Consider the following 57,671-nt stretch of genomic DNA (forward strand, 5'->3'; position numbering starts at 1 on the left):
TGCCGACAGAGCACATTGAGCAACAACTCGATGAGTGGTATCAAATCGAATTAAAACAACTGGACCGCCACGCTCAGCGCCTTTCTGATCGCATCCCGATTGATGAACGCCGAAAAATGGCTCGAGCTTCTCTCGAACAGGAATACCAATCACTTAAGTTAAAACTAATACCATAACGGCAAAAGGCCGGAGTACATCACTCCGGCCTTTTTAAATAATTAGCGTCTTAATTTACCTGCCCAGTTGAATCTATATCAATGCTGACGGTCAGTCGATACCGTGATGATGAGGGGAGCATAGTTCGATGAACGTTGAGAAGTGGACCCCGATGGTTGGACACATAAGCAGTGTGGTGACTCTCTAGATACTCTAGTGGACGTGGCTCATATGGGTATGTGTGAAGAACTATCCATAGTGCCTGCTAACTAATCATAACGAATAGATAGGGGAGCGCCCCCCTCTTATTTAAGTTCGAGAACACCCAAAACTTCGATACCTATCCTCAGAACACTTGGTCTCGACTTTAGCTAAGTAGCTGACCCGTTTAAATAGTTGATTTATTTGTTGGTCAAATTTATCTGAATTAAATTCTAACCAATAGGTTGGGTTCTTGGGGAAGTGGACCAAAGTATCACCTTCATCGGTATTAATACCCAATGTTCGACACCAAGCTTTTTTTATCATGTCTGATAAGTTACCTTTTTGTTCAAACCGTCCAAGGGAGTGGTATACGTCTTTGTTCAACAACAAAACGAGATGATAATGGTGACGACTCAATAATTTCCCTTTTTCCTTGCACCAAACATATCGTACCTTACAACTACGAACCGTCTGACCTCGTCTTTTTTTCCGGCTGAGATCTGCTTGAATCTGAGCGTCCAACGAAGCAATAAAGTTCTTTATGACATTTGAGCCATCTGGTTGTAGATTCGATAAATGTAAGTCGACTCTAATCGCTGTCGTTCGAGGGTATTGTTTAACGGCTTTATCAATCGTGTCGTACAATCTATCGAGATAGTTAAGAACTAAATCACCTTTATGTGTCAGGATTGGTAATCCGTTAAATGTTTCACTTCTCGTTGTTTTGAGTTTATTAGTTCTGAAGCTCATCGCTATACCTTTTAGTTAGTGTGTCTGGTATAGGATGGTTAGGTGTAGTTAATTTTTAAGGTGGTAACGTCTGCCTAATGTGTGATGATGTGTTGTGGTCTAGCAATGAATAGCAAAGTAATAATTAATAATTTAATAATTTAATAATTTAATAATATTACCATACCGCAGTGGCCACATGGTCAATAGGTCCTCAAGTAGGCAGTCAATTCTAGTTTTCACCCGAAACTTATCAGCAAATCACAGATTCTCTATCTACTTTCGTTGATAAACCCTAGATTCAAGGTATTGAAACTACTCTGAAATAAAGTACCAGCCATTGGTGGTCATGTATTGTTTTTCGCCCAAATCGAACAGGTGGTATGTTCCTTGAGCACCAAGTTCTCCTTGTCTGCATCATAAAGACGCTTTTCAGCAAAATTCACATTAGGGTAAGGGATTAGACTGTCGATTTTCAGCTCATAGGTGACATTTTCAACAATATATGACGCAGAAATGTTACAGGAAGGATACTTAGCCAATGCCTCTGTATAATGCTGAAAATCATGAATCAAGAGACTTATCATTTTCAGATCAGCCTCTACACCACAGTGCCCTCTAATCGCTTTTGCTAATGACATTGCAAGTCCTAAAGAAAGAGAAATCAAACAACTCTTCCAAAAACAATATTCGTCTTTTAACAAATCAAGGTCGTTTTGTTCATGAAGATATTTCTGAGTAAATATCGAGTCTTTCTGAAAAAATTGCTGAAGCTCAGAGTCTGACACAAGTAACTCTTTCAGTTTTTCATACGTTACCATAGTTAGGGATTGAAAATGGTTTACTAGTATAAAAGCAGTCAAGAGCTCTAACTTAGCCAAGACACCCAAAGTGAGTTCATTCTCCTTTAAAAAGGGGGCTAGTTTTAATCGTGACAAGTTGAAGCCATCAACAAAATAGGTCGCCTTTATACGTTCTGAATTCGATCTGTTGAGCCACCTGTGTATGTTTCTTTTTTTGCCAATCAAAAAAGATAGTTTGAAAGAAAGCTCAAAATCAAATTCATACTTCAAAGAACACCCGTTGAACTCACTATAGGTCAGGTAACATTTGGGAGTATCATAAATAAAGTCGCTGACGTTTTTTAATTTTTCATCAACAAATAGGGCATTCCTTGTGTTTTTCCTCGCCGACAGAAAGTCTAAATCTATCTGATAACGCTTTCCAAACTTGCCGAAGTAGATCGGACATACTCCACCACCAGCCTCACATCTGATAAATCCAATGCTGCGTAGTGTTGCTAGTTGAGATTTCAGACGGCTTTGATTAATCCCCCCCATTAAGCGTCGTATTTTCACTTCACTCAATAGCTCTTCATTTCCAGTTGCGGATGACTGAATAAAGCCCAATTTATTTGCATGAAGGATAAATATCCCGATCAAAAGAAGGTTTGAGGGCCTAAGTTTTAGCTCTTTTTCCTTTAAGGCAGTCTTAACTTCTGGTGAAAATACCTCCGTAAACGCCTCATGGACGGATAGAAAGCCCCTCTCCGTCCATGAGTCGATATAGACAGAATCAAAAGTGAACTCGTGCTTCCCATGCCTTACCTTTATAACCTCACCTACACGGTGAGATTGAAGATATTCAAGCAGTTCAGAAACGACTTTATGGGATACTCCAAAACTTTCACGGAGACGTGAAACGGATACGTCGATCCTATTTTCCCAGCTATTCATTCGCTCGAATATTATCGCCAAAAATAAGTATCTCCCTTCAGGAGAAAGTGGACCAATCTCAGATAAAAACTCAACAACACGCACTAGATACAACCATATATACCCTATTTATAAATCAATAATAAGAAAACAACACAAGATTTAAAACCACATTAATCACAAAATTAAAACATATTTAAATTATTGTTTTAAAGTTTATTTTTTACGTATACTATCAGTAGAGCATAAACGAATGGGATAGATGTTCATGACTGAAAAATCACTCAAAAGCAGAATGCGTTGGTTCAATGCAGATGACCGAGAGATGGTAACCTGGTTAAGAAGTTATGCTAAAAGGCATGCATGGATAGAAGATTTAGCTAACAAGGGGACACATGATAGGTCCCGACTCGACACTAGATTTGCTCAGGACTTCATCAACAATTGGACTAATAAAGAGTCGATAAGCAACGATGATAAATATCGGGTAAATTTGTTAAGAAGTGCTTGGCGTAGCCATTCAAACCGATCCCAAACGTCAACATTTTCGTTGTCTAAAAATGCGAAAAAATCTCTCGACTACCTATCGAAACGACTGAATGTATCTAAAACATACGTAGTGAATGAAACGCTTGTGGCAGCAGTTAAACTAATCAAGAACAACAAAAACAAGAAATTCGAAGCCAGTCTTTTACTTCCGAAATTGGAACGAGAAGAGCACGTACTTGATTCACTTCTAGAAGAGCTATTGGATATTGATGAACTAAAAAAGGAAATTGCAGACTTGAAATCGGAAAATGCAATCTTAAAAAAAGAAATTACCGGCTTAAAAGCGGAGAATAAAGCCTCGCAGAAACCACCAACACACAATCAAAAGTTTGAAATTTCTCATCAGATACGAAAAAAATAACAGTCTACTATCAGTTCTCAACAGCAAGAATAATGGGGTTAAACTTGGCGATCTAACAAAACTTCGGCAGGGCACTTTTACTATTCAATAAAGCTGTTCATGCTAGAACGAGAAAAACCTCTCATAGTAAGCACTTGATATGGTACCTTCAGCTAAATGATAAAAATCACTGAGATTACGCGAAGCAATCATTTTTAGGAACCATCTTAGGAACCAAATTAAAAGTCAAATCGATTAAATTAAATTAAAAACAATAATTTAAAAATCAAAATCAACTTACGCCAGCCCACCAATTCATAGTTTAAAGACGTCTCAGGACGTCTTTTTTCTTGCCTGCAATAACGTTAAATCAACAACTTAGCATCTAATAACGTTATCTATTCGCTTTCTCTACTTCATCGAGCTAAGTATTACGCTCATTAGGTAAATCACTTAAATATTGTACAAACTCCACTTCAAACCCATCGGGATCAATAAAGTAAACATTACGACGAAAAGTCTCATTAGCTCCATTATCAGCAATCTCAAAACCCGCTTGCTCTAAACGTACGATCACTGCATCAAGGTTTTGAGTTTCAAAAGCAAAATGCGCTAAGCCAACACTGTGCCCAGTACGATCTCTGTTCCTCCCTTCGCCAAACTCATTGAGCGCAAGATAATGATTTTCATCGCCAAAATGTACCCAAGTTCTGGCTTTTCCGTACCACTCTCCTCCACCTTTCGCTCGTATTTTCCAATGTGGGAAAGCGGCTCGGTAAAAATGCAATGACTGTTCTAGATCTTTTATTACTAGATTAATGTGTTCAATTTTCATCGTTCTTCTCCTTGTGCTTGATGAAGATACAGGCTAAAACCTTAACCTTGGTTGAGGTAAAGTGTTTTTTGATTTTTTATAGAAAAATGTACAAAAGACGGGGCTGAGCACAAGATGTCAAACGATTGGACAGTGGGGAAAGTCGCACAGCGCAGTGGGGTAAGTATTAGTACACTGCATTTTTATGAACGTAAGGGACTGATTAAGAGTGACCGCAACGCAGGTAATCAACGCCTTTATCGTAAAGATATTTTACGTCGTGTTTCCGTGATAAAAGCAGCTCAGAAGCTAGGGATTTCTCTGGCAGAAATACAGCAAGCATTAGCAACATTACCCGATAGTCGGACGCCAACTCAAAAAGACTGGCAAGCACTATCAGCACAGTGGAAACAGAGCTTGGATGAACGAATTGCTGGATTGGAAAAGTTGCGCGATACGCTTGACGGTTGTATCGGCTGCGGCTGTTTATCGATGCAAACTTGCCCACTGTATAATCCAGAAGACAAACTGGCCCAATTAGGGACTGGACCCGTGCTTTTAGAGCAGTGCCATATAAAATAAGGAAGACAGCAGCAAGGCATAGAGTGATCGAGGTAATCCATAGGGCCGATGAGCCTAGATAGACTCTAGGCTTTGGGGAAAACGAACGTAACCAATATCGCTGCCACTGTAAACAAGGAGGGGATAGCCTTATCGCTTCCTATTCAAAAACTTAAAATAGCCATCTAATAAGCTGGCTCAATCGTACCGTTAAACGTTTCGGCAAGAAAATCACTCACCGCGGCCGATTGAAAAATCTGTACAAACTGTTGATACAAAGGGTTGTCTTGCTCATTTTCACGAGTGGCAATAACCATTACCGCCAATGGTGCTTGATTGGATTCAAGAAAAATCCCCTGTTTTTTAGGATCAATACCAGCCGACATCACATAGTTCATCGTAATCGCCGCCGCATCAACTTCATCTAACGTTCGCGGTAACTGAGCAGCATCGACTTCAAGAAACCGCAAGTTTTTCGGGTTTTCAACAATATCCCTTGGGGTTGCATTGAAACCGACACCATCACGAAGCGTAATTAAATTCGCATCCGCTAACAGCAGTAAACCACGTCCACCGTTAGTCGGATCATTGGGAATCGCAACCCGTGCATTATCAGGTAAGTCTTGTAATGACTCATGACGATTAGAATAAATCCCCATCCGCATTAAAATCGAGTTACCAATCGATACTAACTTTGCCCCATGATTACGATTGTAGTTGTCTAAAAACGGTTGATGTTGATAACTATTTATATCGATACTGCCATCGGCCAGTGCGGCATTGGGAGTAATAAAATCAGAAAATTCAACAACTCTTACCGTTAAACCGTGTTTAGCCGCTTCTTTAGCCACAGCCTCAACCACTTGAGCATGTGGCCCAACGGTTGCTCCGACCTTAATTTCAGAGCGTTCTTTTTGACCGCACGCCGTCAGCCCCAGCAGTAATGTTATCGCTAACGCACAACGAATCGTATTTTTCATTTTCAGCATCCTTTCTACCCACAAAAAAACAAAGACTTCTAGACGTCCATAATAAACGCAATAGAATAATTCGCAACTCGATTTGCTTTTTATTATGTCGCCCTTTATATTAGGTTAATCTTATTTAGAAAAAACTAACAAAGAGGTTGTATGAAATCTTATTCTCAGTTACTCAAAGATAACAATACCTTAGGTAAATCTTATAAACAGCAAAGCCCTGATACCTTATCTGCGTTTATGCAATTACATAAAGCCGCTATGGCTCCTGGTGAGCTGGATCTGAAAACCAAAGAGATGATTGCACTCGGTATAGCTATCGCGGCACGTTGTGATGGCTGTATTGCCGCTCACGTGTTTGCGGCGTTAAAAGCTGGAGCGACACAAGCCGAGCTGGTTGAAGTGATCGATGTTGCTGTACTGATGGGAGGCGGCCCTTCCTTAACTTATGGCATTCAAGCACTGGGAGCAATTGAAGAGTTTGCCGCTGAATCACAATAAATAACGGCTGAAGCTAAAATAGGTTGGGGAGATAAGCGTAAACGCTTTCCAGCAACAATCCCCAACCACTTATGGCTATATCATTTTTATCAATCAACGTATTATCAACGACGAGTGATTTGATCGAATGTTGCGCCTTGTGCAAAATGAGTTTGATGTGCCTGCTGCCAACCGCCAAACACCTCATCGATAGTAAATAGCATTAAATGAGGAAACACTTGCGTATATTTCTCAGCGATATCAGGATCTCTTGGTCGATAAAAATTTTGCGCTGCAATCTCTTGGCCAACTGGAGAATATAAATACTCCAAATACGCTTGTGCTACCTCACGAGTTCCTTTTCTATCGACTACTCGATCAACCAAACTCACCGTAGGCTCAGCAAGAATAGAGCGACTCGGAACTACGATTTGTAAGCCATGATGATTTAATTTGTTCACCGCGAGCAGAGCTTCATTTTCCCAAGCAATCAACACATCGCCTATTTGTCGCTCAACAAACGTGTTCGAAGCACCACGTGCACCAGTATCTAAAACGCTGACATTGTCATAAATCGACTTAACAAATTGCTGCGCTTTTTCTTCATCACCTTGATACTGATCTAAAGCATATCCCCATGCGGCAAGATAATTCCAGCGAGCACCACCCGAGGTTTTCGGATTAGGCGTAATGATTTCCACATCAGGTTTGATGAGATCATCCCAGTCTCGAATATTTTTGGGGTTACCCTCACGCACTAAAAATACAATCGTCGAGGTATAAGGCGCTGAATTATAGGGTAAACGAGTAATCCAAGTCGGAGCAATTCTTCCCCCCTCGGCAATCGCATCAATGTCATAAGCGAGTGCTAAAGTCACGACATCGGATTCAATACCATTCATCACGGAAACCGCTTGTCGACCTGATCCGCCGTGGGATTGCCTAACTGTGACATTACCTCCGTTTTCTGCTTGCCAATAAGTGGCAAATGCGGCGTTATATTGTTGATAAAGCTCTCTGGTCGGATCGTAAGAAACATTCAATAACACGGAATCTTTTGCCAAGGTATGTTGAGAAACACTGAATAGAGATAGAGCGAGTAGCCATGTACGCATGAGTCATCTTCCTTAGTTAATATGCGACAAGCAAATTAGCACAACATTTATAACCAAGTTAGAAACATAAATCGATTTCGTATTCTTTTTTGGAATATTAAAACCATGCCTAACAGGCCTCAATATTAACTTGAGCACACCTTGGAAATTCAATCTGGTAACCAGCAAAACGGATGCATTCTCAATCTATTCTGTGTTGGTACGATCAGGATTTTGCAACGGATATCACAATTTACATTGTTATGACTACCATCCCCCTGATGCCGTTCACTTAAGGTGAGCGGCATCAGGGGCTAAAGCCCCTTTTTAGATAACACTGACGGTAATCGCTGACTAAATTTTAAACTGTGAAACTTGTTGATGAAGTTGATCCGCTTGCTCAGTAAGAGTTTGCGTCGCCTCGGTTAACTGATGCGATGCCTGCTCGGTTTGTGATGATAAATCATTAATATTCACCACGTTTTGGTTAATCAGCTCAGCCACGGATGATTGCTCTTCTGCCGCAGTGGCTATTTGTAAGTTCATATCGGCGATTAAAGTAATCGCTTGATTAACTTGCTCTAAACGAGCGGCCATATCTTCGGCTTTCGTCACGGTAGTTTGCGCGGCGGAGCGACTTTGAGCCATCACATTGACCACATTTTCCGTTTGCTTAAATAGGCGATCAACCACTTCTTGGATCTGCTGGGTACTTTGCTGTGTACGACCCGCTAATCCACGCACTTCATCGGCAACTACCGCAAAACCACGGCCATGCTCTCCCGCTCGGGCTGCCTCAATCGCCGCGTTTAAGGCGAGTAAATTGGTTTGTTCAGAAACGGCGCTGATCACATCCAGCATGCCAACAATATCTTGCGTCCCAGTTTGTAACTCTGCAATCGTTGAACTACTGCCTTGCAAGGTGTCATCCAAATGTTTTAATTGTTGTAAGGTATCGCGCAGTAACACTTGTCCTTGTTTAGTTTCATTATCTGCTGCTGAGGCTTGACTTGCCGCTTCACTGGCATGACTCGCAACCTCTTGTACGGTGGCGGTCATTTCATTCATTGCGGTCGCGACCTGATCCGTTTCTGAACTTTGCTGAGCGACCACACCTGCGCTTTGTCGTGTCACTTGTGCCAAAGTGCTGGAAGCCGCCGACACCGATTGAGCGGTATTATTGACTTCGTTCACCAACAGATGAATCTTTTCAACAAAGGTATTAAACGCTTTGGCAATAGTGGCAATTTCATCGCTGCCATGCGCTTCGATCCGTTTGGTTAAGTCCCCCTCTCCTTGACCGATATCGGTCATTGCCAAGCTGACTTCTTGTAAACGTCTAAACCCTGAAGCGCTAGAAATCCACATCACACCGGTGGCAACCAGACCAATCAATAGCACCGCAATAACTGTCCAACGGATCATGCTATAGATACCCGATAAGGCATCTTGTTTATCGAGAGCAATATTCAGCGACCAGTTGGTACCCGGTATTGCCTGACTGGTGAGATAAATGGCTTGGCCTTGCAACGTGAGCTCGCGATGACCTTGACGTTGAATATCACTTAACATGTTTTGCGTTAAACTGGGGTTCAAATCACGTAAGCTTTTTAAACTCAAGTTTGGATTCGGATGAGCAATAATGGTGCCGTTGTTATCGGTTAAAAAGGCAAAACTGTTTTGTGTTGGCGCAATCGCACGTACCGTATCAATAATAAAGGTTAAAGGAATATCCCCCGCTAACACACCGCGACTAGCATTATTACCTAGGCCATGAGTAAAGGTGACCACTAAACTGGTTTGGCCATCTAGCGCATCTTCATAAGGTGCCGTTGTCGCAACGCCGCTCTGCGTAGCCGCTAAACGATACCATTCACGAGTCAATGGATTGTAATCACTCGGTGGTTGCCATTCATCAGAAAACACCGCAGAGCCATCAGGACGTGCGAAATACGCCGCTAAAAAACCACCGCCATCACTGAGTTGTTTTAGAGCAGACAAAGGATCTCGATGTTCCAAAACCTTTCCGGTGGCCATCAGCATGGTTTTTCGCTCATCCATCCAATTAGAAATTGAGCTCGATTGAGTTTGTAGCTGTTGCTGTAAATTACGGCTGATTTGCAAACGGAACGTTTCAGAGCTAACTCTCACGATTAAAACCGCCGTAACAACCAATGACATCACAATCAATCCCACGCTGATCGCGGTGATTTTTGCTCGAAAAGATTTAAACATCCTTGCACTCCTAATCTAGCTACCTATCAATAATATCGCCCTTTACTATCGGCGAATCGAAGGCAACCTTTATCATAAATGAGCCAACAGTGTACCAATTTCATCCCGACATCTTTTTGACACTACTCTCGCTTTGATTAAACCAACGAATCACAGCCAAGAATTCTGCAGCAAGGTAACAGTATCGCCTACCGCTATTGATAACTAAGGGTTATCAAACCTTGAAGATACTTTAGCTCACTTTCTCCTGATGTTTTTTTTGTGATCTTGAGCCACGAATCTTATTTAATTTGTTTCAAATTGTTACCACAAAACATATTAATAGATTTAGCAGTAATGGATCATTTAATAACCATATGAATACGTTATCTGCTGCAACCCAAGGGACGAAGATGTTCAGCCATAGTGCAACGTTAAGTCACAGGGTAATACCATTCATCAAGAGGTAATCCTATGCCTATCTATAACAATAAAACCATCGCGTTAGCCGCGATATTATCAGGCTTGGTATGGAATACCGCCTATGCAGATATTCAGCAACCACAAGGTGTGGCGGTTGAAATGCTGAGTACGCTTCAGGATGATAGCCAAGTCAGTTATTTAAATGCCGCTGAATTATTGGTGGCAGAAGGGGCAGCGCCAACGTTAAATGATGTGCGCGATAGCGTGCTACGCCAGCATCAGCGCTACTTGGTTGATTTTAGCAATATCAGTGATGAACAGGGTAAAACACAAGCTAAAGCGCTATTACGCGGTCAATTAGGCGTCGCCCTGAGCAGTGATTTCTGGCTAATTACCGAGCATAAAGGGGAATTACTCTTTACCGGTTTAGACGATGAAAATGACCCGAGCATTCAACTACTGGAAGCTCAACCCATTACCCATTCTCGTCAACGGCGTAGTATTGATAGCCGTGCTAATGCGACGAGCGAAGCCAACAGCTTGCCGCATGTTGCCTTTTATCTGAATGTCCATCGCCCTATCAGCAATGAAGAGTGCACCTTTAAAAACTCACATCTATGGGATAAAGGAACTCGCGTTTTTTGTGATAACCCGAATATCTCTTTGATTTATCGGGTTAATTATGAGCGCTCTCTGCAATTTGGTACCACAGGCTCAGCAACACCAGATGCCAAAATCGTGCGTATCAGTTTGGATGACGATACCACTGGAGCCGGTATTCATCTCAATGATCAGTTAAGCTGGCGTCAATTTGCAGCCGACTACCTCACTCTCGATGCGTATTTCAGAGATTGGTCAACGGATGCTATCGCACAGGATTATCAGTTTGTCTTCAACGCATCGAATAATAAAGCGCAAATTTTAAAAACCTTCCCGCGTGAAAACATTAACTCCGACTATGAAATCAAAGAAGTGTCTGGTTTCCAAGTTGGCGTCAATGGCGGTGTTGAAGTCAATAAAGATGGACCGAAAGCCAAACTAGAAGCCAATGCTAGCTACAACCAAAGCCGTTGGTTAACTTTCAAGACTCACGATTATAAAGTGGCACGCAGTACGCCAAGCCCACAAAAAGTTCGTTTTACTTGGGAGCGCGATCAATACGCAACGGCGGAGTCTTTACTGGATCGCTGGACAGATGCACTATGGGTAAATACTTATCCGATTGATACCAATAAGATCAACCCGATTGGTTACGCCAGCTTTGTACCGAAAATGGATGTGATCTACAGCGCTGCTCCAACTGAAACTGGCACTACCGAGTTTACGATTGATTCTTCGGTTAATATCCGGCCAATCTATAACGCTGCTTATAAACATTATTACGTTTTTGGTGGCCATCAATCTTACCATGGGTTTGAAAACGATGGACGTCGCCGAGTCGGTAAAACCGCCAGCTTCACCGTTGATTGGCAACATCCGGTATTTACTGGTGGCAGACCGGTTAACCTACAACTTGCCAGCTTTAATAACCGCTGTGTTGAGGTGAATGGCGATCAATCAATAACCGCTAGTGAGTGTATCGATAACAAACAAGCTCAATCGTTTATTTATGATCAGCTAGGGCGTTACGTGAGTGCAGCGAACACCGCTTATTGTTTAGATGGTGAAAACCTGAATGCTCTTCAGCAATGTAACTCAAGTTTAAGCCAGCGCTGGGAGTGGATCCCTAATAGCGATACCTTAAGTAATGTGTACAGTCATCAAAGCCTAGGCCATGATACAACAACGGGACAACTCGGTTTATACTCCAGCGATCAATCCAATATCAGCGTGCGTACCATTACCAGCTACACCAATGTGTTTAATCCTGATAATCAATAATCAGGTTTACTAACAAAAGTCGTTAATAAAAAGCCGCCGCATGACGTCATCTTCCGCGGCGGCTTTCATCCCATTGAAAGGCCCTATCAGTACGATAAATAGGCGCTATCCATCTTATTATTCAACAATCGGTTTATTCAACTATCGGTAGCGTTTGTTTCACATAACTGCCCGGCGCAGCTTCGATGGCAGGGAAATTATCACTGCCAATGGGATAAGCAGGAACTAATGACTCAGGGTTAAACTGATCAAGCCATTGATCCCAATGCGTCCACCATGAGCCATCGGCCCGCTGCGCATTGGCTAACCACTCATCCGCCGATTCATCTAAGCTATCATTCACCCAATAGCCGTACTTATTTTTGGCTGGTGGATTAACGATGCCAGCAATATGACCAGATTCACCGAGCACAAAAGTCTTATTGCCACCCATAGCTAACGCGCCGCGATAGGTGCCTTGCCATAAAGCAATATGATCATCTTTGGCGGAAATAAAATAGCTTGGAATACGAATTTTATTCAGATCAATCCACACACCACCAATTTTAACCCCTTTGTCTTGCACTAGCTGATTATTGAGGTACAACTCGCGCAGCAAGAAGTTATGAGTATTGGCTGCGACGTTGGTGCTATCGCTATTCCAATACAAAAGATCAAAATCAACCGGGCTGGTGCCTTTTAAATAGTTATCGATGTAATAGTTCCAATACAGGCTATTTTCACGTAACAAACTAAAGGTCACACTCAGTGAACGACCATCCATAAACCCTTGCGCGTTATTTTGCGCTTCAATGGCACTAATGATGGTATCGTTAATGTAAGCACCCACTTCGCCAGGTTGAGAGAAATCCAGTAAAGTGGTAAAAAAGCTCGCCGATTTAATCCGTTTTTTCATCCGCTTTGCAGCATAGTAAGCAATGGCACACGCTAATGCTGTGCCACCAATACAGTAACCTGCCGCGTTGATTTGTTCTTGTCCGGTAATATCTTCAATCACCGATACCGCTTGCACCACGCCATCTAAGACGTAGTTATCAAAACCAATATCACGCTGTTCTTTACCCGGATTGCGCCAAGAGATCATAAATACACAGTGCCCTTGCTCTAGCAGCCAGCGCACCATGGAGTTTTTCTCAGTTAAATCTAAGATGTAGTATTTATTAATAAATGGCGGCACGATCAAAAGCGGAGTTGCCTTAACCTGCTCTGTGACTGGTGTGTATTGAATTAACTCAAACAGCTGATTGCGAAACACCACCTTACCTTCTGTACTGGCTATCTCTTCACCCAGTCGAAAAGCTTGCTCGTTGGTCATGCGAACTTTCAGAATATCAGCACTGGACTGCAAATCTTCTTTCAGCAACTCCATACCTTTGAGCAAATTCTGCCCATTATTTTCAATGGTGAGTTTGAGTAGCTCAGGGTTAGTGGCAATAAAATTCGAAGGCGACATCGCATTGATCATCTGCCTTGAAAAAAAGCTGATCCGCTCTTTGGTTTTGTCATCAACACCTTTAATCGCGTTGATGGTCTCCATATAGGTTTTACAAAACAGTAAGTACGACTGCTTAATAAAATTGTACATGGCCTGTGACTGCCATGTTTCATCGTTAAATCGTTTATCGCCTTTCTCAGCCTCAATCACATTTTGGGTATTACCAGATAACACCACTTGCTGCCATATTTGCATTTGTTGCTCCCACCACTGGGTTTGCAACTGCAGCAACGCCGTCGGTTGATTAACGGCTTGTTCAAAAAACTTCGCGCTATCTTCAAAGTTCACTGCTTGAATGGCTTGATTTAAAGGAGAGTTAGCGGCCATCTTGTTCGCTTCAAAATCCTGCCACCACTGTTGATTGGTTTCTTGCAGCTTAACCAGATAGTCCGAAAAGAAATGTTGCAACATAAAGTACTCCCTTACTCGGAACAGCGCCGCCAAAAAGGGCGGCGCTTTAATAGACACCTTGATCACCTGAAGCCTGCTATCTAGCAAACACTTCAAGTTATAAAACGATCACAGGCTATTGTGGAGTTGCCGTTTTGATATTTTCTGAAGTCAACGTTTCAATATCTTGCTTAAACTCTTTCGCCGCCGCTTGCAATTTATTGCTATCGTCTAACATCTGCTGCGACAGTTTACTCAGAACGCTCAACTGCTGACTACTGAACGCCGCGAGTGTATTAACATCTTTAATCTCTGACGCCGCTTTCATCTGAGCCATGCCCATTTCGCTGTATGTGCGCATCGCATTCAGTTGTAGCTCTGTCAATAGCTCAACATTTTTGGTCATTAACTGATTAAACTTCAAAAACGGTTGCATGTTTTTTTCTGCTTGATCGGTGAAAGTTTTAAAAAAGTCCGTGTACATAAGTATTTCCTCATTAATTAACACTGTTATCGATACCTAACCCAAAACACCGTTGCTTGGGCAAAAGTCATCATGATGAAGAGACGTTGGTGATTAACCCAAGCCGCTTCACTATGTTAGTTCATGTATAAACTAGTTCATGTATAAGCCGCCATTGACAGAGAGCGTCTCACCAGTGATATAAGCCCCGCCATCTCCCGCAAGGAAAGAGACGGCTTTAGCGATCTCTTCTGGGGTCGCTAAACGCTGCATCGGGATCTGAGATTTAATAGACGCTAAGACCTCTTCTCGCATCTGCTCAACCATCGGCGTCGCGGTATAACCGGGCGCGACCGCATTGACCGTTACCCCACTACGCGCACCTTCTAAGGCTAACGCCTTGGTGAAACCGATCATCCCCGCTTTGGCCGCCGCGTAATTAACTTGGCCAAATTGGCCTTTTAAGCCATTTACCGAAGAGATATTAATGATTCGCCCTTGGCCTTTTCCACACATCGCCGAAAATAAGGGGCGAGTAACATTAAACACACTGTTCAGATTGGTGTTAATGACATCAAACCAATCCTCTGCGGACATTTTTTTCAATTGAGAATCGCGCGTAATACCAGCGTTATTGACCACCACATCGATGGAACCCTCTTCACTCAGTAGCTGAGTTAAACGTTCACTGCACTGCTCGGTATCAGTCACATCGAGCTCAAATAAACGCACTTGTTGCTCGGTAAATCCCTTCTCATTGAACCAATCGATAGCGCATTGATAATTTCCGGTGTAATACGTTGCAACCACTCGATAACCATCGGCAACCAGTTGTGAGCTGATCGCAGATCCGATGCCCCCTTTCGAGCCGGTAATTAACGCTACTTTTTTCATGCCTACACTCCCTTGCTAAGCCTAAGGTTCACCTGAGCTAATCTTGATGATGAATCACTGTCCACTTTTAACGTTTATTCAATAATTCGAACAGTTGTTTAACTTACTTAAAATAAAGCAACAACATGACATTGCAATTGTAAAAATCAACTTGTTGCATAAAATTGAAATGGATCTCGTTTTTACTGAAAAGCGAAGAAAAGGAAAAAACCACCATAATGAAAGATAAGATCGCGATCTGGATTTTTATCGACACGTTTAACGATAATACACAGTGGTCAGATGAGAAAAACAAAGAAAATAGACATAAAAAAGCCATCATGCCCAGTGGCTATGATGGCTAATTACAACTCGATGTTAAGAAGACGCCAACCTTACTGGCGGCCTATCGCATCACAAGTAAGGTGTTGTTTTATTAAATTGCATTCGGTAACCACATCACTAACGATTCTGAGAAGGTGAGCAGCATCAATACCGCCAATAGCGCAATCAAAAACGGAATTACCTCTTTCATAAACTCGATCATCCGAACTTTCAAAATGGAGCAAACGGTAAACATCATCGATCCAAACGGTGGGGTTATGCCACCAATCATGATATTAACAATGACGATCACGCCAAAGTGCACCGGATTGACTCCTGCATTCAGGACGGCAGGCAGCAATAATGGCGTCAAGATGATCATCGCCGCACCACCTTCAATAAACATCCCCACCACCAACAGCAATAAGTTAATCAGCAGTAGTAGCAACAGTTTATTATCGGTTAACTCAATCAAAGCACTAGCCACCGTCTGTGGAATACGCTCCAACGTCATGTAGTAGCCAAATACCATCGCCCCAATAATGATGAACATCACCGTACTGGTACCTTGTACGGTTTCGCGCAAAATCGCCGCAAAATGATGCGGTTTTAATTGACGATAAATGAACAAACCAATCAGGCTACACAGCATCACGGCAATCGCACCAGCTTCGGTGGGCGTAAACAAACCAAAACGCATGCCTAAAATAATCCCGAAAGGGATCAACAGCGCTGGTAAAGCTTGTAAAAAATAACGCCCGCGTTCGCCCCAAGACGCCGCTTTATCACGAGAAGGTGGATACCCCCGCCGACGAGCGATCCAAGCAACGGTAATCATCAGTGAGATAGCCATCAAAAAGGCAGGCACATAACCAGCCAAAAACATTTGGTGGACAGAAACGTTGGCCAGCAAGGCAAAGATGATCAAATTAATCCCAGGCGGAATAACCGGGCTAATACTCGAAGAAGCTGCGGTTAACGCCGCAGTAAAGGGTAAACCGTAGCCCCGTTTAGTCATCTCCGGTGCCAATATTTTCGATTGCATCGCCGCATCGGCATTGGCTGAACCGGAAACTCCGCCCATTAAGGTACTTAATGCCACGTTGACTTGCGCTAAACCACCGACTTTATGGCCAATCAACGCATCAGCGAACGCCAATAAGCTGCGACTAATACCGGAATAGTTCATTACCGACCCCACCATAATAAAGAATGGAATCGCCAGTAGTGGAAAAGAAGAAGCGGCAGAGATAAAGCGCTGCATCACCAAACTGACTGGAATGACATCATTAATAAAAATGAAATAAACCATGGCAGAAGCAATCAACGAAAAAGCAATCGGTACATTCAGTAAAAACAGTAGAAACAAAATACCGATCGGAAGATAACTGATCATGATGCTTTTTCCTCACATCCTGCCCAAGATTGACCGCGCATCTTGGCGATCTCTTGATAAAGAAAAATAAAACTGTGTAATAACATCAATCCAAATGACAGAACCAAAACACTGTTAATAGCAAAATAAGACATGCCCATGACTGGTGTTACCTTGTTCGATAACATGGTGTACTGATAACTTAAATGAGCCATGCCACCATTAACCGCAATCAAAAATAACAGAGAGAGAATTTTGAACGGCGATTGAAAACGCTCGGGTAATAAAATCACCAGAACGTCGACACCCATGTGCATGCGATGTTTGTAACATGAGCTAATGCCAAAATAGACCGCCCAAATAAAACAGACCACGGCAAGCTCTTCACTCCATGGCACAACAAACCCAAACCCGTAACGCAAAATAACATTGGCGACAACCATTAAAACGGTTACCGATATGGCCAGCGAAGCAAGCACTTCTTCTAAATAACGCCAAACTAAAATCACAACCTTCATTGGTGCTACTTCCTATCCAATGGCTTGAAAATAAAAACGCGTAACCAACAGATTCAAGGCTTATATTCAGCCTGTTCAGCCGGTTACGCGATACCCTTCTTCATCAATCACTGAGACGTTGGGCTATAACGTCGATCACTGCTTATTGTTGAGCGCGGATCTTCTCTAACTCAGCTTCAATCCGTGAGTAAATATCTGGGCTCCACGCTGGGAATTGGCTATAAACAGGCTGAGTCAGTTTGTTAAAGGCTTCACTGTTCACCTCATTAATAGTCACGCCGAGTTGTTGCAGTTTTTCGGCGTATTCAGCGTCTAAACGCACCAATTCAGTATTGTTCGATAAAGCGCCCTTCTCGAACTCTTCCATCACAATCGCTTGCTGCTCTGGGCTAAAACGTTCCCACACTTTAGGTGAAATATAGACCCCTACTGTACCGAGGAAATGCTTGGTTAAAGATAGATTTTTCGTCACTTCATACATTTTGTTCGAGTACATGGTCAAAATAGTCCCTTCTAGACCATCAACCACACCTTGTTGCACTCCGGCATAAGTCTCAGGGAAAGGCAGCGCTGCAGGCGCTCCGCCCATTGCTGATAACGTACTGATGAATAATTGGCTACCCGGAACACGAATACGCATGCCACGCATATCTTCTGGCTCAACGATTTCACGATTGGTCATCATGTGTCTAAAGCCAAAGATATAATCGGTATTTAAGACTTTAACGCCTTTATCAAGCATCTGCTGTTTAAGATCGCTCACCAAATCGGTTTGCATCATCGCCAAATACTCATCATAAGTTTGATACAGCATTGGCCCAGCTAGTGCGGTAAAATCAGGCACGTAATCACCGAGATAGGTCAAATCTTCAACCGCAATCCAGTTTGCACCATTGACCACCTGCTCAAGGTTATCTTTATAAACCGGTAACTGACCGCTCGGGAACACCTGAATGTTCACCCCGCCATCGGTCTTTTCACGGATAGAATCTGTTACTTTGATCAACTCTTGGGTGAGCAGTTCACTGGGTGCAAACACCAAACTAAGGTTGATATTAATTGGGCTAGGTGTGTCTGAGTCGGTGGCTTGTTTATCACCACAGCCGGTTAGCAAAAGCGCTGAAGAGATCAACGCAGCAGAGAGCAACTTTTTCATTATATTTGTCCTTCAATTACTTTATCTAAGCTGATTAACGTGGCAAACCAACGCCAACATTAAGCAACCGAGAAGTATCCATAAGGTGGATAAATCAGCTTATCCAAATAGTCGCCGTGATTATCCTATAAGGTTCAAACAGCCCAAATAGTTTGTTTATTATTTGTGACATATTTATTAAAAATGAGCATTTGAATACAAAAAATCAATCATAGGTAACTTTTTGCCCCTCGATATCACTCTAGCTGATAGAAAAGAAAAAAAATCACCACTTTCGCGCAGCGATTTACGCTCGAATAACAAATCTATCTTGGCCGAAACGTTAAGGATGAATATCAATAAATTGCACCTCTAGACGCGGTAAGCCATCTACGGACGTAAACCGTTGTTGCTTAACTTGCCCTTGGAAATAATAAGGTGCAAGTCGGCTCTGCTCTGTCGGTTCAAAAGCAAAATATAGCGTCGCGGCTTGCTGATTGAGCTGCTGCGCGGTCAAATACCCCACCAACGCATGCTCAAACTGATGGTAGCCATTGCCCCAATGAAACGCCTTGGTTGATTTCGGGTTAAGCCCTACACCACCGTAGTGCTCATCCACCCAAACCTGCATAAACGCTGGCGCGGTGTAGGCTAAAACCGGCTCTAGCTCCCCTTCAAGTAATGATAGGGTCATCGCCGCTTGATCCAGCTCTGCCCATTCCCATGAAGAAATACCATAACTCATCGGCCTATTACGCCAACTCGCCACTGGCTTACCTTGCCACTGACTTGCTAACGAATCAGGTAGTAACGGAGCAATATCTGACCAATTAGGCTGATATTGCGCTTGGCTAATGGTATTTAGTATCCCCTGCCTCGCTAGGCTTTGCCACTGAGAGTTTTGCAATACACTACCAGTGAGATAGGTCATCCAATACGCTTTAATGGTATGGCCAAAATCATTATGTTTAGCGCTTTGCGTCACCACTGCTGGATGATGTATTGCGCCATAAAAGCGCTGCTCTGGTTGATGATGATAGTGAGTTAACATCACCTCCGTTAACCAAGACAAATCTTGCAACCATTGACTACGATGCGGCTCAGGTAACAAGGGAGCCACCAGCAATAAATAACCATTGATTTGATCAAGCTGGGCAACCAATTCACGCTGCTGAGCGCTTTCACCATCGCCGTCTTTTAATACCCACGCTAACCCTTGATCATCGGCTAATCGATAATGGTCAAAAATAAACTGTTGCTGTTTAATTAGCACCGCTTCCAATTGCGGGTCACGGGTTAAATAGTAGAGCATCGCTAAACCTACCAAGGCATAGGCTTGATCTTGCGAGGTGCGCTGTTGCCATTCGAGCCCCGGCTTACCGTTTTCGGTAAAAGTGATAAAACCGCCGTTGTGCTTATCTTGCAAGTGATCAATTAAATATTTCGCACCGGCTTTGGCGAGCGCTAAAGCCTGCTGATCACCAGTTAAATGATACAGCACCGCATAAGCATAAGTTTGCCGCGATTTCATTCGTGTATAGTCGCGGCCAAAGTGTGGCGTTATCCAACCTTTGTTTAACTCCTGGCAAATTTGGTGGATATTCAGCAATTGGCCATTATCACAGCGAAAGGTAGGAAAGTTACCCACTGGTTGTCCGTGGGCGGCTTCCATCATCCAGTACGGTGCTAAGCCCTGCTGCGCATGGTTTAACCATGCCTCACCATCTGGAAAACTGGCCAACTTATCGGTTTGTGCCTGCGCTAAGGCACTGCATACCCCCAAACTCAGTAGCCACAGCGAGGGTTTTAGATTGTGTTTCATTTTGCTCTCGACGTCGTCTTGTTCATGAACCGCACTATACAAGAGAGCAAACGCGCATTTCGTTGAAAGGGTCACAGTTAACATGCAACTCATTGAGAAGTAAGGATTAGGAGATAAGTCTGAATTGAAAAGGCTAAACCGCCAATGTTCAAAATTTAAATAGGCAGTTCTGATTCAGAGCAGAACTGCCTAATACGATTATCACAAACCATTGTTAATGGTCATCGGTTACCAGCGAATTAAAACCTACTGACCAAGGATCTCAGCCAAACGACCATTGCTCTCTAATTGCTTAAGTCCATCATTAAATGCGGCAATAATCTCTGCCGCTTTTGGATGTTTACGAGACACAATTAAATGATAAGGCACGAATTTAATACTTTTGTCAAAATAAGCCACTTGGCTAAAACCAACACTGGCCGCCAAACCAGAGCCGACTAACCGCTCTTCCATTACACCATCCAAACGGCCTGCTTGCAGCTTACGAAAGTTGTTTTCAGGTTGGCTAATGCGCTCAATGGTGTAACCTGCATCTTCGCGGACAAAACCATAATCATAGGCCACCACGCCACCGAGCGTTTTACCTAATAAATCTTGCTCACTCTCCCAGCGCAGCGGTTTATCGGGATGATAAAAAACCACTGTACTCAAGGTTATCACCGGCTCGCTATAGTGAAAGCGCGCAGCACGATCTTGATTAAAACTGTACAAAAAAGTCCCATCCAGTTCAGCATTCTCAGCAGCATTGAGCCCCCTAGCCCAAGGAAGGTATTGGTAGTTCACCTGCCAGCCCGATAGAGCAAACGCTTCGCTCACCACCTGAGCAGCCGGCCCGCCACTAGCTAAGCTTTGTCCTTGATAAGGCTCCCATTCACCACTGGCAAGCGTAATGGTATTCGCCAAAGTCACACTCGCCCAAAACACCAATGAAGCAAGTACCGATTGCAGTATTAATTTCATATTCAGCTCCGAACTCACACGATTGAATCATAGTGTAAATCTAGTTCAGCTTGGTCTATTTACAAGCTTGTGAACCATGAGCCTAACATTGCTGATGCCGTATGAGAGCAGAAAAGAGAGGGCGATTTCGCAGATAGGGTCACACTTAACATGCAACTCATTGAGTGAGAAAGCGTAGACAGTTACAATCTGTTGGCAAATCAGGAGTGCTTATGTCTATTGACTTTTATAACCAACATGCCGCGCAGTTCTTTTCATCGACAGTGGACATCGATGCGTCGAGCTTACTTAAGCCATTTTTAGATTACCTACCAGATGGTGGGTACATCCTTGATGCCGGATGTGGTTCAGGTCGTGATAGTAAGTATTTGATTGAACTTGGTTATCAAGTGCAGGCTTTCGATGCCAGTCCCGCCCTCGCCGCATTAGCACAGACGCTGCTCAAACAACCCGTCACCGTTGCCACCTTTCTTGAATGGCAAACAGACCAACACTTTGACGGAATTTGGGCTTGCGCATCGCTGCTGCATGTTCCGCGCTCATTGCTCACCCAAACTTTTGCACACCTAGCCTCAATGCTCAAAACCGGAGGTGCTTTTTACTGCTCATTCAAATACGGACAAGATGAAGTCATGCGTGATGGCAGAAGCTTTACCAATTGTGATGAGTCATTACTTTCCGAACTATTAAGTGATGTGCCTCTGAACATCGAAAAGCTGTGGATTACTCAAGATCTGCGAGCCGGCAGAGAAACTGAACAATGGCTTAACGCTATATTACTAAAGGCATAATCCACCATGCCTAACGTAACGACTGGTCAACTGTATTCTGGGCATCGACTCTCTTCGGGTGGGGTAAACGATCCGCTCCTACCAAGGTTAATTCAAGCCATCAACCATGCCAGCGAAATCGAAATCTCGGTCTCCTTTATTCAACCGTCAGGTTTAGCACTACTGTTTGATCCTCTGTTCGATGCAATGCAAAGTGGCGCTAAGATAAAACTCCTCACCTCCGATTACTTAGCCATCACCCACCCCGTTGCCCTGCGCCGCCTGATGCTATTGGTTGAGCGAGGCGCGACCTGTCGCATCTTCCAATGTGGCAATGATAGCTTTCATATGAAGTCGTACATTTTTGTTCGCCAGCAACAAGGGGAAGTCGTCGAAGGCTGCGCATGGATAGGCTCGAACAATATCAGTCGCACCGCTTTGTTAAGTAGCCACGAATGGGCTTTGCGCCACGACTTTGAGTTACCCAAAGATTCACCAGCAGCGATTGAATTTACTCATATACGTCAACAGTTCAATACCATTTTCACCCACAATCAGAGTCAGCCATTAAGCCATCAATGGATTGATAATTACCTCTGCCGTTATCAACAAACACAGCAGCAGCGTACCATTGCTCAGTTGGTCACAGAGGATGAACAAGAAACCATCGACGTTCCAACACCAAACTCAATCCAAATTGAAGCTTTAGCCGCACTGGATGCCACTCGACAACAAGGTTATTCAAGGGGGTTAGTGGTGCTTGCGACAGGCATGGGAAAAACTTGGTTATCCGCCTTTGATGTGATGCAAATGCAAGCGAAAAACGTGTTGTTTGTTGCCCATCGAGAAGAGATCCTACTGCAAGCAGAAAAAACCTTTAGTCAGTTGATCCCCCATGCCAAAACTGGTCTCTACAATGGCTCGGTACAAGATGATCAAGCAACGCTATTGTTTGCCTCTGTCGCAACCTTAGGTAAGCAAAATCACCTACAACGTTTTGCCGTTGATCACTTTGATTACCTAATAGTGGATGAGTTTCATCATGCCGCAGCAAGAAGCTATCGTCAGTTGCTTGCCTATTTTCAGCCTAAATTTCTCCTCGGTTTAACGGCGACACCAGAGCGCTCTGATCAAGCTGATATTCTCTCTTTATGTGATGATAACTTAGTCTTCGAACGCAATTTAGTGCATGGCATTGATGATGAGATTCTCGCACCGTTTGATTATCACGGTCTCTACGATCAAGCGGTAAATTATCAAGAGATTCCATGGCGTAACGGTAAGTTTGATCCTAATACGCTTGATAATAAACTGGCTACATCGCGACGCGCTGAACATGTCTATCGTGAATGGCAAGCCAAAAAACAAACGCGAACCTTAGCCTTTTGTGTCTCGAAAAAACACGCGGATTTTATGGCGCAGTATTTTGTCGCCAAAGGCATTCATGCCGTTGCAGTGTACAGTGATTCAGCCGTTAGGCGTAATCAAGCGCTGCAATGGCTAGACCAAGGTAAAATTGAGATTATTTTCTCGGTCGACCTGTTTAATGAAGGCACAGATCTCCCCTCGATTGATACGATTTTAATGGCTCGTCCAACCGAATCAAAAATTCTCTTTCTACAGCAATTAGGTCGCGGCTTACGCCTTTCTCCCATTACCAACAAACGCAAACTTGTCGTGCTGGATTTTATTGGTAATCACGATTCATTTTTAAACCGCCCAGCAACCTTATTTAATGTCAAAACACTCAGAGAAGTGATAGGAAAATTACAAGCGAACGCGCCACTTGCCAAAGGTTGTCATGTTAATTTTGATATTGAGCTGATCAACTTTTGGCAACGTTTAGCCAAACGGCTACGCAATAATGTGCAAGATGATTATCAACAATTAGCACATCAATTAGCTCATCGCCCAACCGCCAGTGAGTTTTTCCATCATGGCTACCCGATGAAGAAAGTTCGCCAGCAAGCCATAAGCTGGTTTCATCTAGTCGCCAGCCAAGAAAATGATCCACACCTCAGCGAACTCGTCAGCCATTATGGTGATTTTCTCCTCCATGGCATTGAAAACACAGCGATGAGCAAATCGTTTAAAGCGATCTTGCTCGAAGCCTTACTGGAACTTGATGGTCTGCGCCAGCCACCAACACTCAGCGCGTTAGCCGAGCGAAGCCATCATGTGTTGTCACGTCGCCCACAGTTAATGGCGCAAGAGCTCACCGAAAGTGCCAAGCAGTTTCAAGCCAGCGATCAAGGCTGGTTAAAATATTGGCTAGCAAATCCAATCAAAGCTTTTACCAAGCCCAATAATAAATCGGCTCCTTGGTTTACAATTAACGATCAAAAATTTGTCGCTACCTTCGCGATAAAAGATCAGCATATCGAGTTATTACACGATGCCATGCAAGAATTGGTTGATTTACGCTTGGCTGAATATGCCCAGCGACCACAGCAACAACAGCCATCGAATCAGCCAGACATTGAACACTCACCTTCAGCCCAAGTGCTCGAGTTTGCCAAACAAAGTGATCCGCAAGGGACGATGCTGCCTTTTTACCCTGAACTTAAAATTGCTTGCGGCCATTTTAAACGCGGCTCTCATGAAGCGGTTCAATATCACTGTGTTGCCGATGGCTATGGCAAGTTAGACCCTACTCGCCATTTTGTTGCCCCCGCAGCGGGAAACTCTATGAATGGCGGCAAAAATCCGATTCAAGACGGGGATCTGTTATTACTTGAATGGGTGACACCAAGTAGCGCGGGTTCCATTTCTAACTTAACAATGGCAATCGAAACCCAAGATGAGACCGGTGATAACCACTATTTGCTGCGGGTAGTACGCAAAATCGCACCGAATCAATACCAACTGCAAGCGCAAAACCCAAGTTATCCAGATATGCCAGCAACCGATAAAATGAAGACCTTTGCTCGGTTGAAGGCGGTATTGAAGACTTAAACTGTCAGCGATCACAAACTAGATACTGGGTTATTGCGGTTATTCCAATATTTAAAATGTGCGTGGTAGCATATAAAGAAAAAGGCTAGGCATTGATGATCGTTAAAGAAAAAGTATTTGTTAAAACCAAAAACTTCAGGCAAGAATTAGGCGATCAAGTAGAAAATAATGTGGCTTTCTACTTAAAGCGTCATTTCTCAGAAATTAATAACATCCTTGTTTATAATGACTTGCGTATAGAGCACAAAGGTGAAATAGCACAAATTGATCATCTTATCGTTTATAAGAAAGGATTTATTATTATTGAATCAAAGTCAATAAAAGGAACCGTCAAAGTTAATAAGCAACTTGAATGGCAAAGAACGGTTCGAGGTAAGTGGATCGGTATGCCCTCGCCAATTACTCAGGCAGAGATACAAACTAAACTGTTAAAAGCGCTATTGAATGATAATGCAGATCAAATACTAGAAAAATTATTCATGATACAAGGCTATTTCAGTGGTAGATGCTGGGATACTCTCTGCGCTGCATCTAATGATGCAATTATAGATAGGGATAACATGCCATCAAAAATATCACCATTAATTGTAAAATCAGATCAAGTACCCAACCGCGTTAAAGAAATTATTGCCATTAGATCGAATATCCTTAAGCCAAACCCATCTTTTAGTGACAATGAATTTAACAATATAAAATACTTTCTAATCGCTGCCCATAAACCTCATTCAAAAGCAATAGCTAATACGGAAAACAGCAGTATTATTGAACCATCCCAGGAGTTAGATAGATCAGACAGTAAGTTAATTAAATCAAACTCGTGGTTCCTTTGTAAAAATTGTTCTAGCTCAAGCACCTCACCCAAATATGGTAAATTTGGTTATTATGTTACTTGTAATGACTGCAATACAAACACATCCATGAATCAAGTTTGCTCAAGTTGTGGAAACAAGAAGACGCATGTATCAAAAAATAAAAAAGTCTATACTGTTAGTTGCGATTGCGGTAATAAAGTCGAATTTGAATATCAGGCATTAGAAAATAAAAATAACCTAGATCTAAGTATATAGTACTTTTTATCTAACACGCTTTTGGACAGAAATAACTTAGAGTAATTACTTAATTTAGCAGTTACTGAATTAGTTCCAGTATTGATGAAAACACCAATAAATAGATTGCGAGTTAGATATTGCCCTATCTGTCTAGAGCTAGGGCAATATCTAGTTTTAATGCGATAAATTAATCGTATTTGTAGGCTAAGTTGCACAGGACTTCTGTAGGCTGACGCTCGCTTCTATATCGACCAGAGCCAAACATTCTTCCTTTTTCAGAAATAAGGTGCAGATTTTTTCTAGCTCTAGAACCTATCACGTATAGCAGTTTCTTTGAACTTTCAACGGAAGAATCATTGAAATTTGGCACTAAACCTTGTAGCAGACCAAAAGAGATGACGACATCATATTCACCACCTTTCACCCCATGTATCGTTGACACTTTAATACCAGTTCTAGGTTTAAATGCTCTGCGAAATGCCTCTATATCTGTAGCAAATAGAGCACTTTCGTCCCTCAGACGTTCAATTCGATTTTGTGTACTGTTAAAGAATGAATCATGATGTTCCTTTAACATTGGATATAACGCAAAGTCTATTCCCAGAACATGTAGTAATTCATCAAAAAATGAACGTAGATAAGTCAAACCATCGTCTTCATCTATTGAAATAGAGTTGATGGTTTTAAGTAGCTGTTTTGAGGTTATCGAGTTGACATCTACCTGCGCAAGTTCCATGTCAAATAAGATATCAGATGCCCACCGAAGACGCTTAACATACATGTTAGGTGATGGCTCTGTTAGAATGATTTGAGTCAGTTTAAACCAAAAGTTATCAATATCTCTTGAGAATGGAACTAGACCCGGACCATCAAAGCTATATTGTGGTAATCGGTTTACTAAGTTACGGGTTAGCGCAGCCAAGTGCATCCACCAAGGTGCTATAACACAAATCTCTTTTTCCAAGATACCCAAATTCTCAACACTATGCTCAATATGCCTACTAACTTGCTCAACTAAATAATCCTTATGAGTAACCTGATCATAAGTAATAACACTCAGATGGTCTTTATGCTTGCCTTCAGCAACAGTTGCGCTAGGAATAACATTATAATTGCTGTAGTAATCAATAATCCTGCTTGAGCTTCTATAATTCTTATCTAAAGCCATTGGCGTAAATGATACTTCGGTTATTTGCTCAAGTTCCTGTTGTGTTATTGCGTACCCCCCGAGTGAGCCGTAAATAGCTTGATTTGGGTCTCCAACAATGAACATTTTTACACCACCTCGGCTAGCTTTTATAACGCTAGCAACAATTGAATACTGTATCTCTTTGGTATCTTGGTACTCATCAATAAGAACATACGAGAATAGATTAGCTATTATCTTAGCGATCGCTGAATTACTGGACAGTATCTCATAAGAAAAATATAGAATCTGCTCAAAATCGATCTGACTTTTTTCTTCAAGGTGAAGGTGATAGTCACCTAATACCTGCCTAACTAGTGAAGTTTTATTTCCTGCGCAAGTCAGCTCTAAGCCCCTTGATGTGTAGTAATGACTACACTCTCCATAACGAATACGTTCGGTACGTATGTTAGAACATATTCGGGAAATTATTTCTTCAGAGTCATAAGAGTTGATTATTTTAAATCCGTGCTTCAGCTTGTCATGGTATAGACTGTATGGCTTCAATATCCACTCTAAACAAAATGCGTGAATTGTACCTATCCACAGTTGTGATGTATCTACACCAAGAGTTTCAATGCGCTCACGTATCTCATCGGCAGCTCTATGCGTATAAGTAATAGCAACAACCCATTTGTTGATGGTGTCTAATCTCGAAAGCTCAAGAGCAATTTTGTAGGTAAGAGTCCGAGTTTTACCACTTCCCGGACATGCTACCAAAAACACATTATTCGGCTCACTAATCGCAGCTACTTGCTCATCGTTTAAGTCTTCCTCATCCCACACAAACATGATCAGATCCTTGCTAAAATGTCATTATTTTCAGTAGGTAGGTCGTTCATCAGTTGAGCTTTTAGAGCATTTATATCGCCACCTAATGGATTAAAAGCTGCCCATTTAGGAGTAAATGTCGCTAGGCCACTTTCATATGGGGCCAAGTATGCTTCCCACTCTTGTTTTAGGCTAACGTTGCCTTCTTTATCATAAAAATCAATTGTGTCTCGACCATATTTGACATGTTCAATAACTGATTCGTAACGGTGCTTGAGTATTTTGAAAGTGATTTCTGCATTGAAGTCACCATGCGCAAACTTGATAGCATCGAAAATGTACTCAGGAATAGCTACTTTAAAGTCAATCACTTTACTAAGCGTAAGGGCAAACCAACCTTTACCTTGATAGTTCGCCATAGTTAATGCTCTTGAACCTGAGATAGCAATATCAGTAGAAGATAGCTCCGTTGTAGCAGTATTCACAGTAGCTTGTTGAGTGTACACATCTCTGACAATTCTCTTGAGGTAATCGCAGTTGGATGATTGTATGAAATCAACCTCAAAAGTATGTTTTGCATAAAAAATCGAAATCCAAGGGTTATTTTGGCAGAAGTCATCAAGCCTTCCTTTACGAGCAAAGCCAGTTTCTTTAGAGCCGAGGGCTTTCTCTTTCTTCTTTTTATCTGCGTCACTATCTGTAGGATAAATCGTAGTATCAAAGAAGGTTTCATCTAGGTCTGTGATAATACTGCAACGTTTTTTGATTCTTTCATTGTCAAATAACATTGCAATATTCTCGAAGCCAGTGCTCCGAATATTAACTAAACTGATACCAATTTCGTCTAAACTTAAACCTAGAACCTTTTTCAGCAGAATAGGAATAAGAATCTCTTCAGCATCACCCTCAACTAGCACGACACTTCGTGCGAATAGTAAGTTGCTTCGTATCGCATCTAGATATCGTTGTACAAAGCCAATTTGTTCATCACAAAGTCCCGATGACGGCTGAAATACCTCACAAACACCATTGACAAGACCAATGATGTTCATATTGTTGATATTACTTACTTCTGAAATATGTGAAGAGTGGGTTGAATAGATAATTTGAGTGTTTTCGTAGTTAATGTTGTCGAAAAGCGACTTTTGAATATGAGTATGTATGTGTGCTTCAGGTTCTTCAATCAACAAGAAATTTGCAATTGATTGGTTAGCCTTTTGGTACTTGAACTCTAGTAGCTTCAATGTGAGATACAGCAGGTTTGCACCGCCTAAGCTCATTTCATGGATAGCACCTTCATAACCATCACTAGACTCAGAGACAAAAAGCTTTAATGACTGGAAAAGTTGGTCTGACTCATCAGTCAAACTTGATCGAATAGAGATTGAATTTGGAGAATATGTATCGCCGACCGTATCTCCTACCGTAGTTACAATATCATCACGAATTGCACAGATGTCAGGTAGCCCTTCAATTTCATTGTTCAGTGTTCCAATCAGATCTGCAATAGGTTGGAAATCAGACTGAGTAATATCACCCGATTTACTTTTTAGTAGAGTGAGCAGAGGATTGGTTCTATTACTATTAAAGTCCGATACTACATCTCTTAGTGCCTTGATGAAGGTAAACGAAACTTCATTGGGCATATTAAGGATATTTGGTAAGCGTATACCAATAGCTGGGTTATTTAACGCAGTAGGAAAATCTACCCTTTCAAAGTCACCAACTATACTCTTGTAGACACTGGGATCATTAAAATTAGCGACACTTTTTCCTGTTAGGACCGTTTCATAGTCATCGATAGTTATACTACCCAAGTAGCTTTCTAATGCGGCTAGATCCCCTGTTGGGAGTTGTGCTAAAGCCTGTCTAACGTATGCCTTAGGCCTAAAAATAAGATTGTACGTTGCTCTAGAGACAACTTCATCTTCCGCATTTCCAACACCATGGAGGAATAAAGACTGACTGGCTTCATCACCCGCAATATCATCAAACTCAAGACTAATGATAATCCAATGACCACGCCAGTCGCCAAGTGCTCTACAAAAATCGCCTTCTGCCAATTTCGTCGCGAAACGAGGCATTGAGCTATCAAGCAACAATCTCATCGCTCGGAATAAGTTAGTCTTACCAGATCCGTTCTCACCAATTATTGTGTTTATTCCCTTATTAAACAGAAGCTTAACGTTATTAAAGTTCCTATAGTTGACTAGGGATAGTTTGGTGATGTGCATATGGCCTCTATAATCAATTTATACTCAAATGATTTTATATTATCGAGGTCCTATTTAAAACAAAATCAGCATGTTAGATTTCAATAGTAACGAACTTGTCATAAGGTTCATATTGCAGGTACTCTTCGTACATTGCCCTAGCTAAGGTTGTAGTGGATCGGTAAATTTGGTCACATAGATAGATTAGAAAAAATAAGTCATATGAAGCCTTGGTGATGTATGTGTTGAATCGGTCGAAACACGGAATGGGGCAAAAGCTTGTTTGCTCTCCCCCATCCCCCTGTAAATACCCAGTACATTTACCTTTACGCAGTGGCCATAAACCATAGCTGGGGTTACATCGCTCGTTTGTGCTGGGCGTGAGATAATCTTCGATTAACTCAACCATTTTTAAGAATAAAAATGACTGCCAGTGCTTACCTTAACCAACTCAACCAAGATTACTTGGCCATTCACCGCCGCAAAGAAGATTACTTTTGGCAAACCTACATGGGCATTAGTGATGATCAAGCGGGGGCAACCAAAGCCCAAACCGAGTGGACTCACTTTCTCTCACAAGGGTCAAGAATAGAAGAAATCCGCCAACAGATCGCCGCGGCAGAAAACATCGGCGATAACGAGCAACGAGAACAAACCCTGCAAGGGCTGAATGGCTGGTTAGCCATGTTCCAAGCCCATGCGATAGAATCTCGCCAAGCTCAGCAACTGAAAAACGAGCTGATCGAGTTCGAAGCTGAGCTATTTCGCAAAAAGCAGCAACATGTGCTGACTTACACAAACGAACACGGTGAGGCGATTGAAGCCAGTTTACCGGTGCTCAGTTCAACCATTCGTGCCAATAATCTTGAGTCCGTACGTCAATCAGCCCATCAATCGCTGCTAGCACTCGAGCAATGGTTGCTTGAACAAGGCTTTTTGCAATTAGTACAAAAACGTAACGCCTTTGCGCGCGCCATGGGTTATGCCAATTACTTTGACTATTCGGTACAAAAGACCGAAAAAATGAGCAGCGAAGCGCTGTTTACCATTTTGGATGATTTCGAGCAGCGTACCCGTCAACGCCATCAAGAGAGCTTAAGCACACAGGTTGCCGAGCAAGGGGAAGAATGCCTCAAAGGGCACAATTTTGTTTTCTCGTTTGCTGGCGATGTGATGCGAGAACTCGACCCTTATGTGCCGTTTTCGCAATCCTTACGCCGTTGGGTAGAATCCTTTGGCCGCTTACATATCAACTATTCAGAGGCTGAGCTGACTTTAGATTTGCTGGATCGCAAAGGAAAATACCCCAATGGTTTTTGTCATGGCCCGCTCCCCTCTTTTTACCATCAAGGACAATGGGTTGCGGCTAAAGTCAACTTTACCTCCAATGCCAAACCTGACCAAATCGGCAGTGGCTATGATGGTATCAATACCCTGTTTCATGAAGGTGGCCATGCGGCGCATTTCGCCAATGTGAAGCTCAATGCCCCTTGCTTCTCACAAGAGTTTGCGCCAACCTCCATGGCCTACGCTGAAACGCAATCGATGTTTTGCGATAGCCTACTCAACGACGCCGATTGGCTAAAACGCTATGCCTTGGATAGCAAGGGCAACCCGGTTCCTGATCGTGTCATTCAAGCGATGGTGAATAACCGCCAGCCATTCAAAGCGTATCAAGAACGAAGCATTCTGCTGGTGCCTTATTTTGAACGCGCCTTGTACCAATTGAGCGATGAGCAGTTAACCGCTGAACAGGTGACGGCTTTAGCCCGTGAAACCGAGCAGCGTATTCTTGGCCTTGAGTCGAGCCCTCGTCCGCTGTTGGCGATCCCGCACCTATTATCCGATGAATCAGCCTGCGCTTACCAAGGTTACTTATTGGCTCATATGGCGGTGTACCAAACGCGGGCTTACTTTATGGAAAAGTTTGGCTACCTAACAGATAACCCACAGATTGGCCCATTGCTCGCTAAGCATTATTGGCACAAAGGTAACCAAGTCTCACATTCTGAATCGATCCAAAGTCTTACTGGTGAAGGCTTTAATGCTAAATATCTGGCCGATGTCTGTAACCTTTCTGCCGAGCAAGCTTGGCAACAAGAGCTACAAAAAATCGCGGCGATGCAGAGCCGTCAACCGAGCAGCCCTGCGCCACTGAATGCGAAAATCACCATCGTCGATGGAGAGCAAGTGATTGCGTCTAATGCGGTGTCTGATGACCAGATGTGCCAACAGTTTGAAGATTACATTATGCAGACTTACGGCTGTTAACGGCTCTATCCCCTGACGACTTGAGCAGCGGTGATCTTTATTGCCAGCAACCTCAAGTGGTTTGGGGATAGAAAACCCATAGCTTAAACCTGCTTCGGATAGTGCTTTTTCAATAAGCTGTGCATATTACGCTTACGTTTGTAGGTTTCCGCCAGTGATGTTATCGCGAGATAAAAATCAGCGAGTGCGGCTGGGTGTTTAGCCAATAAGCGCTCGACGCGTTGTAAATGGTGAATTGCCTCTTGATAACCTTGGTTACTGGTGCGGTCAATACACACGCGAGCAACACGAAGGTAGTAATCCAAAGTATGTTTGGGTTTGTCCGCTACGATTTCATCGGCCAGTGTTAGTAATACATGGCTATCGGTTGGCCGAGTAGCGACCCAATCACACGCTTTTTCCCACGCTTGTTGCTCAATATAAAACTCAACTAAGGCGCTATTGTGGTGGCTAACAAACCCGCGAGCATCGGCAGGTTGGTAGTTATTGATCAATACCTGTTCGATACGAGTTAAAAACTCTGCATCCTCAATCTGGTGTGTCACTTTAAAAGCGCTCAACTCTTGGTAGCCTTGAAAAGTCGGAGCGTCTGTAAACAAACGATTAGCCAAACTCCACGCCTTCACAACTTCGCCCAAGCTAATATAGAGGTTGACTTGCAGTTGCTCGCATTGTTGCATCTCAATATGGTTAGCTTGTTTTTTCGCTTTGGCTAACCAAAATTCGGCTTGAAGTGGTTCCTGATGCTCAAGATAGAGTTGCACGATTTCCAGAAAATCGTCGCAGCGCCACGCGATTTTTTGCTTAATAGCGATATGCTCATGCCAATCACTGGCGGTGCTTAGCAGTGGTATCGCCCATGTTTTCAGGTTCCATGCGTTATCACGGTTAAGTGGGGTTTTCTCAATCGCGGTTTTGCACAATTCAAGAAATGTCTGATTACTGCGCCAAACGGGCTCGAAGTGAGTGTCAATCGTTGGATAAACATCAAACTCATAGTGAGTCATGCGCTCAAACATCCACTGCGCTTTTTCCGCTTCACTCCAATCCAACTGATTGAGGATTAACGGCATTTGAACATTGATCAGCGCTTCAACCCCAAACCGTTCTCCGTTCGAATCATCAATCTGCTCTAACACGAGATTTAAACGGGTCACTATGTAGTGAATTAATTTCCACTGCTGATCCGCTTTCAGTTCTTTCGCGGCTTCACAGATCAGTTCGAGTTGATCTTCTGCGTAAGAGAAGTAGTCGCCAACTTCACGCCAATTCCAAATCGGTTCACGGGGTAGCGCTTGGGTCACCATTTTTTTCAAATCGTTATAACTGACGCTCCGTTCAGTGAGCTGTATTTTTGCTATTAGCGTTTTCCAAGCGGATTCATCTTGTTCGAGGTAATCGAGTAGCTTCTCTAAGATTGCCTCTTCCCCTAATGTTTTTAGGTGATTGCGGATCCGCTCGCGTTCATCATCTTGATCAATGGGCGAATCGCTAAGTAAGCAAAACGCAACGGCAGCACCATGTTTACACATCTCTTGGTATTCAGCGGCTGGGCAAGTGCAGTAGCTTGATAATGTTTGACCACCATTGAGTTGCACACGATAAAGCTGAGAGCCTTTTACTTCGGCATTGGCGGTATGACCATTAACGGTCAATTTACGCACCGCTCCACTGTTCGCGAGCTGCATGCCTTTTTGTAATGAGCTCGGTTCGCACAGGGCAAACAGAGCAGTAAAATCAAAGAAAGAAGAGGAATTATTAGGCATAAGCAGATCCGTTTTCGCTATCGTCGGCCTTGTCTGATCAAGACGTTGCTAGAGGTTTCACGCACTTTGCCTGTTTTGGATTGGAGCTTCAAGTCAAACATCGTGATAATGAACAAAACGGTGGCTCGTTTAACTTCATAACTGGTTTGCAATTAAATGGTTTATTTAGGAATTTCACTGAGCGATAATCTCGCACATAGGCTGCTCATATAATCAGCCTGATGATGAATATAAAATGGAATTTTTAATGCTTGCCATCCCTCTTCCCTTTATAGCATCTTTGCTATTTATCATTACCGCCTTATTCATGCGTCCCAAACGTAATTGGCTAAAGTCTGGAGTATTTTGGTTCAGTATACTCTGCTCTACGATGACCGCCGTCGTCGGATTAAGGTGGACATTTGATATTGCTTTATTACGCTGCATTCAACCTATTCTAGGTGCGATGTTGCCTGTCGCAGCCTGGCTTTGCTTTTCTAAAACTCAGCACGCAAAGACTAAATATCTCCACTGGCTTGGTCCTATTATTGTCGCAATTGCTTCTACCAATCCATCACGAGTTTGGTTAGTCACTATTGATATTGTTTTGATTTTTCTTTATTTAGCCTACGGACTCTTACTCATAAAAGAATCATTAAAAATACCAACCCATGTCCGCCTTAATCAAATTACCACGGTTTTATTTGCTCAAAGAGCAGCAGGACTCTTGTTACTAATGTCAGCTCTGATTGATGGGATGATCAGTTATGATTTAATTCGTAACAGTGCTGAGCACATCAATCTTATTTTATCCTCTAGTTATATAGTCCTGATCGCAGGAATCGTCACAACGGTAACTATCGCTAGTCAGCATACTGTGGTTGAGCCAACAAATAACGTGATAACACAGCCCCCACTAACGGAAATAAAATCTTCATCTTTATCAATGAGTAAGCAAGAAGCAACACAGATTTGTGACAAGCTCAGCCACTTACTCACAGAAAAAGAACTGTATAAGGATGTTGATTTAACTCTAGCGAAGCTCTCAAAGTGGCTCGGAGTGCCAGCGAAGCCACTTTCTCAAGCAATCAATCAGGTGTACGGAGAAAATATTTCCAGAGTGATCAATTCATTTAGAATAGAGCATGCTAAATCACTGCTCTTAACCAGTAATATGTCGATCACCGAAGTTTATTTAGCGTCAGGGTTTCAAACTAAATCCAATTTCCATCGTGAGTTTTCACGTATCACGGGGCAAACACCCAGTGGCTACCGAAACTCATCATCATAATGCTATCAAGCCCTTCCTAAATATGACACTAAGCTTGCTCACGCTCCTTGCTTAAAAACAATAAAATATCGGCAAATATGCTTTGATGGAGATCGCTACGCGTTATGCCTCTTCCATCTTTACAAATGATACCGTCACCTTGCACTTCTTCTTCAAGTAAATGGATTGCACCAGGTTTGCAAATGGGTAAAAAACTAAAATGCATCGCTTGCTCATACACTTTATAACGCCGTGATAGTAGCGGTATGTGTTCAGCTAAAAAACCTGACTCTTGAGTTTGAGGGAGATCGCCAATATCAATGCCAGCCGCCAAAATCAAAACTGGTGTTTTTATTTTACGAAGACTAGAGGAGGAAAAGCTGCGCGCTAAGCCTAGATCTAAGCTGATTACTTGCTTAATACGCTCATCGTGCAATCTTGCTGATAGAGGTTCATTGGGTTGTGACTCGGCCAATCCTAGCGCTTTTGCCAACCCACAGGTTCTAGGGTTTGGGTACAAAAGACATTGCTGATGAAAAAAGTGCGATCTACCTGAGCGCCAACCAGTTGTAACACGGTCCAGCCACCTAAAGAATGCCCTATCGCAGTCACATTCGTACGATCAATCACGCCGGACCACTGCTCATCAGACAATAAATAATCAAGCAGCCGACTTAAATCCTTGGGTCTTTGCCACCATTGCGCCGCTTGTTGAGGAGATGAATCAAGTGTCGTTGTTCCAGGGTGATCAACCGCTGCAACAACATAACCCTGCTCAACCAACTTCACCGCTAGCCAATGCTGGTTTCGCCAGTTACCTCGATAACCATGAGAAAGCACCACCAAAGGGGCAGAAGCGGTATTTACTGCACCATTTCCTATCACTGAATTACCTTGAAAAACTGGATTATCAGCAATCAAAGTGACTTGATTGGACGGCTTAGCTGGGTACCAGATGGATATAGATAAGGGCCTTTCTAAAGATTGGCTGATAACCTTTTGTTGGAAGCCAATCTCTGTAGCCGCAATACTTGATGGTAACATCAGTACCATAGTAATAAATGAACAAAACCAACGCATAACCCGCTCCTTTATAAATGATAATCTGCAGAGCTAGGTTCTGATATCGCGCTTTCTAATGCGTCCTCAATCCGGTTTTAGGACCTAAAAAATAAACCAAACCCACCAAAAAACCGGCACTAGTCACACAAAAATATATAAACAAGAATCTTCTTACACCTTGGGTGTGATTTTTATCACTTACAACAAGTAAGCATATCCTTACCATTCAGATAACGAATCAATGTGTCTTATCTGTCTGTATCGTTTAAATCGGTTTTGTTTTGAATGGACAGTTACTCTATGGTGTGAATAATGAAAAAAATGCGACTTGCTCCGACCGCTTTACTGCTCAGTAGCGCACTGCTCGTGGGCTGTAATCAGGATATCGATACCATGGCAACACCTGAAAAAACGCTTAAAATTGCTACCTATAATCTCTCTTTTGACCGTAACACCTTTGCACAACTGGTGACTGAAATGCAGGTCGAACCTGCGCAGCAGCAAGCTTTGGTTGAAGCTTACTTAGCGGGCAAGATTGAACAAAAAGACAAAACATTAGCGCAAAACGTTATCCAGATCCGCAATGTCGCGGCGGTTATTCAACATAATCGCCCTGATGTATTGATGATGGCGGAATTCAATAATGATGGTACTGGTGAAGATACTTCGGCGTTGATCGGCTTTCAAAACAATTATTTATCTGTAGCACAAAGCCGACAAGGCGCAGGAGGCGAGCCAGATCTAGAACCGATTCATTATCCGTTTGCTAAAGCTTACGCCACCAATACCGGGCTATTGAGTGAATTTGATTTAGATAACAATGGCCAAAAGGGTCAGTTACCGGGTGATGCTTGGGGATTTGGTTTTTATCACGGCCAATACGCGTTTGCTTTACTGTCTAAGTACCCGATTGATGCGAGTCAAACGCGCACCTTCCAGCACTTTAAATGGAAAGATATGGCTGGAGCAGAAAACCCCAAGATCACCATCTGTGATGGCTCACAAAAAATTCCTCAAGGCATGGTGTGTGGCGATGCTTGGTATAGCGATGCAGAATGGCAACAGGTGCGTTTATCGTCTAAAAACCATGTGGATGCACCGATTGTGATTCCAACTGTCGATGGGGATCAAGTGATCCATTTACTGATGTCTCACCCGACGCCCCCAGTCTTTGACCCTGGTAAAAATCAGCAACAAAACGCTGCAGAAGTGCAGTTTTGGCACCATTACATACAAAATCAGCCCTATTTTTATGATGATAAAGGTAAAACAGGGGGATTAGCCAACAATGAGAAGTTTGTCATCATGGGCGATTTAAATCTCGACCCGGTCGCCGGTGATGGGTTAAGTGAAATAATGCAAGCGCTGCATACCGATCCGCTACTTAATCAAAAGGTGACTCAAGGGACGCTTTACCCAAGTAGTCTTGGTGCCGCTGAATTTGCTGCGCAGCGATTATCAACTCATCCTCATCCACAGAGAATCACGTCCACTTTTGGCTTAGGCGTTGATTATGCTCTGCCTTCGGCCAACTTAACGGTTATTGATTCAGGTGTTTACTGGCCAGCGTCTGATCAAGTGGGTTATCGTTTAATGAATGACTCGCGTTTGGGCCGTTATGGGGATGGTAAAGATGTCTCTTCCGACCATCGCCTAATATGGGTTGAAGTGAAGTTATAGGGCATCCCAAGTTGTTGGGGGGATAAGAAAAGAGGCTCTATTTAGAGCCTCAATCAAGCAAGTTTAACCAACCGCTGGAAAATCTAAAATGCTGGTGGCGACTGAGAAATAGATAATAACCCCGACCGCATCGGCAATAGTGGTAACCAGTGGTGCACTGGCCGATGCCGGATCAAACTTAAGTTTACTGAGAATAAATGGCAGTGACATCCCGACCAGCGATCCAACCACCACCACGATTTGCATGGTTAACGCTACCACTAAGGCAATTTCTGGACCGCCGCGCCATAAACCAAGCAGCGATACCGCAATCGCCATAGTGATACCCAGTAAACCGGCGATAAACAGTTCTTTAGCCAGCATTTTCGCCCAGTCTTTACCAATGACTTCGCCGGTTGCAATCGCACGGACCATCAGCGTTGCCGACTGTGCCCCGGCGTTACCACTACTACCAATCAATAAGGGTAAGAAAAAGACCAGCGCAACATAGGCTTGAATTGTATCTTCAAAATAGGCGATCCCCGCTCCAGAAAAGAGATTACCGAACACCAGTAATACCAACCAAAACACGCGCTTACGGTACATTAAGCTCACTGATGCATCTTTGAGGTTACCGGAGAAGTCAACCGCGGCAGATTTGTGAATCGAACGATCGGCCTCTTCTTCTGCAACGTCCATCGCATCATCATAAGTCACAATACCGACCATGCGATTTTGTTGATCCAAGACCGGAAGAGCGAGTAAGTCATATTTACTGATCGCTTGCGCGGCGACATTTTGCGCTTCATCCACCCGCACAAAAATCAGCACTTGGGTCATGATTTTGCCAACCGTTAGACTTGGCTCAGAAATCATCAAATCACGCAGGGAAACGGTACCTTGCAGATGCATTTGCTCATCGACAACGTAAGCTTGGTAAATAGTTTCTCGCTCACTGGCGATTTTCCGTAGTTGGTTGATGGCTTCTTCAACGGTTTGATGGGCATCGAGTGTTGCGAAATCCGAGGTCATTAATGCCCCGACGCTCTCCTCTGGATAAGAGACTAAGCGCTGAATATCGCGCCGGTCTTCATCATCCATTTGTTGTAAAACTTCATGCTGAAACTCGGGCTCTAATTGGGTCAGTAAATCGGCGCGTTCATCATGAGGCATAAGCTCCGTCATTTGTGCGAGCTCTTGCGCATTAAGCTCTTCAGCAAGCTTTTCTTGCCAACGCAAGGAAAAATAACCAAACAGAGCGGCTTGTTTTTCTAACGAAATCAGCAGTAATAATTGCCCCGCTTCTTTAGCGGTTAAACTTTGATTATCCAACAATTCGGTCAAGGCTTCTGCGCAGTCAGCCAGTGGGTGCTCTTCAACAAAGCGTTCCATAGCCTCGGCATTTTGACTGATGTGCAGCGCCATGAGGTCTTGGGTCATGATATTGATTGACATTTAAATACTCTTTTCATTGTCATGTGAGCATGAATCAACATCATTATTGTTTTATCTTATCAAATGCCTTTAGCCGCTAAAGATACTGAGAGATAAAATAATAATGAGACGAATAGCATGCAAATGGCTGATTTTAGCACAGTTATATGACAACCAGAGTGAAGAAAAAGAAAAATCAGGTGATTCTGACAACCAACTAAGACAATGGATGTCGACAGAACCACCTGATTAACCTTGGGCATAGCAAGAGAATTCAACGTCTCTAGGCGATAGTGAATTAAGCCTCAACCACTTGCCAACTTGCCAGTGAAACAGTCGGCTCTAAACTTAGTCGACCAATGACTCGTTCAATGTGTGAATCGGTCCGCTGTGTTGCCATTACCGAAGAGATGACACGTACCTGAGTCTGTTTATCTTGGATTAAGGTTTCACTTTCTAACTTTTGTAATTGCAAAGCCCCCGAAGAGACACCTTGCAATAATAAAGCTCGAACATGCGCTTCATCAGTTTCTAAACAAACTACCTCTAAACGGTATTGCCACCAGCATTCCGCTTGTTGGACCGACTCGACAGGGCGATGGTTTATAAACCTGACTAATGGCCGTAATAGGGTATTGGTGGCTAAAATAACGATCGTCACCGCAAGTGCGCCTGACCACTGATTGGCACCAATCATCACTCCTATCGCGGCAGAGCACCACAAAGTAGCCGCGGTATTTAAGCCGCGAATATTGGCTCCTTCTTTCATTATGACGCCGGCACCGAGAAAACCGATACCTGAGACCACCTGCGCTGCCACGCGTGTTGGACTGGCATCGCCATCAACCATCATCGACATCAGAGTAAAGCTTGCGGCACCAAGGGACACTAAAGCATTCGTTCTTAGCCCAGCCATACGTTGATGCCATTGACGCTCAAGCCCAACCATGGCACCTAAACCTGCAGCTAACATGAGCGGCAGAATAAAATCAAACATTTCCCACATGATTTACTCTCCTTGCTAGGACTATGAAGCCTTGACAAACGTTAGTAATGCCAAAGCTCCTAGCCTATCAACCCACTTAAACCGTCGGTGGGAAATCCAAAATCATGGTTGCTACGGAGAAGTAAATGATGACTCCCACCGCATCGGCAATCGTAGTGATCAATGGCGCACTGGCTGATGCAGGATCAAACTTCAGTTTGCTGAGGATAAATGGTAAAGACATACCAACAACCGAGCCAACAATCACCACAATTTGCATGGTAATTGCCACGACTAAAGCGATCTCTGGTCCACCGCGCCATAAGCCAAGCATCGATACCGCGACAGCCATGGTTACGCCGAGTAGCCCCGCTATCATCACCTCTCTACCAAGCATTTTGGCCCAATCTTTACCAATAACTTCTCCGGTAGCCAGTGCCCGCACCATCAAGGTGGCTGACTGAGATCCCGCATTACCCCCACTGTCGATAAGTAGCGGTAAAAAGAAGACCAACGCCACATAGGCATGGATGGTATCTTCAAAATGGGCAATCCCCGCTCCAGAAAATAGGTTACCAAAGACCAGTAACACCAGCCAAAATACGCGCTTACGGTACATTAATCCCACTGAGGCCTCTTTTAAGTTGCCTGTGAAATCGACCGCTGCCGACTTATGCATATGACGAGCGGCTTCTTCTTCTGCCACATCCATCGCATCGTCGTAAGTCACAATACCCACTAGACGATTTTGTTCATCGACTACGGGTAACGCGAGCAAATCATATTTACTGATCGCTTGTGCTGCGACGTTTTGATCTTCATCGACTCGGACAAAAATCAACACTCGGGTCATGATCTTACCCACAGTTGAGCTGGGTTCTGAAATCACCAAATCGCGTAGTGACACTGTACCTTGTAAACGCTGCTGTTCATCGACCACATAAGCCTGATAGATGGTTTCGGTTTGCTTAGCAATGCTGCGCAATTTTTGCATCGCTTGTTCAACCGTATAATCAGCAGCAAGCACAGCAAAATCAGAGGTCATCACCGCACCGACACTCTCCTCTGGATAAGAAACCAGCCTTTGAATGTCGGAACGCTCTTCGCTATCCATTTGCTCTAATACTTGCTGCTGAAGCTCGGGCTCCAACTGAGTCAATAAATCGGCTCGTTCATCGTGTGGCATCAGCTCAGTTAATTGAGTAAGAAGCTGAGCATCCATTTGCTCAGCCAACTTTTCTTGCCACGTTAAACTAAAATAACCAAACAGAGCAACTTGCTTTTCTAATGGCAGTAAGGCGAGCAGTTGGCATACCTCTTGTTCCGTTAATTGTTGTTCAGTTAATAACTGCGCAAAAGCTTCAGCACAGTCCGCCAAAGGATATTGGTCGATAAAACGTAGCATCGCGGCTTGATTATGGCTGATGTGCAGTGCCAACAGCTCTTGAGTCATGATAGAAACAGACATCGTGCTCTTCCCTTAGTGCTTCCAAAAACGCACAAAGCGTTTCCAGCCAGATGAAGTTTTAGCCACACCTTGATCATTAAGTTCAAGTTGGTGACGAATGATCGCGCGGGCAGCGTTTAATTCCAACACTCCCACGACACGGTGGCGGCTATCCAAAATTGGCAGCACGGGCCATTGGCTTTTTCTCAGTTGTAATGCGGCTGGGTAAGCTTCGCTTAAGGCGAAAGTATAATGATTAGCCCCTTGCACCAGTGCAGTGACAGGCTGAGTTTTATCAGCACATAATAAACGGCTAATAGACACCAAACCTTGGTACTCAGCGCGATCATTAATCAACGCAATAACATGAACGGAAGAAGAAAACAGCGGGCTCGCTTTGAGCATGGTGATCACTTCTTGCACCTGTAATTGGTCACTGACACAGAAAAAATCACGCTTAGCGTGGCTCAATACTGCGCGTTGCACTGGGGTACGGGCTTTTTTTACATCAGCGATGTAATGCGTACGAAAAACTGTCATCTTTGTCTCTCCTGAGTTGGGCTCAGGACAAAGAAACCTGGTGATCGCAACCACAAATTTTGCCTAAACGAAAAACGCTTAGCGCAACAGTAGGTTTGCGAAGCACGACGTGTCGGCTCACAGCGTGTGAGCATCAGTCATAGGTTACGCAAAGGCAAACGTTGCCTTACTGCGCAAAGTATTAACGTATGGAATTAACGATGGAAGGAAAGAGTTCGCTTTGCCAAGGGTAGTTACCGCCTGACAACAGCTAAAGAGAATTTAGCGACAGGCTAGCAAGAAACCGTTGGTGTTTTCGAACCATCGAAAAGACCATACTGTGATATTCGACTACTCGACGAGTCCATAGGTTTCTATTGTACCTCGATAAATTAAAAGGGATCGGTTGTTACTCGGTTTAACGCTTAAAGTGTAGCGTTAAATTGCATCAACCGGGTTATTTTTCGCGCTAAATATTATTGATCAACCAATTGAAAGTCAATTTAAAATTAAGCGCGAACAGATTTTTTTTACCATTTATCTCACACTAGCAACAACGGTTCTTTTAGAAAGCGGACCGACTAACGCAACGTCTCTTGATTGACACCGAGGTTCTCACCTAGCCACATCACTTGATGTTCACTATGATCATGCCAATCATCCCCAGAAACAGGATGAATTAAGACACTCAAAGGGCCACGCGCATTATCCAGCCAACCAATGAAGGATTTTTGCTGTTCGGTAAAATGAATTTCAAACATCGGTTTGCGATGGGGGCCAACCAAACGCGGAACCAAAGGAAAGATGGCACTAATCTGCTCGCGGCATTCAGCAATAATGGTTTGTTGCAAAGCATAAGCGAGTGGCTGCTGAGATAAATCAAAATAAACATGAGCGTGATACATCATTTACTCCTTGGGCAAGTAGGACAAGTTCTCACTATTATACGGGGCGTAGCGATGAAACCTAGCCTGAGTTTTTCAGCAACTTGGTTAAGATTTTTGAACGATCAGATTTATTCATCGTTACTTGCCAGTACATATCACCACTGAGTAAGCGGCCATCGCCAATCGTATCGATTAATCAGCTCGATAAACTTGCCCTTTTAACCATTCGATAAAAATCGCCGTAGTATCACTTTGATTATGAGCAATTAAGTAATAGCCAGCGTTCGCGGCTATTGGCTCAAATGGCGTGACTAATTTGCCCTGTTCTAATTCATTACTCAGTAGAGCCAGCCTTGCCATGGCGATACCAACACCCGCCTCTGCCGCCGACATGGCCATGTCGGTTCGATTAAAAAAATGGCCTTGATGCGTCGCCAATTCAATGCCCATTTCCGAAGCCCAGTACAACCACTCATAATCCCGAGCCGCTTTTGCCCATGGCATAGCATCATGCAACAAAACGACCTCGCGCCACGCCGATGGGCGACGTTCATGCGTCATTAAATCGGGATGAGCTGCCAGATAAGCTGGGCTCATCACTGGTAATAAATACTCTTCCAATAATAATTCTGCGTTGGCTTTAGAATAAGGAAACGGCCCGTAGTCAATCGCCAGATCAAAATCGCGCCGATCGCTATCCACTAATGCTCCTTCCGCGAAGGTTTGAATTTGAATATCAGGATAATGACGATAAAAGTCTTCCAGCCGGGGCACTAACCATTTAAAGGCAAATGATGGGGTGAGTTTTAAACGTATCTCACGTCGATTGGCTCGTTGGTTAAGATGCTCAATTGTACTGTCAATATCTTGCAAGCTACGTTGAACAACCACCAATAAGGTTTGCCCCGCTTCGGTTAACCGAACTCCTCGCGAGTGCCGTTCAAAAAGACTAAAACCTAATTGCGCTTCAAGCTGCAATAATTGCTGGCTAATCGCGCCCGTCGTAATGTGCAAACTTTTCGCAGCACTACTGAAACTGGTATGATGAGCGACCTGTACAAAGGTATGTAATGCTGCAAGGTAAGTATTCTTTAACATGGCAACAGCCTTTAGAAAAACTAAACACTGATGATAATTTTTATCGATTGTTAACAAAAGGTAAATCAAAGAAACTACTTACGTTGTTAATTTGGAGGTTGTCATGGAAATTATTGTTTTAGGTAGTGGTGTTATTGGCTTAACCAGTGCTTGGTATTTATCACAAGCAGGGCACAGTGTGACGGTTATCGATCGTCAAGCCAGAAGTGCAGAAGAAACCAGTTTTGCCAACGCAGGGCAAGTTTCCTACGGTTATTCTTCGCCTTGGGCAGCCCCAGGTGTGCCGCAAAAAGCCATCAAATGGCTACTGGAAAAACACGCACCGCTGAAAATTAAGCCATCACTTGATCCCAAGTTACTCAATTGGACAACCCAAATGCTGGCGAACTGCCAGTTATCCCGTTATCAAGTCAATAAAGCTCGTATGTTGTCGATTGCTAATCATAGCCGAGAGTGTTTGATTGAATTGAATAAAAATTACGATATTCAATATCAAGGCCGACAAAAAGGTACCTTGCAAGTATTTAGGAAACAAAAACAATTGCAAGCGGTTGAAAAAGACATGCAGTTGCTGGAAGAAAGTGGCACTCGTTTCGAACTGCTGGATGTCGCTGGCTGCTTGAAACAAGAGCCGGGATTAACGCCAGTTCAAGAGAAACTGGTTGGTGGCTTGTATTTACCCGATGACGAAACTGGTGACTGTTATCTGTTTTGCCAGCAATTAACCGAATTGGCAAAATCAAAAGGGGTACGCTTTGAGTTTAACACTCAAGTGCAAGGCTTACTTAGCGAAGGCAATAAGATCACTGGTGTTCAAACCGATAAGGGATTGCTTAAAGCCGATGCTTATGTGGTTGCGATGGGTAGCTACTCTCCGGCGCTACTCAAACCATTTGGCATTGATCTCCCCGTTTATCCGGTAAAAGGATACTCATTAACCGTACCGATCCGTGACGCCGATTTTGCTCCGCAATCCACCGTGATGGATGAAACCTATAAGGTTGCCCTAACCCGTTTTGATGAACGGATTCGCGTCGCTGGAACGGCTGAATTAGCGGGTTTTGACCCTTCAATTCCCGAAGCGCGTAAAGCCACGATTGAAATGGTGGTGAAGGATCTCTTCCCTCAAGGCGGTTATTTCGAACAAGCGGAATTTTGGACTGGCTTTCGCCCCATGACCCCTGATGGCACGCCAATCATTGGCGCAACCAAGCTCGACAACCTTTATACGAACACTGGTCATGGAACATTAGGCTGGACGATGGCTTGTGGCTCTGCAAGCTTACTGGCCGATATTATCAGCCAACGTCCGAGTAAAATAAAAACCAGTGAACTCAACGTATCTCGCTATGGTCAGGCGGTATCGTAGGACTATGAGCATCTAATCAATCCGTAATGTCACATCTTCTCAGGCTCAGCACCGTTAGGGTGTATGAGCCATTTTTGTTGAGCCGCAATTACTCCCCGCACAAAACACCACTAAAAATTAACACAATAAGACCACTTACGTGATGAATACCACATAAACACGCAAGAGAGAAAAAACCAGTTAACAAAATAGTTACAAGAGATCTAAGATGTGGATGCAAAACAAACACAACAATTCGTTAACAGGGAAACTTTCATGCAGTCATTTGTTGATTTTATTAATGGAATAATTTGGAGCCCAGCCCTAGTGTATTTATGTCTTGGCGCTGGTTTGTTTTACTCAATCAATACTCGCTTTGTACAAGTTCGTCATTTCACCGAAATGTGGCGCTTGCTACTGTCAGGCAAAAGCTCATCAAAAGGGATCTCTTCTTTTCAGGCATTGGCCGTATCTTTATCCGGTCGAGTCGGGACAGGTAATATCGCCGGTGTCGCTGCTGCGATTGGTTTTGGTGGACCCGGTGCGGTATTTTGGATGTGGATGGTGGCCTTTTTTGGTGCTGCCACCGCCTATGCAGAGTCGACCTTAGCGCAAATTTATAAAGAAGAAGACAAAGATACTGGTCAGTTCCGTGGTGGACCGGCTTATTACATTGAAAAAGCCATAGGTCAAAAATGGTATGCATGGATCTTTGCCATTGCGACTATTTTAGCTTGTGGGGTTTTACTGCCGGGTATTCAATCGAACAGTATCGGTAATGCAGTTGAAATGGCGTTTGGCTCTGGAGACATGGTCGAAACAGCCATGGGCACCTTTAGTTTTGCGAAGATCTTTACTGGTGCATTAATCTGTATTGTGCTGGCTTTCATTATTTTCGGTGGTGTTAAGCGTATTGCTCAATTTACTCAGTTTGTCGTTCCTTTTATGGCCCTGGCTTACGTTATCCTCGCCTTTATCATCATTCTTTTAAATATTACTCAAGTTCCCGCTATTTTCATTATGATTATTGGTGATGCTTTCACTCCTATGGCTGGCTTTGGTGCTGCTATCGGTTGGGGGGTTATGCGTGGCGTATATTCTAATGAAGCAGGTCAAGGCACAGGGCCTCATGCTGCAGCTGCAGCGAGTGTCCAACACCCAGTGCAACAAGGGTTAGTTCAGTCATTTTCTGTCTACATTGATACTTTACTGGTTTGTTCAGCCACTGCTTTCATGATCCTAATCACCGGCGCTTATAATGTTCACGGTGCTGAGGGGATGATACTGCAAAATTTACCAGCCGATATTGCAGCTAACAGCCCAGCCTTTACCCAAATGGCGATTGAAACCACCCTACCAGGGATTGGTAAGCCATTCGTGGCTATGGCACTGTTCTTCTTCTCATTTACCACGATATTAGCTTATTACTATATCGCAGAGACTAACATTGCCTACATTCGCCGTAGCTTCAAAATCAGTAGTGCTATGTTTTTGCTTAAAGTAGCCATGGTTGCTGTGGTGTTCTACGGTAGTATCAACACTGCTAATCTTGCATGGGCGCTCGGCGACGTTGGTGTAGGACTAATGGCATGGCTGAATATTGTTGGTATTTTAATTATCTTCTTTTTGGCTAAACCGACCATCGTGGCGCTAAAAGATTATGAAGAACAGCAAAAGCAAGGCGTTGAAGAATTTACTTTCAACCCCGTCAAGCTTGGCATTAAAAATGCCACTTATTGGGAAGAGAAATACCTACGTAAAACCGGCCAAGCTCCCACCGCTGAACCGGAAGGTAAAACAACCGAGCAGCCAAGTACCTAATGAGTAAGGCCGCTTTGTAAACACAACCTGCTGTATATAAAAACAAAAAACAGTACCAAGGGTTAGCGATTGCTAACCCTTTTTTATATTTGCATAATGCTGAGTATGATAAAACCAAGCGTAGGGTAAACGGTTACGCCCCCCCGCTTTATAAGGATTTACATGGATGTTTAAAGTACTGATCACCGGCTTTGAGCCATTTGGAGAGGATAGCCTTAACCCATCACTGGCGTTAATCAATGCACAACAACAACTACAACTCACAGGGGTTGAGGTGATTGGCTGTGTTCTACCCGTGGTTCGTTATCAAGCCGCTGAAACTGCGATTAAAGCCATTGAGATACATCAACCCGATCTAGTCTTGATGTTCGGGCAAGCCAGCGGACGCGCTGCCATTACGCCAGAGCGAATAGCCATTAATCTTGATGACTACCGGATAGCCGATAATGCTGGTCATCAACCGATCGATGAGCCCATTATTGCCGATGGGCCAGCGGCGTACTTTACGACCCTACCGGTCAAAGCCATGGTGGAGGATTTACAACAAGCGGGGATCGCCGCCGAAGTATCCCACTCGGCAGGAACCTTTGTCTGTAATCATCTGTTTTATTCTATTCAGCATTATTTAGCTCAACATGATATTCCGAGTGGCTTTATCCATATCCCAGCATTACCAGAACAAGTTCCAGCGACTAATCCATCACTACCCAGCTTAGGATTAGAACCGCTCATAGCAGCCGTACAAGTTATGATTCAAGCCTGTTATCACAGCAAACAAGACAGACAAATCGTCGGTGGCAGTGTGTGCTGATGAACTAAGTAATAACAAAAATTAAACTCTTGTTTATATGACGATATTTAAAACAGTAATGGGCTTAAATTTATTAAGCCCAACTCACTAAACAAAAAGCGCCTAGATATTCAGCCACAAATAAGATTACTATCTTATATAATCATAACAGCAGCTAAAAATTATAAATCAAACCTAATGTCAACATATGAACACCTTGATGCTCTGAGCGATAATGAGCAAGTTCTCCAAGTAGACTCCAATTAGAGCACCATTGATAACGCGCACCAATACTAAACATCCCTGAATGGCCATTACGAGAGAAGGTAGCGACTTCATGAATATCAACATCTTCTTTCCAAACAAAAATACCTGTGCGAGTAAAAAAATCAATGCTGTCGGTAACAGGTAGTAAACCAATAATAGAAAAGTCCACACCACTTCCTGAACTAGGTAAACTATTTTTATAAGTATCAACAGGTAATAAAGGATCAATATCTATCTGAGTTTTTACTTTACCTAAATCAACATAGCCAACCTCTAAAGCAAAATGCTTATTCAATTTAAAGCCACCAAAAATACGTAAACCGAATCGTTCAGAATCAAGTGAGTTAATTTGATTACCAGAAGAAAACTGGTCAAGGCGAGTCTGCACCGAGCTTTTTGACTCTCCGCCAAACACGCCGCCTAATTGACCGCCTAAATACCAAGAACCTTCATTACGAGGTTCGGAAGCCACAGATGGAAACGATAGGACTATCATCATCGTAGTAATAATCAAGATAGATGAGCGCTTAGTACCTAGTAACGAGCTTACCGAACGACGATAAATCCCTAGCACAACAATAGCCAAAAGGTACATGATACTCATCACACCTCCCGAGCTAACAACTTGTATTGGCTGGGTTGTTTTATCTTGTTCAGCTAAACCGAGGGCAAGTGTTCCTGGATCTCGAATCACTCCATCAGCTCGCCCGTCAATATCGTTGGGTCCACCATCTTCGATAATTAAGCGAATACAACCATGACCAGTTATCAATCCCGATTGCCAACGAGGAGAACCGCTCCATGGGCATATACCATTAATCCGAGGCGCTGAATGAAGTTGATTCGCTAAACCATCACTTTCAAAGTCTCTCCAGCCAGATTCTCCATGCCACTTTCTCCACGTTGCATTCTCTGGGATCACTGTACCTTCTGGCAATGGAACAACGACTGGCACTGATTGCCCTGGGAATTGTAACTCACTTATTTCAAAATCAATTAAATAACCCAAATGTTCAAAGCGGGTATCGTTACGATTATTCGCTGGATTACCTTGGCTATCTTTCAAATTATCAGTGTTGATACCGATTCCGAAACTATCTTCACTCCAAGATACTTGTTCCGCATTTTGTCCCATTCGTAAACGATACCCAGAAGGTACTTCTAATAGAACATCGGAACTGAGTGTTCCTATACACTGATTGTTACCAACAGCCCTAAATTCCCCAGCAGAACAAATGGGTAAACGATGTGAACCATTTTGCTCCTGCTGTTGAATAAGTTGGGTATAAGAGACTGAAATATCTTCAACGATTCTCAGTCTCTCTTCTATCAATAATCGACGTCCATCTTCATGAGTCACTTCTATACGAATAGGGTGAACACCAATGCCCAAGATAGATGGCGAGATACTGGTTGAACTTCCTGTTACAGAGTTAAGCAAAGGCGTTGAGCGACTCCAATCAAAACTCTGAGCTTGTGGGGCGTTCACTGAAATAGAAATATCTTCGTCATTTAAACGAACAACTGGTTCAGACATCGTCAGTTGAGCAACAAATGGCATTTGCTGAGGTAAACGAAGTTGAACAACATGCTTATCTGGCGTACCTACCATAACGGTATCTTGCATCGCTTCCTGATTCAGAGAAACAACCACTTGCTCACTGACGCTATTCGGAGTAGCAAGAAGAGTAATCACTGATTGTGTTCCTTTACCTTGAGTAACTGAAAAACTTCCACTAGGTAAGGTTAAAGTTTGTTCTGAAGTCACTAAATTAGATAATAAGAGATGGTTTTCTATCTCGTATTCAATATCTATGGTGGCAGATTCTAAGAGCCCATTAACTATCAATCGAATTTCAACTGCATCGCCATCCGTACCAAATTGACGGCTACTTGCGAAAGCCAATTGGGGCAAAACTAAAAACTCAACAACAACGATAGTTTGATCTTCATTTTGAAAAATCACCTCGTAGCGGCCTGCAATCGGAGATTCGAATACATAAACACCTTGCTCATTGATCCACAGCACCACATTACCGGTTGCTTCATCAATCAAAAGATTCGGATGTTGTCCGGGAATAAGTCTCGTTGTTTCTTCTCCACGTATAATACTACTTTCAATGAACTGGCCATCATTCTCAGAAAGGAAGCGCAACTCTTCTCCGATAGAGATTTTACTGCTTTCTAAAGGCTCTCCGTTTTCAGTAATCAAAGGGTTGTCTTGGCTAGGAGGAAGAATCAATTGCCATTGTGCAGTTACTGTCAAATTAGTCGCAGGTATAGAACTAGGCAGTGCTGGCATCCAACCAACAAACGAATGCCCATCTTTTATTGGTGCCTGTGGAGCATTGACCGTTGTTCCAAAGTCCTGCGTAATCGCCTCTACCGGACTACCACCATCACTATTAAAAGTGATGGTGTACTGATTAACACTCCACTGGGCTGTTAGTGTAAGATTCTCTGCTGGCATGGTAGCTGGAACTTCTGGACTCCAACCCAAGAAATGATGCCCTTCTTTGCTAGGAACGGGAGGGGTTGTTATCTCTGAAGCAAAGTCCTGAGTAATAGATTGAATTGGCGAACCACCTGTACTATCGAAATTAATGGTATATTGATTCCTTATCCATTGTGCATAGAGCGTTACCTCACCGACGAGTTGAGTAATGCTATCTCCTGCCACATAAGCCGTACCACTACCATCCGCTTCATGATTCCAACCAATAAAACTAAAACCTATTTTGGTGAGCGTTCCCTGATCAGGGTAAACACCTCCCCCCTGATAAAGCGGTGCTTCTCCCTCATCAGCCCCATTAGCTTCAAAACTCAGTACAAAACCATTAACTTGATAGGCTCCAATATCGACACTACCAACACGTAAAAACCCTCGTTGATCATCTTTTGGAATCGAAGATCCACTCTGACCAGCACCAATAGCAGGGCTGCCAGATAAAAGCGCTAAAGTTTGAGTGGGCCCACCATTATCAGCTAAAGGCCCTAATAGTGGGTCTTCATTGAGTAAGTTATCTAGGGTTTCGTCATTAACAACCACTCTATTACCGACAACACTATGGCTGTAGAGCATTTTTTGACCCACAGGTACTGATACATCAGCACTATCCGCATCTAAGCCAGAACTATTGCCATTAATAATAGTATTAATAATCTGGTGAGTATTAGAACTACTAAACTCTTGTCCTATACCTCCTCCCCAACCTGAAGAATGATTATTTACCAAAGTTGAGTTGATTAAAATCAAAGTACTACCAGAACTAGGAGCGATAGTTCCACCTTGTGTTGAATTAGAAGGACTGGCGGCAGTTAGGCTATTGTTATAAAAAGTAGAATTGGTAATTTCAGCCAACCCTGAGAAACGAATTGCTCCGCCCCACACCTGACCACCATTGGTTCGATGAGCGCTGTTTTCATCAAATAAACAACGATTAATGATTAGCCTACTGTTAGAATTTATTGCCCCTCCCCCACCAATAAAGGTGGAAACATTACGGTTATTGCTCAATCGACAACGTTCTAAAAACAATGGAGACTGAGCCTGAATGGCTCCACCATAGCTATTCCCCCCCGAAGCATTACCATTTTGTAAAGTGAGATCACTGATTCTAATTTCGGGTAAACCGGAGTTGATATTAAAAATTCTTCCTGTTTCTGATTCAGGGACTTCCATTGCTTGAATAATCGTGTGTTCAGCGCCAGCACCTCTAATGACTAATGCTTTATCGATCGTAATGTTTTTTTCGGTGAAAACTTCTGCTTCCAATTGCAAAATATCATAAGGCTCAGCAGCAGCCACTGCTGCTGCTATGGTGGCAAAGTCGCCACTGCTACCTACGGTATGCAAATCTCGAAATTGCAGCGTTAAATCATTGACTTGGGCATTAATATTGGCATCAGCATCCCCATTGATAAAAGCGGAATCCAATAATTGAAGAGTCAAATCCGTTACCGTATCCATTTGACCATTATTGTCTGCGTTACCGAGAATACTCAGCTCCAATTCACTACTGCTGTTAAATATTAAACTTGCAGTTAAGCCAACTGGAAGATGAGTTAAAACGGCCTTGCCTTGCTGTAGAAAGTCATCACCGACATGCCCACTAAAACCATCGCCATCCAACAGGTTATGGCTAATCAATACACTACCATCAAAACGGCCATCATTATGTAAGCTTTCAAATAGAGTTTTGCTACTAAAACTTACCACTGGGCCAGCAGGAAGCACCGTCGGTGCGGGGCTCGACCAACCGCCCCATCCACTTTCTGGCGGTGTATCCGCATCAGAAGTAACACGATAGTACATACCAAAACAAGACTCATACGGTTCGAGAAACCAGTTACCATAACAACGTTTTAGGTACCAGGTCTGTGCTCCTTCTTCTTCTTTACGAAAAGCAGGTACATCATCGACAAGTCCATATTCCATATACAAACCATTGGCATCATCATCACCAGCATCACTGACGATATAAGCCGCTTGAGCCGTTGACATATAGAAAATAGCAAGCATAAACACAGTGATAAAATACCGCATCCATAGGTTGCTTTTGCTAGTCATAACATCCATGTGTAAGCCCTTTCTATTCACCCCATTTATATACAAACTAGGGCATAGATTAAAAAAACACCAGTTAATGTGCTTGTTTTTATCTTTATGAAAGCCATTAAACCTAAGCAACGTTTGCTAAAGATAGAGAGCAATAAGCTGGCCACAATTCATAAATTGAATAACTACGAAGAATAATTGAAAAGGTAAATGCGTAAAGGCCGATAGGTATAGAGAGAATGTGATTGGGGTAAACGAACGTAGCCAATACGGCAGCCGCTCTTCAAGTTGGAAGGAAATAATACGAAAAAGCCCACACATAGAGAATCTAAAGTTTGCTATGTGTGGGGTGATTGAGATGACTAAGCCGTTAATGGCCTTGCTGTTTCTACTTTACGCTTAGCACCAATAGGCAATACGGTTCTGCCGTACTCATTATTGATCACTTGCGCCATGGCAAAATAAATCGCACTCGCACCGCAGAAAATACCTTCAAAGCCAGCAATCGTACCAATCAGCTCACTACCAGTAAAATCACGCAGCGCCAGTAAAGCAAACAAGATAGTTAACGAACCAAACACCACTTGTTTAGCCAATGGGTAGCACAGTGAACCAATAAACATGAAGCCAGTAAAAATGCCCCACAACGTTAAATACCAGCCCATAAAATGAGCCGGGCTGGCTGGCAGTCCCATATATGGCATCACTAATAGACCAACTAAGGTTAACCAAAATAAACCGTATGAGGTAAACGCAGTGGTACCAAAAGTATCCCCGCGTTTAAAGCACATGATGCCAACAATCACTTGGCTCAGACCTCCATAAAAGATCCCCATAGCCAAAATCATTGAATCAATTGGGAAGAAACCAGCATTATGGATATTAAGTAGAATTGTTGTCATACCAAAACCCATCAAGCCAAGCGGTGCAGGGTTAGCAAGTTGCGTCGACATTCACATTACCTTCAAAAATGTTAATAAAAATTACGCGCGAAGTTTAGTGAACAAGTCGTAAAAAAGGAAAAACCATTAATGAAAACTTAGATTACATTTATACAACTTTTGTTACATTTAGTATTCTATAGTCAAAGGGCCTGAACTATCAGACAACCAAGGATGGATCAGACCTCATGCCTTTGCTGGTCATCCGCCTATCTCTGCCCTCAATTAATACCGAGAATAACTCAGCTTAAGTTATTTTAGCCCTCTGGTTCAGCGGCTTGAGCTGAGGATGAGCCGCGAGTTAGCAAGGTAAAGCAAGCTTGTGCAATTAATACAAACGTAAACGGCAGTGCCCCTGCGATAGCAATCTGTTTATTGAGATCAACATCGTTAATCGTAACCAAGGCAATAGCTAAAGTGACCACAATCACTGACCAACTGATCTTGCTGGTCAAACGTTGATCATTGGTCAACATCCCAGCGGCATAGATAGCCGAGTCAGCACTTGAAATCACAAACGTCAGTAACAATACCAGCGCCACTATCGTCAATAGATTACTCGCCGGAAGATGAGAGAAGAACACGAATAAGCCTTTGGTGTAATCATCACTCACTGCTGTGATCACTTCTTGTAGATAAAGGCTATCAAATATTGCGCCAGCAAAACCGGAAAACCACAAAACAGAAGCAAGTGTCGGAATAAGCACGGTACAACATAAAAATTGTCGAATGCTTCGTCCGCGACTAATACGAGCAATAAATGGCCCAACAAACGGCGTCCACGCTATCCACCAGACCAGATAAATCACCGTCCAATTTTGACTCCAGCTTTTATTTTCTCCCAGAGCACCAAGCGAAACTTGCGGCAAAATGTTGATATAGGTGACTAAATAACTTAATAGGCGCTGAATAACCGCTAAGGTATCAACGTAAACGAATACCACGGCAAATAAAATCAACATCAACAAAACGTTAAAACGGCTGAGTTGTTTAATGCCCTTTTGTAATCCTAGTGCACTTGATGCAGTAAATAACACGCCAAGTAATACCGTTAAACCAATACGAAATATGGTTAAATCTCCTTGATAACCACTAACACTACGTATCCCTTGCTCAACCAGCGCCATGGTATTGGCCAACACACCAGCAATGCCAAATAAAATCGCCAATACTGCGATTAAATCAATGATAGCTAGCCAACCAGCTTTTTGATGGCCGATAAAAGACGCACTGACTCGCATCGGTCTTTTTTGTACATAAGCCAGCCACGCCATCATTAACCCAGCGAGCGCATACAAACTCCAAGCATGAATTCCCCAGTGAAAATAAGTTAAGGCTAAAGCGAGATCTTTTTGATCGCCTTGATAATCGATACTTGGCAGATGATTAAAATGGAAAATCGGCTCCGCAACGCCCCAAAAAATTAACCCCGAACCCATCCCGGTGGTAAATAGCATGATTAACCACGTCGTAAAAGAAAACTCTGGCTGACCATCACCGAGTGTTTTTTTACCGATTGGGCTTAAACAAAGTACGACGCACAAGACAACAGCCAAGCTGGAAAGAAGGATAATTTGATCGTCAAACTGCTCAATACTCCATTGGGTTAATTGAGCAAGTTTAGCCACGCTGATGCTAGGAAAAGCGACAAAAAAAACCGCAATCAAAGCGGCAAAAAAAATCAGGCGGTGGGAAGGTTGTGGTAAAAAAGTCATGATTATCAGGTATCAGTCAGTCAATCGGCATAACCTAGTACGCGATTAATTCGCTAATAGGTCATCAGAAACCATTGCTAAGTACGATCCCAAAACCATGCTGAGAGTATACAAAAACCGTGGCATATATTGACTTAGCTTAACACAGTTTATTTTCATTTTTGTAACCTTGATGCTCCTCTCCTGCCCTTTATCGAGAAAATCAGCAGGCAATATGAGTTAATCCATATCGCCTGCTGCTTTAAAGATAACGCTATTTATCTAGGGCTGTGTAATCGCTATCCAAGGATCACCCGCCGTTGGTACATCACCTTGCGACCACCATTTCGCTTGATATACCGCACCTTGATAAGTCACGAGATCACCAGCATAGTAAACTTTACTGGCTTGCCATAGCTCTGTTCCTTCAACCGGTGGCTCATCTGGCTGTTCAGGCTCGGTTGACTCTAATTGTTCCACCACTCGTACTTTAGGCCAACTGGCGTGAGACTGATAATAGTTGGTCACACACTTTTCATAATCACCTTCAACCAGAGCTGAATAGGCGGTTTGAAAGCCGACTAAATTACACTCAAAAGAGTAACCACCGGGACGATCAGGATAATAACGCCAATTGCCGTCCCAATTGGTGTAAAGGACATCCGTTGCACCATTCAAATTTAAACTGCCATAAGGCGTTTGTTGCCAACAAGTATTCAGCTCATCAGTTTCAATCGGGATCTGATAATGCTCAGCCAAACCTTCCCAATAACGAATCCGGTTAACCGGCTGACCTTTATCTTTGTTTTGCTCGCCACACTCAATTCCACCATTAATGACATTGATGGTGGTACCAAATCCATAACCAATTCCTGCATCGATTTCACGCTGAGAAGGCGTCCAAGTACGGTCGATAACGTGCAACATTGCTGGTTTAGGTGCTTGAGGGGTTAAAAAGAACCAAATCGCAGAAGCGAGGTTAAGCCAAGAGTCCGCGACTAATCCGGGATTATTCAATAATACAGAAGCATCCCCATCAAACATCACTTCGGAAAAAGCACCGTAGTTAAAATGATAAGAAAGCTGTTTGGCACCACGACCAAAATAGCCTTGACCATCACCACACGGCCATTTCCGGTTTTGCCAGTCATATTGTCCACATCCTGTGGTATAACCAAGTTGCCCTTCCGACCAGCCCATTTCCCGAACATGGACAAGCGCTTGCTGCCACTCTTCCAGTCCGAGTGGATTATCAGAAATATTATCTTTCGCAATATGGCCCCCGGTCTCTTGAGCAAAATGTGCAAAAGCCGTGATCACCGACTTTTTACAAATAGCATCGGCATCACGTCCATCATCATAATCACCACAAAAGGCGGGGAACTTGCCGATAGCTCTTAAAAATCGAGTATAGGTGTATTCAGGTGCGGCCATATGAG

General features: G+C 43.2%; 41 protein-coding genes and 1 pseudogene (1 of these 42 running past the window's edge). 14 read left to right on the forward strand and 28 right to left on the reverse strand.

The genetic code is table 11. The annotated features are described in order from the left end of the window. Window positions 1–465 precede the first annotated feature (465 nt). Window positions 466–1,110 (reverse strand): inovirus Gp2 family protein, encoded by a 645-nt coding sequence (locus tag AACS00_RS11670; protein ID WP_110167517.1) that lies wholly within the window; start codon window positions 1,108–1,110, stop codon window positions 466–468. 326 nt (window positions 1,111–1,436) lie between these two features. Beyond that, the gene (locus AACS00_RS11675) at window positions 1,437–2,909 is read right to left on the reverse strand and encodes a hypothetical protein (RefSeq protein ID WP_110167518.1); all 1,473 of its coding nucleotides are present in this window, start codon (window positions 2,907–2,909) and stop codon (window positions 1,437–1,439) included. Window positions 2,910–3,072: 163 nt separating this feature from the next. Here AACS00_RS11675 and AACS00_RS11680 point away from each other — a divergent pair, with 163 nt between their 5' ends. Next, window positions 3,073–3,714, forward strand: coding sequence for a hypothetical protein (locus AACS00_RS11680; protein WP_146205777.1), 642 nt, complete (start codon window positions 3,073–3,075; stop codon window positions 3,712–3,714). 403 nt (window positions 3,715–4,117) lie between these two features. Here the strand turns inward: AACS00_RS11680 and AACS00_RS11685 are convergent, their stop codons facing one another. Then, window positions 4,118–4,528, reverse strand: a complete 411-nt coding sequence (locus AACS00_RS11685) for a VOC family protein (protein WP_110167520.1) — start codon at window positions 4,526–4,528, stop codon at window positions 4,118–4,120. Between the two features lie 114 nt (window positions 4,529–4,642). Here AACS00_RS11685 and soxR point away from each other — a divergent pair, with 114 nt between their 5' ends. After that, complete coding sequence (gene soxR / locus AACS00_RS11690; RefSeq protein WP_110167521.1) at window positions 4,643–5,089, forward strand: redox-sensitive transcriptional activator SoxR; 447 nt, start codon at window positions 4,643–4,645, stop codon at window positions 5,087–5,089. A 164-nt stretch (window positions 5,090–5,253) separates the two neighbouring features. Here soxR and AACS00_RS11695 read toward each other — a convergent pair whose 3' ends face one another. Further along, entirely contained in the window at window positions 5,254–6,057 is an 804-nt protein-coding gene (locus AACS00_RS11695) for a MetQ/NlpA family ABC transporter substrate-binding protein (RefSeq protein ID WP_375152955.1), read from the reverse strand. Window positions 6,058–6,198: 141 nt separating this feature from the next. Here AACS00_RS11695 and AACS00_RS11700 point away from each other — a divergent pair, with 141 nt between their 5' ends. Continuing rightward, a complete protein-coding gene (locus AACS00_RS11700) occupies window positions 6,199–6,546 on the forward strand; it encodes a carboxymuconolactone decarboxylase family protein (RefSeq protein ID WP_072668721.1) in 348 nt (115 codons plus the stop codon). 104 nt (window positions 6,547–6,650) lie between these two features. Here AACS00_RS11700 and AACS00_RS11705 read toward each other — a convergent pair whose 3' ends face one another. Together AACS00_RS11705 and AACS00_RS11710 are read right to left on the reverse strand one after the other, a co-directional pair. Beyond that, the gene (locus AACS00_RS11705; protein ID WP_110167523.1) at window positions 6,651–7,640 is read right to left on the reverse strand and encodes a sulfate ABC transporter substrate-binding protein; all 990 of its coding nucleotides are present in this window, start codon (window positions 7,638–7,640) and stop codon (window positions 6,651–6,653) included. 333 nt (window positions 7,641–7,973) lie between these two features. Continuing rightward, window positions 7,974–9,854, reverse strand: coding sequence for a methyl-accepting chemotaxis protein (locus tag AACS00_RS11710; protein WP_110167524.1), 1,881 nt, complete (start codon window positions 9,852–9,854; stop codon window positions 7,974–7,976). 453 nt (window positions 9,855–10,307) lie between these two features. Here AACS00_RS11710 and AACS00_RS11715 point away from each other — a divergent pair, with 453 nt between their 5' ends. Further along, window positions 10,308–12,137: a leukocidin family pore-forming toxin gene (locus AACS00_RS11715; protein ID WP_110167525.1), complete on the forward strand. Its 1,830-nt coding sequence runs from the start codon at window positions 10,308–10,310 to the stop codon at window positions 12,135–12,137. A 133-nt stretch (window positions 12,138–12,270) separates the two neighbouring features. On the opposite strand, the gene phaC is transcribed toward AACS00_RS11715, so the two are convergent. The 3 genes from phaC to AACS00_RS11730 form a co-directional block, all read right to left on the reverse strand. Continuing rightward, the gene (phaC, locus tag AACS00_RS11720) at window positions 12,271–14,043 is read right to left on the reverse strand and encodes a class I poly(R)-hydroxyalkanoic acid synthase (RefSeq protein ID WP_110167526.1); all 1,773 of its coding nucleotides are present in this window, start codon (window positions 14,041–14,043) and stop codon (window positions 12,271–12,273) included. A 115-nt stretch (window positions 14,044–14,158) separates the two neighbouring features. Further along, the gene (locus AACS00_RS11725) at window positions 14,159–14,506 is read right to left on the reverse strand and encodes a phasin family protein (protein ID WP_110167527.1); all 348 of its coding nucleotides are present in this window, start codon (window positions 14,504–14,506) and stop codon (window positions 14,159–14,161) included. A 132-nt stretch (window positions 14,507–14,638) separates the two neighbouring features. After that, window positions 14,639–15,379 (reverse strand): SDR family oxidoreductase, encoded by a 741-nt coding sequence (locus AACS00_RS11730; RefSeq protein ID WP_110167528.1) that lies wholly within the window; start codon window positions 15,377–15,379, stop codon window positions 14,639–14,641. A 218-nt stretch (window positions 15,380–15,597) separates the two neighbouring features. Between AACS00_RS11730 and AACS00_RS11735 the strand changes: the two genes are divergently transcribed. Beyond that, on the forward strand, window positions 15,598–15,723 hold the full coding sequence (locus AACS00_RS11735) for a hypothetical protein (RefSeq protein ID WP_004395801.1): 126 nt from the start codon (window positions 15,598–15,600) through the stop codon (window positions 15,721–15,723). A gap of 71 nt (window positions 15,724–15,794) precedes the next feature. On the opposite strand, the gene AACS00_RS11740 is transcribed toward AACS00_RS11735, so the two are convergent. The 5 genes from AACS00_RS11740 to AACS00_RS11760 form a co-directional block, all read right to left on the reverse strand. Continuing rightward, the gene (locus AACS00_RS11740; protein WP_072668728.1) at window positions 15,795–17,078 is read right to left on the reverse strand and encodes a TRAP transporter large permease; all 1,284 of its coding nucleotides are present in this window, start codon (window positions 17,076–17,078) and stop codon (window positions 15,795–15,797) included. Continuing rightward, the gene (locus AACS00_RS11745; RefSeq protein ID WP_181397573.1) at window positions 17,075–17,563 is read right to left on the reverse strand and encodes a TRAP transporter small permease; all 489 of its coding nucleotides are present in this window, start codon (window positions 17,561–17,563) and stop codon (window positions 17,075–17,077) included. The genes AACS00_RS11740 and AACS00_RS11745 overlap by 4 nt, the downstream gene beginning before the upstream one ends. Window positions 17,564–17,717: 154 nt before the next feature. Beyond that, on the reverse strand, window positions 17,718–18,731 hold the full coding sequence (gene dctP, locus AACS00_RS11750; RefSeq protein WP_110167530.1) for a C4-dicarboxylate TRAP transporter substrate-binding protein: 1,014 nt from the start codon (window positions 18,729–18,731) through the stop codon (window positions 17,718–17,720). Between the two features lie 322 nt (window positions 18,732–19,053). After that, a complete protein-coding gene (locus AACS00_RS11755; RefSeq protein WP_110167663.1) occupies window positions 19,054–20,532 on the reverse strand; it encodes an AGE family epimerase/isomerase in 1,479 nt (492 codons plus the stop codon). 246 nt (window positions 20,533–20,778) lie between these two features. Further along, window positions 20,779–21,492, reverse strand: coding sequence for a substrate-binding periplasmic protein (locus AACS00_RS11760; RefSeq protein ID WP_110167531.1), 714 nt, complete (start codon window positions 21,490–21,492; stop codon window positions 20,779–20,781). Between the two features lie 212 nt (window positions 21,493–21,704). Between AACS00_RS11760 and AACS00_RS11765 the strand changes: the two genes are divergently transcribed. From AACS00_RS11765 to AACS00_RS16760, 3 genes are all read left to right on the forward strand, one after another. Further along, on the forward strand, window positions 21,705–22,283 hold the full coding sequence (locus AACS00_RS11765) for a class I SAM-dependent methyltransferase (protein ID WP_110167532.1): 579 nt from the start codon (window positions 21,705–21,707) through the stop codon (window positions 22,281–22,283). Window positions 22,284–22,289: 6 nt separating this feature from the next. After that, a complete protein-coding gene (locus AACS00_RS11770) occupies window positions 22,290–25,217 on the forward strand; it encodes a DEAD/DEAH box helicase family protein (RefSeq protein WP_110167533.1) in 2,928 nt (975 codons plus the stop codon). A 95-nt stretch (window positions 25,218–25,312) separates the two neighbouring features. Next, window positions 25,313–26,284: a nuclease-related domain-containing protein gene (locus AACS00_RS16760; protein ID WP_110167534.1), complete on the forward strand. Its 972-nt coding sequence runs from the start codon at window positions 25,313–25,315 to the stop codon at window positions 26,282–26,284. 169 nt (window positions 26,285–26,453) lie between these two features. On the opposite strand, the gene AACS00_RS11780 is transcribed toward AACS00_RS16760, so the two are convergent. Continuing rightward, a complete protein-coding gene (locus tag AACS00_RS11780) occupies window positions 26,454–28,244 on the reverse strand; it encodes a UvrD-helicase domain-containing protein (protein WP_080538051.1) in 1,791 nt (596 codons plus the stop codon). A 2-nt stretch (window positions 28,245–28,246) separates the two neighbouring features. Beyond that, window positions 28,247–30,457: an ATP-dependent nuclease gene (locus tag AACS00_RS11785; RefSeq protein ID WP_110167535.1), complete on the reverse strand. Its 2,211-nt coding sequence runs from the start codon at window positions 30,455–30,457 to the stop codon at window positions 28,247–28,249. 402 nt (window positions 30,458–30,859) lie between these two features. On the opposite strand from AACS00_RS11785, the gene AACS00_RS11790 reads away from it, so the two are divergent. Beyond that, window positions 30,860–32,707 carry a M3 family metallopeptidase gene (locus tag AACS00_RS11790; RefSeq protein ID WP_110167536.1) on the forward strand — a complete coding sequence of 616 codons (1,848 nt, stop codon included), beginning with the start codon at window positions 30,860–30,862 and terminating at the stop codon, window positions 32,705–32,707. 83 nt (window positions 32,708–32,790) lie between these two features. Here AACS00_RS11790 and AACS00_RS11795 read toward each other — a convergent pair whose 3' ends face one another. Continuing rightward, window positions 32,791–34,473, reverse strand: a complete 1,683-nt coding sequence (locus AACS00_RS11795; RefSeq protein WP_110167537.1) for an SWIM zinc finger family protein — start codon at window positions 34,471–34,473, stop codon at window positions 32,791–32,793. A gap of 235 nt (window positions 34,474–34,708) precedes the next feature. Here AACS00_RS11795 and AACS00_RS11800 point away from each other — a divergent pair, with 235 nt between their 5' ends. Continuing rightward, complete coding sequence (locus tag AACS00_RS11800) at window positions 34,709–35,743, forward strand: helix-turn-helix domain-containing protein (RefSeq protein WP_258306863.1); 1,035 nt, start codon at window positions 34,709–34,711, stop codon at window positions 35,741–35,743. 28 nt (window positions 35,744–35,771) lie between these two features. On the opposite strand, the pseudogene AACS00_RS11805 reads toward AACS00_RS11800, so the two are convergent. Further along, a pseudogene (locus AACS00_RS11805) lies at window positions 35,772–36,802 on the reverse strand (alpha/beta hydrolase family protein). A 294-nt stretch (window positions 36,803–37,096) separates the two neighbouring features. Between AACS00_RS11805 and AACS00_RS11810 the strand changes: the two are divergent. Further along, window positions 37,097–38,464: an endonuclease/exonuclease/phosphatase family protein gene (locus tag AACS00_RS11810; RefSeq protein ID WP_110167539.1), complete on the forward strand. Its 1,368-nt coding sequence runs from the start codon at window positions 37,097–37,099 to the stop codon at window positions 38,462–38,464. 63 nt (window positions 38,465–38,527) lie between these two features. On the opposite strand, the gene mgtE (AACS00_RS11815) is transcribed toward AACS00_RS11810, so the two are convergent. The 6 genes from mgtE (AACS00_RS11815) to AACS00_RS11840 form a co-directional block, all read right to left on the reverse strand. Next, on the reverse strand, window positions 38,528–39,898 hold the full coding sequence (gene mgtE, locus AACS00_RS11815) for a magnesium transporter (RefSeq protein ID WP_110167540.1): 1,371 nt from the start codon (window positions 39,896–39,898) through the stop codon (window positions 38,528–38,530). A 277-nt stretch (window positions 39,899–40,175) separates the two neighbouring features. Beyond that, entirely contained in the window at window positions 40,176–40,883 is a 708-nt protein-coding gene (locus AACS00_RS11820; RefSeq protein ID WP_110167541.1) for an MgtC/SapB family protein, read from the reverse strand. 76 nt (window positions 40,884–40,959) lie between these two features. Continuing rightward, window positions 40,960–42,330, reverse strand: coding sequence for a magnesium transporter (gene mgtE / locus AACS00_RS11825; RefSeq protein WP_110167542.1), 1,371 nt, complete (start codon window positions 42,328–42,330; stop codon window positions 40,960–40,962). Window positions 42,331–42,342: 12 nt separating this feature from the next. After that, window positions 42,343–42,849, reverse strand: coding sequence for a hypothetical protein (locus AACS00_RS11830; RefSeq protein ID WP_072668742.1), 507 nt, complete (start codon window positions 42,847–42,849; stop codon window positions 42,343–42,345). A 560-nt stretch (window positions 42,850–43,409) separates the two neighbouring features. After that, window positions 43,410–43,733, reverse strand: a complete 324-nt coding sequence (locus tag AACS00_RS11835) for a DOPA 4,5-dioxygenase family protein (RefSeq protein ID WP_072668743.1) — start codon at window positions 43,731–43,733, stop codon at window positions 43,410–43,412. A gap of 174 nt (window positions 43,734–43,907) precedes the next feature. Continuing rightward, complete coding sequence (locus tag AACS00_RS11840; protein ID WP_110167543.1) at window positions 43,908–44,813, reverse strand: LysR substrate-binding domain-containing protein; 906 nt, start codon at window positions 44,811–44,813, stop codon at window positions 43,908–43,910. Window positions 44,814–44,916: 103 nt separating this feature from the next. Here AACS00_RS11840 and AACS00_RS11845 point away from each other — a divergent pair, with 103 nt between their 5' ends. The 3 genes from AACS00_RS11845 to pcp all read left to right on the forward strand — a co-directional run bounded on the left by AACS00_RS11845 (window position 44,917) and on the right by pcp (window position 48,793). Then, entirely contained in the window at window positions 44,917–46,182 is a 1,266-nt protein-coding gene (locus AACS00_RS11845; protein WP_072668745.1) for a D-amino acid dehydrogenase, read from the forward strand. Window positions 46,183–46,437: 255 nt separating this feature from the next. After that, the gene (locus tag AACS00_RS11850) at window positions 46,438–47,982 is read left to right on the forward strand and encodes an alanine/glycine:cation symporter family protein (RefSeq protein ID WP_110167544.1); all 1,545 of its coding nucleotides are present in this window, start codon (window positions 46,438–46,440) and stop codon (window positions 47,980–47,982) included. Between the two features lie 166 nt (window positions 47,983–48,148). Next, window positions 48,149–48,793 (forward strand): pyroglutamyl-peptidase I, encoded by a 645-nt coding sequence (gene pcp / locus AACS00_RS11855; protein ID WP_110167545.1) that lies wholly within the window; start codon window positions 48,149–48,151, stop codon window positions 48,791–48,793. Window positions 48,794–48,947: 154 nt separating this feature from the next. Here the strand turns inward: pcp and AACS00_RS11860 are convergent, their stop codons facing one another. The 4 genes from AACS00_RS11860 to AACS00_RS11875 form a co-directional block, all read right to left on the reverse strand. Beyond that, window positions 48,948–53,609, reverse strand: a complete 4,662-nt coding sequence (locus tag AACS00_RS11860; RefSeq protein ID WP_339373276.1) for an InlB B-repeat-containing protein — start codon at window positions 53,607–53,609, stop codon at window positions 48,948–48,950. 350 nt (window positions 53,610–53,959) lie between these two features. Beyond that, entirely contained in the window at window positions 53,960–54,550 is a 591-nt protein-coding gene (locus tag AACS00_RS11865; protein WP_110167547.1) for an acetate uptake transporter, read from the reverse strand. A gap of 245 nt (window positions 54,551–54,795) precedes the next feature. Then, a complete protein-coding gene (locus tag AACS00_RS11870) occupies window positions 54,796–56,253 on the reverse strand; it encodes a BCCT family transporter (RefSeq protein WP_110167548.1) in 1,458 nt (485 codons plus the stop codon). A 261-nt stretch (window positions 56,254–56,514) separates the two neighbouring features. Next, window positions 56,515–57,671 carry the 3' portion of a chitinase gene (locus tag AACS00_RS11875; protein WP_110167549.1) on the reverse strand. Its footprint extends 295 nt past the window's final position, so the window shows 1,157 of its 1,452 coding nt (coding positions 296–1,452); its start codon lies beyond the right edge, outside the window; it ends in the stop codon at window positions 56,515–56,517.

The sequence above is a fragment of the Vibrio sp. 11986-1-5 genome, from assembly GCF_963878025.1.
GTDB classification, from domain to species: domain Bacteria; phylum Pseudomonadota; class Gammaproteobacteria; order Enterobacterales; family Vibrionaceae; genus Vibrio; species Vibrio injensis.

Excerpts from the sequence above, each read along its gene's own strand:
- AACS00_RS11670 (WP_110167517.1), bottom strand. The coding sequence starts at position 1,110 with ATGAGCTTCAGAACTAATAAACTCAAAACAACGAGAAGTGAAACATTT.
- AACS00_RS11680 (WP_146205777.1), top strand. The coding sequence starts at position 3,073 with ATGACTGAAAAATCACTCAAAAGCAGAATGCGTTGGTTCAATGCAGAT.
- AACS00_RS11685 (WP_110167520.1), bottom strand. The coding sequence starts at position 4,528 with ATGAAAATTGAACACATTAATCTAGTAATAAAAGATCTAGAACAGTCA.
- soxR (WP_110167521.1), top strand. The coding sequence starts at position 4,643 with ATGTCAAACGATTGGACAGTGGGGAAAGTCGCACAGCGCAGTGGGGTA.
- AACS00_RS11695 (WP_375152955.1), bottom strand. The coding sequence starts at position 6,057 with ATGCTGAAAATGAAAAATACGATTCGTTGTGCGTTAGCGATAACATTA.
- AACS00_RS11700 (WP_072668721.1), top strand. The coding sequence starts at position 6,199 with ATGAAATCTTATTCTCAGTTACTCAAAGATAACAATACCTTAGGTAAA.
- AACS00_RS11705 (WP_110167523.1), bottom strand. The coding sequence starts at position 7,640 with ATGCGTACATGGCTACTCGCTCTATCTCTATTCAGTGTTTCTCAACAT.
- AACS00_RS11710 (WP_110167524.1), bottom strand. The coding sequence starts at position 9,854 with ATGTTTAAATCTTTTCGAGCAAAAATCACCGCGATCAGCGTGGGATTG.
- AACS00_RS11715 (WP_110167525.1), top strand. The coding sequence starts at position 10,308 with ATGCCTATCTATAACAATAAAACCATCGCGTTAGCCGCGATATTATCA.
- phaC (WP_110167526.1), bottom strand. The coding sequence starts at position 14,043 with ATGTTGCAACATTTCTTTTCGGACTATCTGGTTAAGCTGCAAGAAACC.
- AACS00_RS11725 (WP_110167527.1), bottom strand. The coding sequence starts at position 14,506 with ATGTACACGGACTTTTTTAAAACTTTCACCGATCAAGCAGAAAAAAAC.
- AACS00_RS11730 (WP_110167528.1), bottom strand. The coding sequence starts at position 15,379 with ATGAAAAAAGTAGCGTTAATTACCGGCTCGAAAGGGGGCATCGGATCT.
- AACS00_RS11735 (WP_004395801.1), top strand. The coding sequence starts at position 15,598 with ATGAAAGATAAGATCGCGATCTGGATTTTTATCGACACGTTTAACGAT.
- AACS00_RS11740 (WP_072668728.1), bottom strand. The coding sequence starts at position 17,078 with ATGATCAGTTATCTTCCGATCGGTATTTTGTTTCTACTGTTTTTACTG.
- dctP (WP_110167530.1), bottom strand. The coding sequence starts at position 18,731 with ATGAAAAAGTTGCTCTCTGCTGCGTTGATCTCTTCAGCGCTTTTGCTA.
- AACS00_RS11755 (WP_110167663.1), bottom strand. The coding sequence starts at position 20,532 with ATGAAACACAATCTAAAACCCTCGCTGTGGCTACTGAGTTTGGGGGTA.
- AACS00_RS11760 (WP_110167531.1), bottom strand. The coding sequence starts at position 21,492 with ATGAAATTAATACTGCAATCGGTACTTGCTTCATTGGTGTTTTGGGCG.
- AACS00_RS11765 (WP_110167532.1), top strand. The coding sequence starts at position 21,705 with ATGTCTATTGACTTTTATAACCAACATGCCGCGCAGTTCTTTTCATCG.
- AACS00_RS11770 (WP_110167533.1), top strand. The coding sequence starts at position 22,290 with ATGCCTAACGTAACGACTGGTCAACTGTATTCTGGGCATCGACTCTCT.
- AACS00_RS16760 (WP_110167534.1), top strand. The coding sequence starts at position 25,313 with ATGATCGTTAAAGAAAAAGTATTTGTTAAAACCAAAAACTTCAGGCAA.
- AACS00_RS11780 (WP_080538051.1), bottom strand. The coding sequence starts at position 28,244 with ATGTTTGTGTGGGATGAGGAAGACTTAAACGATGAGCAAGTAGCTGCG.
- AACS00_RS11785 (WP_110167535.1), bottom strand. The coding sequence starts at position 30,457 with ATGCACATCACCAAACTATCCCTAGTCAACTATAGGAACTTTAATAAC.
- AACS00_RS11790 (WP_110167536.1), top strand. The coding sequence starts at position 30,860 with ATGACTGCCAGTGCTTACCTTAACCAACTCAACCAAGATTACTTGGCC.
- AACS00_RS11795 (WP_110167537.1), bottom strand. The coding sequence starts at position 34,473 with ATGCCTAATAATTCCTCTTCTTTCTTTGATTTTACTGCTCTGTTTGCC.
- AACS00_RS11800 (WP_258306863.1), top strand. The coding sequence starts at position 34,709 with ATGGAATTTTTAATGCTTGCCATCCCTCTTCCCTTTATAGCATCTTTG.
- AACS00_RS11810 (WP_110167539.1), top strand. The coding sequence starts at position 37,097 with ATGAAAAAAATGCGACTTGCTCCGACCGCTTTACTGCTCAGTAGCGCA.
- mgtE (WP_110167540.1), bottom strand. The coding sequence starts at position 39,898 with ATGTCAATCAATATCATGACCCAAGACCTCATGGCGCTGCACATCAGT.
- AACS00_RS11820 (WP_110167541.1), bottom strand. The coding sequence starts at position 40,883 with ATGTGGGAAATGTTTGATTTTATTCTGCCGCTCATGTTAGCTGCAGGT.
- mgtE (WP_110167542.1), bottom strand. The coding sequence starts at position 42,330 with ATGTCTGTTTCTATCATGACTCAAGAGCTGTTGGCACTGCACATCAGC.
- AACS00_RS11830 (WP_072668742.1), bottom strand. The coding sequence starts at position 42,849 with ATGACAGTTTTTCGTACGCATTACATCGCTGATGTAAAAAAAGCCCGT.
- AACS00_RS11835 (WP_072668743.1), bottom strand. The coding sequence starts at position 43,733 with ATGTATCACGCTCATGTTTATTTTGATTTATCTCAGCAGCCACTCGCT.
- AACS00_RS11840 (WP_110167543.1), bottom strand. The coding sequence starts at position 44,813 with ATGTTAAAGAATACTTACCTTGCAGCATTACATACCTTTGTACAGGTC.
- AACS00_RS11845 (WP_072668745.1), top strand. The coding sequence starts at position 44,917 with ATGGAAATTATTGTTTTAGGTAGTGGTGTTATTGGCTTAACCAGTGCT.
- AACS00_RS11850 (WP_110167544.1), top strand. The coding sequence starts at position 46,438 with ATGCAGTCATTTGTTGATTTTATTAATGGAATAATTTGGAGCCCAGCC.
- pcp (WP_110167545.1), top strand. The coding sequence starts at position 48,149 with ATGTTTAAAGTACTGATCACCGGCTTTGAGCCATTTGGAGAGGATAGC.
- AACS00_RS11860 (WP_339373276.1), bottom strand. The coding sequence starts at position 53,609 with ATGACTAGCAAAAGCAACCTATGGATGCGGTATTTTATCACTGTGTTT.
- AACS00_RS11865 (WP_110167547.1), bottom strand. The coding sequence starts at position 54,550 with ATGTCGACGCAACTTGCTAACCCTGCACCGCTTGGCTTGATGGGTTTT.
- AACS00_RS11870 (WP_110167548.1), bottom strand. The coding sequence starts at position 56,253 with ATGACTTTTTTACCACAACCTTCCCACCGCCTGATTTTTTTTGCCGCT.